Genomic DNA, 57,671 nt, shown 5'->3' with positions numbered 1-57,671 from the left:
CAGGAAGCCAGCTGCCCTGCCGCCGCTGCCGCCACCAAGGGCAGCAATACCAGGGCCAGCAGCTGACCATTGGTTAAACGGAACGCCTCGTACCAGGGGGTAGAGGGGTTCAGCTCCAGACCATCGAACCGGGTGATAACACCGCCCCGGCTGTCTGGGTCAATGCGGATGGAGTCCACCAGCTGCCCGCCTAAATCAAACCGATACACCCCCGGCTCCACCTGCTGGCCGTACACCATCTGCCGGGCGGAGTAGTCACTCTGGCCGGGCTGGGTCCAATACAGCACCACTGCATCGCTGGGGGAACGGTGCTCCACCCGCAGCACCACCTGATTGAGGTAAAGGGACTTGCGGTAAATCAGCTGAGGGTCGCTGTCGGTGGATACATACCAGATGCCCGGCTGGGGCTGCTGCAATTCCACCAGACTTTTTTGTTGCAGCTGCTGCCATTCCACCTGGCTGGATACCGCCAGCCCCTTATGGCTGTACCAGGCCTGCCGGGCCAGCTGCCAGCCGCCCAGCACAAGCCAGATCAAAGCAGCCGCCAGATAGGCCACTACCAGCCAGTTGTGTTTGCGTTGTTTCATGGGGTCACCCCTTCCTGACGCACCAAGCGCACTGTGTCGCCTGTATACTCTACCCGCAGCAAAATCACCTGGTCGGTGCGCTGGTCGGGTAGGTCATTCACTCCAAAAGCGGGGCCAATCACCTGGGCAATATACTCGTCACTTTCATCCACCAGGATATAGTCATACCGCATATCCTGCAAAAAGCGTTTCAAATCTTCTGGGGTGCAAAGGGTGGAATAAGCGTACATCGACTGCTGGCTGTTGGGGTCCACCAGGTTCATGTGGGTGGTCATCCACCAGTCGGTTCCCTCCTCCAATTGAGGGCCATACCCATTGCCTGCAAAGCCCTTGGCCAGCGTAGCATTCAAATCAAAGCCATAGTAGTTCCAGCGGGTTACATCGTCCCCCTGGCTGATGAGCAGCACGGTGTCCTCCCAGTTCAGCAGGTCGTTCACCTGCTCCGCCCGGCTTTTTACATCATCCCGCACGGAATAAATGGTGTGGGGGTAGTTCCAAAAGCCGGCCAGGGGCATTCCCCGCCATACAAACAGGATACACAGCACCGCTGCCAGGCCCACCTGTACCAACCGGGCCTGGGGCTTTGCGGCCAGGGCCAGCTGCCCCAGCAGCATAAAGGCAACTCCCACATAGTAAGGCCCAATGTACCGGGCATAGTCCTTTAGCTGCAAAGCCTCCTCCGGCTGGAAGTTAAACACATACAAAAACAGGTGGAACACCAAAAACACCACCAGCCCCAGCAATGCACCCAGGCTCAAAACCACCGCCTGGCGATGCTGGGCGTGGCTGCTGCACAGCCAGATGCCCGCCAGCACCAGCGCCAGAAAGCCCAGTGCCAGAACACCGCCGCCCAGCAGGCAGATGGGGATATTAACGGGACTGCGAAGCATGGAGTTGCGAATCTGCACAAAATTTTCGGTGGCAGGCTCCAGCCCCACCAGCTGCATCACGCCGGACAGCATGGCACCGGCCAGACTGGTCTGCCCTTCGCCGCTGCCCACACTGGACTTATCCAGCCCGGCAGCCAGAGACACATAGCGGCTCCACCCCAGATAAAAAGCCCCCACCGGCAGCAGCATAACCACTGCATGGCCGCTGCACACCGCCACACGACGGCCCAAGGGCTGGCTGCCGCAGAACACACCGTCCAGCCAGCAAAGCATGGCCACAATGCAGCTGTAAGCCAGGCCCATGTCCTTAATAAGGGTCAAAAAAGCCAGCGTTACCGCCAAAACCGGCAGGCGGCAGGCCTTGCCTTCCAGGGCAAAGTACAGGCATACCGCCGCCCCAAACACCATACCCAGGGGCAAATCCCCCAGTACGGTAAGGTACACGGTGGAAAGCCCGCCGGCGTTGGGCACGCTGAAAAAGTAAGGCAGTAAAAAGGCGCTGGCGCACAAAAGCACCGTGCTTTGCCAGCGTTTGCTGCGCACACCGCCCACCACGGCAGCCACTGCCGCTGCCAGCATGGCATTGTAGGCAAAATAGGCGCCCCATTCAGAAAAACCGGGCACAAAAAACTCAAACAGATACACCACCAGCATCATGCCGGGCATGGCACTGCGTGCCAGCAGGTTGCCCTTTGCTGCCGGGTGCAGCACATCCTGTATACAGGTAAGCTTTGCAGCGGAACCCCAAAGGGTAAATTCATCGTTGTGGGCAAATTCCGGCTGGGTGGCAAAAAACAGCAGCAAAAAGCCGATGCTTACCCCCCAGAAGACCCACAAACCAGGCTGTGCCAGCTGGGGCAGCAGCTGCTTTTTGCGGCAAAGCACCAGCCATACGCCAGCGGCAGCAGCCCCCAGATAAAACAGCCAGCCGCCCACCGGCAGCAAGCCCACAAACCCCCACAGGCACAGCCAGACCACGCTGCCGCCAATCACCGGCATCAGCAAAAGCGGAACGGCACATTCCAGCAACAGCGCCAGCGCCGTGCTGAATACCGTTATACCGGCCAGACCAAGCAAGCCACTGAGTAATACCATCATGAAGGGTTCTCCTTTTTAAACCATACACAAAAATCAAAATCCGGATGCAGCTTTACCGAATCAGGTACACCGGACCAATGAAATAATGCTGGAACAACAGTACCGCACCCACAAAAGCAAAGGCGCCGCTTGCTGCCAGGGCCACCGCCTGGGGCTTTTTGTGCCCTGCTTGCAGCCGTGGCTCCAGCACATGGCTGAGCAGCGCTGCCAAAAGCACCGCCAGCATCAAAAAGGCAGGCAGAAAATACCGTGCCTGTAAGCCAATCACACGCACCATTCCCACCGGTGTCCAGGTCAGGTACAGCCCGCCCATGGCAGCGCCGATGTAGGCAATGCTCAGGGCACCAAGCCCCAGGGCCGGGGCTTTTTTCAGGCTGCTGCGCTCGTGCACCGAAAGGGCGGCGGCGAACAGCAGCATCCAGGGGCTGACCATGTTGATAAACCCAATGGGCAGATCCATGGCACCAAACACGCCCATCTGCCCAATGAAAAAGTCGTTTTCGTACAAGGTACCCACCAGAATGGCCACAAAGCGCAGGGGGTTGCTGAGCACAAACAATGCCTGGGCCATGGGGCCTGCATCCTCCTGCCGCATATCCCCTGCGGGCGGGTAGTTATGCTGGAATGCCTGGGCATACCAGCTGATAAACTGACCAGCCAGCAGGGCCAGCACCACAGCCGCCAGAGCAACCTGCCATTTTTTCCAGCGGGTTTTCCAGGCTTTGCGGGGCAGCACCAGCGGCAGCATCACCCAAAGCAGGTTGATGTAGGGCTTGGCCACATTCATCATAACGAACGCAAACAAAAACAGGCCAATGTCCCTGTCGTTGATTTCATCCTTGCAGTAATAGCTGGCCACCAGGTAGTAAAAGCCCAGCAGGGTGCCGTCGTAGCTGACCGAAGCAGCCATATACAGACTAAGGGGCAGCAGCATCACCGCCAAAAACACCGGCTTGTAGCGGGCACAGTTTTTTAAGGCAAGCCAGCACAGCAGAGTGTATGCTGCCAGGTTTGCCAGCCGTGCTGCGTAAAGGCAGCCCAAAGCCCCCAGACCCACAAGCCGGGCCAGTGCCATGCCCACCGCCTGGGGCAGCATGGAAATGGTCATAAAAAAGTAGGGTTCCTGCACGGTACCGCCGGGCTGCTGGCCGTCAAAATAGGCTGCAAAGCCCTGTGCAATACCGGTTACAGGGCCGCTCTCTCCCTGCTGCTTTAAGGCGTAACCCTGGCTGGTATAGGCCTTGGGGTTGCCCTCATCGTCGGTGGTCATGCCCTGGCTGGTGTGGCTGTTGACCCATGCACCGGGAAAGCTTTCCACCAGCTTGGCCACATCCTGGGGATAGGTGCGGTCGTGGTCGAAATCCAGCCAGCCCATGCTCAGAGAATAGCTGCGCAGGTAGTGGTTTTGCTCATCCGGCGTTTGCAGCGGCGGGTTTGCAAAGCAGAACAGCACACCGCACAAAAACATACACACTGCCGCCCGGCCTTCCAGGCTTTTGCACCAGTGCACCATGCCGTACACCGCCAGCCAGGCTAGACTCACCAGCCCAAGGGCTGCGGCGTTGAGGGTGAGTGCATCGATTCTGCCTTCCAGGTAGTAAAACACCCGCCAATAGTACACAAACCCCACTGTACCGGCGCAGAGCGCCAGCCAGCCCAATAGCCAGGCCCCCGGCCCGGACAGGACTTTTTGAAGTTGTTTCATAGTTGTTGAAGTTCCTTTTTTGTTGGTATGAGGCGATACAAAACACCTCTTTATAAACACGGAAGGCCGGGCAGACCCTTTGCAGACGGTCCGCCCGGCAACAGCAAGGCAAGCCCCTGAAAACAGACAGCTGCCTGTTTCCGAGCTTACAGGTTGTACACCTCGGGCTTGTAGCGGTCGAGGTTTTGACGCAAAAACTCGATGGTTTCTGCCAGGCCCTCCTGGAAGGTATAGCGGGGCTTCCAGTCGGTGAGGGAACGAATCTTGGTGGCATCGCCCAGCAGACGCTCCACCTCGCTCTTTTCGGGACGCAGGCGCTGGTCGTCACACACAATTTTGGCCTGGGGGTTAATCTGCCGAATCAGCTCCTGTGCCAGGTCGCCAATGGAATGCTCCTCGCCGGTGGCGATGTTCACCTCCTGGCCAATGGCCTGGTGGCAATCGGCCAGTGCCATAAAGCCGGCAGCGGTGTCCTTAACATAGTTGAAGTCCCGGGTGGGGGTCAGGCTGCCCAGCTTAATTTCGGTTGCACCGGAAAGCAGCTGGGTGATGATGGTGGGAATCACCGCACGGGCACTCTGGCGAGGGCCGTAGGTGTTGAAGGGGCGCACAATGGTAACAGGCAAATCAAAGCTGCGGTAAAAGCTTTCGGCCAGGCGGTCTGCGCCAATCTTGGTGGCAGAATAGGGGCTTTGGCCCTGGTAGGGATGCTTTTCGTCGATGGGTACATACTGTGCAGTGCCGTACACCTCGCTGGTGCTGGTTACCAGCAGCCGCTTGGTGCCCACCTGGCGGGCAGCGTTCAGCACATTCAGGGTACCTTTGATGTTGGTGTCCACATAGCTGTCCGGGCTGTGGTAGCTGAAGGGAATGGCAATCAGCGCAGCCAGATGGTACACGATGTCCTGCCCTTCCATGGCATGCCGCACGCCGTTGGGGTCACGGATATCACCCATAAACACCTCAATCTCACTTTTGATTTCCTTGGGCAGGGTGTCCAGCCAGCCCCAGGTACCAAAGGAATTGTAGTAGCAGAATGCCTTTACCCGCTCGCCCTTGCGAACCAGCTCTTCGGTAAGATGGCTGCCGATAAAACCATCGGCACCGGTAACCATTACAGTGTTTGCCATGCGTGTTCTCCTTACTTTGCAACAGGGCGCAGCCGCTGCCCTGCGGATTTTTTCATGCGCACTGGCTTGGTCTGCCGCCCTTTTTCTGGCAGACCAAGCCAGCTTATACAGCTTTCATTATAGTATAACCCGGCTGCAATTTCAATAAAAACCCATGGCATTTGCCCCAGGGCCGGTTCTTTACAGTGCCGCTTTTAGCCATTATAATAGATGATTAGAGCTTTTGCCGCAGCCCTGGGCTGCACCCATTATTCAGATAAAGGAATGGTATTTACCTTGAGTTTTCAAAGTTTATCCTATCTTGCCTGTCTGCCCGTTGTGGCCTTTTTGTACCTGAAAGCGGTACCCAAAAAGGCACAGTCCGGCTTTTTGCTGGCCTTCAGCCTGCTCTTTTACTGGCTGAACCGCCCCTCGGCCCAATCCTTTGGTCTTGGCTGGCAGCTGCTGCCTCTGGTGGTGCTGCTGGCGGTGTGCGTGTTTGTGTGGCGCATGGGGCTTGCCATTGCCGCCTGCACCAGCCAGCGGGGCAAAAGCCGGCTGCTTGCAGGTGCAGCAGTGGCGCTTTTGGCGGTACTGGCACTGTTCAAATACTACAACCTCACCGTGGCTGCCCTTCCCTTTGCGCCGGGCTTTGTGCAAATCCTGCCCTTTCCGCTGGGCATTAGTTTTTATACCTTTGCGGCCCTCTCTTACCTGATTGATGTGCGCCGGGGCGATATGGAGCCGGAACCCGGTTTTGTGCATCTGGCTGCATTCCTTACTTTTTTTGGAACCATCACCGCCGGGCCCATCTGCCGGGCCCGCAAACTGCTGCCCCAGCTGCACACCCCCCAGCAGTTTGATGCCGGGCGCACCATTCGTGCCTTGCAGCTGTTTGCCCTGGGCCTGTTTAAAAAGGTGGCCGTGGCAGATGTACTCATGATGTACACCAGCCAGGTGTTTGGGGATATTTCCGGCCATGGGGGCCCTGCCCTGCTGGCGGCCGTGCTGGGTTACACCTTGTACCTGTACTTCGACTTTGTGGGCTACTCCCAGATGGCACGGGCCAGCGCCCTGCTGCTGGGGCTGGAGATTCCGAAAAACTTTAAAACGCCCTTTTTTGCCACCAACTTTTCCGGCTTCTGGAGCCGGTGGCACATCAGCCTTTCCAGCTGGCTCCAGGATTATCTCTTTACCCCGCTGGTATGGGCAGATGCAAGCAAGCTGCCGGTCCTGGGCCGCAAAATCAGCCGGTTCTCCCCGGTGTTCTGTGTGTTTGTGGTGTTCTTTGTGTCCGGCTTTTGGCACGGCAACACCCTGCCCTTTGTGATTTGGGGCCTGCTCCAGGCTGGCTACCGGGTAGGGGAAGAACTGATTCATCAAAAACTGGGCAAGCCCAGCAAAAAAGCCCCTGCCAGCCAGCTTTGGGCCAAACGGGCAGGCGTATTCCTTTTGTGGAACTTCAGCATGGTGTTTTTTGCCATGGGCAGCGGCATTGGCCAGCCTTCCGGCGCACGGTACGGCGCTGGGGAGGCCCTGGCCATTCTGGCCGGCATCCTTCACAACTGGAGCCCCAGCCGCTTTGCAGCGGAAAGCCTGCAAGCCATCTACGGCGGTTTTTATGCCAATCCGCTGATGGCCGCCGCCTGGGTTGCTATGGTCTGCCTGAGCCTGGGCCTTGCCTTCTGGCTGGACTGGCAGCGAAACTTCCACTTTAAAAACAAAAGCGAAGAACTGGTGCTGCAAGCCCAGCGCCCTGCCCTGCGGTGGGTGCTTTACTACGCCCTGGTCCTGCTTAGCTTTGCGGGCCTTATCATGCAAAGCGGCGGCTTTGGGGGCGGCAGCTTTGCTTACGGCGGCTTTTAACTCCCGTGCAGAAAGGATTTTTTCATGAAACACATCCTCAAATGCCTTGCCCTTTTGCTGGCTCCCATTCTGGCTTACTTTTGCCTGTTTGCAGCCTTTGACCCCAACAACTATTTTGGCCTGCACGCCACCACCAACAGCCAGGCCCCCATCAGCCGCTTGCAGGAATTTCAGCGTCAGCCGGGAGAGCGGCTGATACTGGGGGACTCCCGCTATGCCCATTTTGATATGGCCCAGGTGCAGCAGGTCAGCGGCGAGGACTGGCAAAACCTGGCCTTTGGCGGCGCTTCGCTGCGGGAGTGCATCGACCTGCTGAACTGGGTGCTGGACAGCGGCCACATCCCCCAGCAGGTGGTGTTTGGGCTTTCCTTTTATACCATCAACGACTCCTACGATACCGACCGGATGAGCAACCTGGAGCAAACCCTTTCCAACCCTTTTGCCTACCTGTTTAACCTGGAATACAATGTGAATATGCTCACCAACATCCAGCAAATTGTCACCGGCCAAACCGACGCCGAGGAAACCGGCGACTGGGTCTATCCCCAGGATTACACCGCCCAGGATGGCACCGTTTACCCGGTGCACACCCTGCTGGCAGAGTACCCTCAGGCCCTGGCCACCAAATGCCGCAGCTGGCAGGTAAACCAGGAGCAGCTGGACCGTCTGTATGAAGCAGCGGCCCGCTGCCAGCAGCTGGGGGTAGAACTTACCATTGTGCTTGCCCCCATGGCGGACAATGTAAAAACCGAAATCTGCGATGTATACGGTCAGCCCCAGTCCATTACCCAGCAGATGGAGCAAACCGTGCTGCCCCAGCTGCACCAGCAGGCCGCACAGCTGGGCTTTGCGGTTTTGGACTACGAGTGGGACAACCGCCCCGCCATGGAGGACGACACCCAGTTTTTTGACGGCTTCCATCTGGACGAACGGTATGGTTTGCCGGTTTGGGTCAATCAGCTGTTCATCGACCTGGGCTAAGTGCCCCCAACCAAAAGGAGGTTTGATTGTGAGCCTGGATTTTTTGATTTTATACGAACACACTGTACGGGAATACGAAAGCGACCTGCTGCTCAAGCTGGAGCTGGAACGGCGGGGCTACACGGTGGAGATCCGGCAGCTGCTGGACCGGAAGAAGCTCCGGTATTTTACCTATAAAAAGCCCAAGGTACTGGTGGCCAGCTGTATGTACGACAACGAGGCCATCAACAGCCATGTATACAACAATGTGGGCCGGCTGGATAAAATTGTGAACCTGCACTGGGAGCAGATGCTCAGCGACACTCAGGAGGAGGGCGAGTGGTTCAACATGAGCGGCAACGCCAAGCGCTGCGTGCAGACCTGCTGGGGCCAGCGGACTGCCCAGCGGCTGGTGAACCACGGCATGGACCCTAAAAACTGCCCTGTGACCGGTGCTGTGATGATGGATTTTCTGCGGCCAGAATTTGCAGGCTATTTTAAGGACAAGCAGGATTTGTGCGCCGAGTTTGGCCTGGATGCCAGCAAGGAGCTGCACCTGTATATTTCCAGCTTTGGCTATGCCAGCATGACCGAGCAGGAAGTCAAGGAGCTGAGCCAGATGGCCGGTACCGACTTCAGCGGTTTTGCCGCCACCAATCGGGTGAGCATGGAGCAGACTCTGGCCTGGTTTGACGCCTACCTGAGCCAGCACCCGGAGGTGGAGCTGGTGTACCGCCGCCACCCCAGCGAGTGGAACAGCCCGCAGCTTACCCAGCTGGCCCAAAAGCACCCCAATTTCCATGTGATTTTTGCTTATGGGGTAAAGGACTGGATTCACGCAGCGGATTCCATCTCCATCTGGATGAGCACCGCCATTGCGGAGGTGTATATGGCCGGCAAGAGCTGTCATATTCTGCGGCCGGTTCCCATTGAACATGAGTACGACCCGGTGATTTATGCCGGTGCCCGGTATGTAACCAACTACCAGGAGTTTGTGGAGGCCATGGCCAACAAGCAGCCCCCCTTCCCCATTGCCAAAGAGGTGATTGAGGGTTACTTTGACCCCAGCCCCCGGCCCGCCTACCTGCGAATGGCCGACCTGCTGGAGCAGGTGCTTTTGGAGCCTGCCCGGGATAACCCCATGGGCCCCGGCTTCAAGCCCCATTTCAACTGGCTGAAATTTTTTGCACTGCTGGGAGTTCACGGCCTGTTTGCCCTGCGGCTGCCCCCCAAAAAGGTATTCTTCTTTCATAAGGGCCTGGCAGACTTTGCCCAGCGCATCTACGGCTACATCGAAAAAGCCTATGTATCCCCCCAGCAAATCAAGGCCATGGAGGATAAAATCCGCCCCTTTGTGCAGAAAGGCGGGCAGTAATTGATGGAGCAGCAACTGCGCCGCAACCTGATTTTCAACACCCTGGGCAGCCTGCTGTTTTATGTATGCCAGGCTGCCATCACCCTGCTGGTTACGGCGCTGGCAGGGGCACAGGCCAACGGGATGCTGGCCACCGCCATGACCATTTCCAATGTCTGCCTTTCGGTGGCCAGCTATGGCATGCGCACCTTTCAGGTGTCTGACCTGGAGGGCAAATACACCGACCGCACCTATCTGCGCAGCCGGTGGGTTACCTTGGCCGTGGCCGGGTTTGGCTGCCTTGCCTTTGCGCTGGCAAACAGCTACTCCGCCCAGCAGCGGTGGGTGATTTTGCTGTACACCGCCTACCGTCTGGTGGAAAGCTGGTCCGATGTATGGCACGCCTTTTTGCAGCGGGCCGAACGGATGGATCTGGTGGGCATCAGCTTCGGCGTGCGCGGCTTGGTAACCGCCGGGGTGGTAAGCGGCGGACTGTTTTTTACCAAAAACTTAGTGCTCACTCTGGCCCTGCTGGCAGCTCTCAACGGGGCGTATGTGCTGCTGGTGGACCTGCCTCTGGCTAAAAAAAGGGCCGATTTGCAGCGCACCGGCGGTGCCACCACCCTGGCATTGCTCACAGAGTGCCTTCCTTTGGCGGTGTACGCAGCCCTCAACACCACCATTGCATCGGTGCCCCGGTATTTTTGCGAACGGCAGCTGGGCACGGTAAAAATGGGCTATTTCAACAATGTGTTTTTGCCGGTGATGATTTTACAGGTGGCGGTTATCTACCTGTTTGTTCCCTTTATCACCACCTTTGCCCGGCTGTGGACCAGCCGGGACAAAGCTGGTTTTTACCGGGGCCTGCGGATGCTGGGGCTTGCCCTGGCTGCTCTTTGGGCAGCGGGAGCTGTGGGTGTGGCACTGCTGGGCCGGTGGGGCCTTTGCATCCTGTACCCTGCCACCCCGGAGGTGCTCCAGTACACCCCCCTGCTTCAGCCGCTGGTACTGGCCACCGTGTGCACCGTACTAGCCACCGTGCTCTGCCACCTTTTAACCATTGCACGGGCCATGAAGGGGCTGATTTTGGGCAATCTGGCCGGGCTTTTTGCCGCTTTGGCTGTAAGTGTACCGCTGATTGCCCGCTTTGATGTGTACGGCGCTGCCTATGCCACCATTGTGGGCATTGGGGTGCAGTCTGCCGCCCTTCTGCTATTTTTGCTGGGCCGCTGCCGCCAGCAGTTTGCAGCCGATTAACCAACCGACCGGGGAGCTTTGGTTCCCCGGTTTTTATGTTTTTTGGGGTGATTTATGGGCAAAATGTAAAATCTCCAGCCGGGCGGCAATTTTATTTGCAATCGGTTTTTAGCCATGCTATAATTGACCAATATTGAAGTTGAACTTCAAAAGGGAGGGAAAGACATCATGAAATATTGCAAAAAATGTACCATGCCCAGCACTCGGCCCGGCATTATCTTTGACGAAGAAGGCGTTTGCAGCGCCTGCCGCCATTACGAGCAGCGCAGCCAGGTGGATTGGGATGCCCGCTGGAAGGAATTTGAAGCCCTGTGCGATAAGTACCGGGGCTGCAACGGCCCCGGCGGCTATGACTGTGCCGTTGCTGTTTCCGGCGGTAAGGACAGCCACTTTCAGGTGTACATTCTGAAAGAAGTCATGAAGATGAACCCCATCCTGTTCAGCGTGGAGGACAACTTCCCCATGACCGAAGCAGGCAAGCACAACCTGAAAAACATCAGCGAGGAGTTTGGCTGCACCATCATCAGCTGCAAGCCCAACATCAAGGCTCAAAAAACCCTGATGCGTGCCTTTTTTGAAAAGCACGGCAAGCCCACCTGGTATGTGGACCGCCTAATTTACACCTTCCCTCTGCACATGGCCCTGAAATTTAACACTCCGCTGCTGTGCTACGGCGAAAATGTAAGCTTTGAGTACGGCGGCAACGCCGACGAGGAAACCTACTCTGCCCGGGATCAGATTGAAAACGGCGTGGCAGTGGGCTTCCCGGAAGAAGAACTGCTCAGCTACGGCGTAAGCGCCAACGACCTGGCCCTCACCAAGGCCCCCACCAGCGAGGAGCTGGCTAAGCTGGACCCCTTCTATATGAGCTACTTCCTGCCCTGGAACAGCTTTAAAAACTACCAGCTGGCCAAGAGCCGGGGCTTCCACGACTTGACCCACGAGTGGGACCGCCGCCATCATGTGGAAAATTTCGACCAGATTGATAGCCGGGCTTACCTGGTTCATTCCTGGCTGAAATACCCCAAGTTCGGCCACGCCGCTGCCACCGACTACACCGCCCGTTATATCCGGTATGGTATGCTCACCCGTGAGGAGGCCATCCCCATGATTCGAGAGCGGGACGGCGCACTGGACCCCCTGTGTGTACGGGATTTCTGCGAATTCTGCGGCTATACCGAGAGCGAGTTCTGGGCCATTCTGGACAAGTTCTACAACACCGAGCTGTTCCGTAAGGACGAGTACGGCCGCTGGGTGCTCAAGCATCCCATCTGGGAAGAAAACAACTAATCGCTGCACCCTTGCATTTTTTGCAAAGTGCCTGCTGTACCAGCCCCCTGCCTTGTGTGCAGGGGGCTTTTTATCTGGGGTAACAGCACACTTTATGCCAAAAGGCTCCGGGGAAGCTCATATAGCTCCACCATCTAAAATTATGCGGTGCTGCCCCAGGCCTTTGGCTAAACTTTTGGCATTCTTCTTTAGCAATGTTCCAATTTTTCAAAAAAATCACTTGACAACCCCTTTCCCTTCCTGTATGATAATTTCATTATCAAAAAGCGATGAAGAGAAGAGTAGGCTTTCGGCATCGACCCTTACAAGAGAGCCCCGATGGTGGAAACGGGCAGGGAACAGGAAGCTGAACATGGTCTCGGAGCTGCGTGTGCGAGGGGCAGGAGCCCTAAGTCCACGACGGGAACGCCCGTTACTGCGTCAGGCTGTAAGCAGGTTCATTGTGCTGCCGCAGCCGGTAAGGCCGGTTTTTTGACCCGCAAGGGGCCGGTGAATCAAGGTGGTACCACGAAGTCTTTCAAAGGCTGTCGTCCTTGTTTTGTTGCAAGGATGGCAGCCTTTTTTTCGTTTCTGCCTGCCCTTGCAGTCCATTTGATTTTGATTGAAGGAGCGCAAGACGCATATGTTTGAAATCAAGCATCTGAGCAAAACATTCCAGACCGCCAGCGGCCCGGTGGTTGCGCTGGATGATGTTTCCACCACCATTGAAACCGGCGATATTTTTGGCATTATGGGCATGAGCGGTGCCGGCAAAAGCACCCTGCTGCGCTGCCTGTGCCTGCTGGAGCAGCCCACCAGCGGCCAGATTCTGCTGGATGGCAGAGACCTGGCCCACCTGAAAGGCAAAGAGCTGCTCCAGGCCCGCCGCCAGATGGGCGTTGTGTTCCAGGGCTACAACCTGCTGATGCAAAAAACCGTGGCCGAGAATGTGGCCTTCCCCTTAAAGCTGGAACGCTGCAACCCCGACCAGGTAAAGGAGCGGGTGGCCCAGCTGCTGCAGCTTGTAGGCCTGGCCGACCGGGCCAACCACTACCCCAGCCAGCTTTCCGGCGGCCAAAAACAGCGGGTGGCTTTGGCCCGTGCCCTGGCAGCCGACCCCAAGATTTTGCTGTGCGACGAGCCCACCAGTGCCCTGGACCCTCTCACCACCAAAAGCGTGCTGGAACTGCTGAAAGACATTAACCAAAAGCTGGGTGTTACCATCATCATCATCACCCACGAGATTGGTGTGGTAAAAGCCATCTGCAACCGGATGGTGGTAATTGACAGCGGCCGCTTTGCGGAACAGGGTGACACCGCTTCCATCTTTGCAGCCCCCGCAAGCACCACCGCCCGTCTGCTGCTGGGCCGAGAGGAGTAATTGACTATGCAGGAATTTTTTGCGCAATACGGTTCCCTTCTTTGGGAGGGCACCCTGGAAACCCTTTACATGACCTTCGTCCCCACCCTGGCGGCCTATCTCATTGGCCTGCCCATGGGCGTGCTGCTTACCACCACCAAGGCTGGCGGCATTATGGAGGCGCCCCGCTTTAACGCTGTGTTCGGCTGGTTTGTAAACCTGTTCCGCAGCATTCCTTTTATGATTTTGATTTTCTTTGTTCTGCCCATTACCCGGCTGATTGTGGGCACCTCCATTGGTGCCGCCGCTGCCAATGTGCCCCTTTCCATTGCGGCCGCTCCCTTTGTGGCTCGCATGGTGGAGCAAAGCCTGGAGGAGATTGACTCCGGCGTGGTGGAGGCTGCCCGCTGCATGGGCGCCACCAACTGGCAGATTATCACCCGTGTGCTGCTTACCGAAAGTGTGCCCAGCCTGCTGCGTGGTCTTTCCATTACCATCATCACCATTTTTGGCTACACCGCCGTAACGGGTGCTGTGGGTGCCGGTGGCCTTGGCAACATCGCCTTCCGGTTTGGTTACCAGCGTTATCAAACCGATGTTATGTATGCCACCGTTGCGCTGGTGGTGGTTCTGGTCTGCCTGATTCAAAGCCTGTGCAACCTGCTGGCCCGCAAGGCGGATAAACGCAACCGCTGATTTTTTCTTTTGTTTCAAAACAGTCTGCCTGCCTGAAAGATGCGTACGGCTTTCTCGGCTTTGTGCAGCTTGTTTTGCACCGGACTCTCTTTGCAAGAGCCCGACTTTGCTACATTTTACAACAACCAAAGTCCGCCCATTGCCGGACTTTCTCTAAAAGGAGTTATCGCTATGAAAAAATTACTTGCTTTGCTGGCTGCCGGCTGCCTGGCTCTGAGCCTTGCTGCCTGCGGCGGTTCCGATGGGTACAAAATTGGTATTCCTGCGGATGCCACCAACGGTGCCCGTGCTCTGCTGCTGCTTCAGGACCAGGGCATCATCACCCTGAAAGAGGGCGTTGGCCTGAACGCCACCGAACGGGATATTGCCGAAAATCCCTACCATGTAACCATTGTTCCCATGGAAGCTGCCGCCCTGCCCAGCAGCCTGCCCGACCTGGACTTTGCCGTCATCAACGGCAACTACGCCGCCGGTGCCGGCATTGATGACACCGTTCTGGTAAGCGAGGATTCCCAGAGCGTTGCCGCCCAGACCTACGGCAATGTGCTGTGTGTGAAGGAAGGCCACGAAAACGACCCCGCCGTACAGGCTCTGGCCGCTGTACTCATGAGCCAGGATGTGCAGGATTGGATTGCCGCCAACTACGACGGCGTGGTAATGCCCATGGGCGCAGAGGAGCTGGAAATCCCCACCATTGCCGAGCCGGTTACCCTCAAGGTAGGTGCTTCCCCCAGCCCCCATGCAGAAATCCTGAACTACGCCGCCACCATTCTGGCACAGTACAATGTAACCCTGGAAGTGAAGGAATTTGACGATTATGTCATGCCCAACACCGCTGTGGAAGATGGCAGCCTGGATGCAAACTACTTCCAGCATCAGCCCTATCTGGACGACTTCAACGCACAGCAGGGCACCCACATTGTAACCGTTGCTATTCCCCACTACGAGCCCATGGGCATCTACCCGGGCAAGACCGCTGATTTGAGCGTGTTCTCCAAATAAGCAAGCAAACCAAAAGCCGCCTGGCTCCCGAATTACCGGAAGCCAGGCGGCTTTCTTTGTTTGGCTTGATTTACTGCTCAGTCCTGGGGCTTTCGGCACAGCTTCAGCCGTCCTTGCCGGGGCATCCAGTGCCCCAGCAGGTAATAGGCCACAAAACACAGACTGGTAACGGTCCAGCTTAAAGGATAGCTTGCCAGCAGGGTGGAGAGGCTGCGGTGGAAGGGAATCACCAGGAATACCCACAAGATGCGCAGACCGCACACCCCGCAGCCGGTAAGCACCATGGGAATCACCGCCTGACCGCAGCCGCGAATGGCGCCGGACATGACCTCCACACACACATAGGTCACATAAAAAGGAATCATGTGCCGGGCCATCATGGTTGCGATGGAAAGCACCTGCTCATCCCTTGTGAACATTCCCAGCAGCGGGCCGGAACAAGCCAGCATCAGGGCACTCATGCCCACCGCCGTGGCTGCACTCATGCCCAGGCAAACCTGCACGCTCTTGTGTACCCGCTGGTACAGCCCCGCACCAAAATTCTGCCCTGCAAAGGTAGTAACCGAAATACCGTAGGCGCTCATAATCATCCAAAAAAAGCTGTCCACCTTGGTAAAACTGGTCCAGGCGGCCACGGTGTCGGTGCCAAAGGAGTTGATGGAGCTTTGCAGAATCACATTGGAGATAGAGTACATATTGGATTGCAGGCCCGCAGGCAGACCCACAATCAGAACCGGCACCAGAACCCGCCATTCCAGCCGCAGCTCCCGCAGCTCCAGGCGGGCGGGGCCTTCGCTGCGGCTCAGGGATAAAAACACCAAAAACGCACTCACCCATTCCGACAGCATGGTAGCAAGGCCCGCTCCCATGGTTCCCAGCTGGAGCACCGCTACAAACAGCAGGTCCAGCACAATGTTCACCCCACAGGCAGCAATCAAAAAGTACAGCGGCCGCCTGGTATCCCCCATGGCTCGCAGAATACCTGCGCCCACATTATAAAAGAAAGCGGGAATCATGCCCAGGCAGTAGGCCACCAGAAATTCCACTGCATAGTCCAGCACATCCGGCGGCGTATCCATGGCCACAAGGGCTGGCCGGGCCAATGCAATGCCCAGCACCGTAAACACTGCGCCGCCCACCAGCGCCATGGCGGCAGAGGTGTGCACCGTGCGCCGCAGCTTTTGCAGGTCACCGGAGCCCATGCTCTGGGCCACCACCACGGTGGTGCCTGCTGCAATGCCCACAAACAGGTTGACCACAATGCTCACCAGGTTGCTGGTACCGCCGCCCACCGCTGCCAGAGCCTGCTTGCCCACAAACTGGCCCACCACAATGGCGTCCACCGTGTTGTATAATTGCTGAAAAAATGTCCCAAATAAAATAGGAAAGAAAAAGCGCAGCAGCTGCTTCCAAATCACCCCATGGATGATGGGGTTTGCCACCGGTTCCTTTACGGTCATACTACATTCCTCGTTTCTTGCTTGCCCTTAAAAAAAATCGAAAATTCAATCTAGTATAGCACGAGGCTTTGCTCTTGTCGACTGGCTTTCGCCCTTTCTTTTAAAATCCGTCACAACGCACCGATTCCTATGTTTCTTGCCCCTCTTTTTGGGGCTTTTAGCCCTTTAGAATGGGGATATTTGACACTGCCTTTTGCGCCCTCTATAATAAACCTTAGCAGCCGGGCGCAGGCTGTCCAACCCTGGCGGTTCACCGCCGCCCGCCCCACCCTTGCGCCCCTGCGTTCCACGATGTTTATTTGCAGCCGGCAGCCCCCCCTTGCGCCACTCTGCAAGGATGCTGCCCTGCCTGTTTTGGAGGATAAAACCATGAGTGAACTTTTGCTGCAAGACCAGCAGCCCGTCCCCGTTGTACTGCTGGGGCTGGACCTGGGTCAATACGATATGGACCGAAGCATGGAGGAACTGAGTGCTCTGTGCGAAGCCAACGGTATGCAGGCCGTTGCGCAGGTGGTGCAAAAACGCTCTGCGCCGGAGGCTGGCACCATGCTGGGCGAAGGCAAGCTGGAGGAAGCCCGGGAGCTTTGCATCAACCTGCAAGCCCAAACTGCCGTGTACGACGGCGAGCTTACCGGCAGCCAGATTCGCAATCTTTCTGACTGTTTGGGCATTGAGGTAATGGACCGCACCATGCTGATTCTGGAAATTTTCCGCAGCCGTGCCGTAACCGGCGAAGGCAAGGTGCAAACCGAGCTGGCCATGCTGCGCTACCGGCTGCCCCGTTTGCAGGGTCTGGGTGAAAGCCTGTCCCGCCAGGGCGGCGGCGGTGGCGGCGGCGGCGGTGCCCGCCGAGGTGCCGGTGAAAGCAAGCTGGAATACGACCGCCGTCACATTCACCGGCGCATTGAAGCACTGGAACAAAAGCTGGTGGAGCTGGAAAAACGCCGCAGCGAAAACCGCCGTGCCCGCCAGAAGGCCGGCACCCCGGTTATCAGCCTGGTGGGCTACACCAATGTGGGCAAATCCAGCCTGCTGAATGCCCTCTGCGGTGCCGAGGTGCTGGAGGCGAATATGCTGTTTGCTACCCTGGACCCCACCGCCCGCAAACTCACCCTGCCCAGCGGCTTGCAGGTAATTATGGTGGACACCGTAGGTTTTGTGAGCCGCCTGCCCCACAAGCTGGTGGAAGCCTTTAAGAGTACCCTGGAAGAAGCCGCTTATTCTGATGTAATTGTAAAGGTGGCCGACGCAGCAGATGAGCTGCGGGAGGAACAGCTGACCGTAACCGACCAGGTACTCAGCGAGCTGGGCTGTGATGAAATCCCCCAGCTGACCGTGTACAACAAGTGCGACCAGGCCGCCGGAGCCGTGTTTGAGCCGGACATCCTGCTCACCAGCGCCAAAACCCGCCAGGGACTGGACCAGCTGCTGGCCGCACTGGATGCCGCCCTTTCGGACCGGGTGCGGGCTGTAAAAATTCTGCTCCCCTACGATAAACTGGCTCTGGCCGAGCCCATGCGCAGCCGGGGCAGCGTAACGGTGGAGGACTACCGGGAAAACGGCGTGTACCTGGAGGGCTTTGTTAAAACCAGCGATCTGTACCGCTATCTGGACTATCTGCTGGAAACCTGATGGAACCAAACAAAGGAGGATTGCTGCATGGATGCTTTAGACCGCCAGATTCTTGCCCTGCTGGAGCAGAACGCACGAATGCCCGTTAAAGAAATTGCCCAGCTGGTGCGGCTTACCAGCCCTGCTGTATCCAGCCGCATCCGCCGTATGGAGCAGCAGGGCATCATTGCAGGGTACACGGTGGTTTGCCGCCAGCCGGAGCGGGCCATCGGCGCCCTCATCAGCGTTTCCATCGCTCCCTGCGACCGGGAATCCTTTTTGGAAATGACCCGTCAATGCCCTCAGGTGTGCCAGTGCTTTCATGTTACCGGCAGCCACAGCTTTATTGCCAAGGTGAGCTGCCACAATATGCAGGACCTGGAACAGCTTATCACCCAATTTCAGCAGATGGGGCCCACCAGCACCCAGATTATCCTTTCCACCCCGGTGGAGCGCAGTCCCCTTTTTGAGGAATTGCCGCAGGAATGCAATGAATCCCCCTGCTGATGCGTATACCATGCAAAGCCCCTTTGGCGGAATACGCCGCAGATACCGGGGCACACTAGCCAAACACCCCCGCCTGTTTGTGTATTTGGAGGAGAGTTTACCATGAAACGAATTGCCGCACTGTTTGCCGTCTGCCTGCTGGCCTTCGGCCTGACCGCCTGCTCTGGTTCCAGCACTTCTGCTGCCAACTATACCACTCAGCAGCTGGTAGATGCCGTTACCGACAGCCGCACCGAGGACATGAACGATGCCTACCCGGTATTCACCCTGGAAAACGGCACCATCAACGCCACCGGCAGCACCGCCGGGGAACTGACTGGGGACCAGATTAAAACCCAGGGCCAGTTGAGCCTGGATATGCTGGGCCTGAGCCAGGAGGATGTGACCCAGGCCGCTTTCAGTATTTCGCTCATGAATGTGCAGTCCTATGGCGTTGGCGTGTTCCTGCCCAGCGAGGGCCGCACCGAAGCGGTAAAAACAGCCCTGGAGGGCTTTGTGCAGGCCCAGCAGGCTGCCCAGCAAAACTACCTGGCAGACCAGTACGCCATTGCCAAAGCCGCCCAGATTAAAACCCTGAAAAACGGCGCCGTGGTTCTGGTTATGTGCCAGGACCAGAACACTGTACTGGAAAGCATGGAACAGGCTCTGGAGCAGTAAAGCCAGCAAACACCAAACCAGCCCGAAGCAGTCATCCACCTTGTGTGGGCTGCCTTGCTCCGGGCTGTTTTTTTTGCTATAATGGCAAAAGATTTTACTTCCGGCAACACCGCATCATTTAGGGCAACCAGCCCCATGGTCTGCCCCTTATTTTTTGTGCTATGGTTTTACCACACTTAAAAACCAGCCAATTTACCAAAAACTGATTGCACTTTTTGGTTTATCTCACAAAAATTTGCGGCGCAGGTCAGGAACCTCCACTGTGCGGCGTTGCTTTTACTCTCACAAAGAAAGGCGGTTTTGCCCTCCATGAAAGCAACCGTTGTAATCCCCAACCTGAACGGTGCCGGTTGGCTCAAGGACTCCATCGAATCCATCTGGGCCCAGACCATGCAGGACTTTGAGCTGATTGTGGTGGACAATGCCTCCACCGACGAAAGCCTGGAAATTGCCCGCAGCTATGTGGGCCGCCCTAACTACACCCTCATTGAAAACGACCGGAACACCGGTTTTTCCTATGCCGTAAACCAGGGCATTCGGGCTGCAAAGGGCGAATTTGTTGCCCTGTTCAACAACGATGCCTTTGCTGAGCCGGACTGGCTGGAGCAGCTGATTGCCGCCGCCCAGCAGGACGAGCGGATTTTTGCGGTAAGCAGCCTGATGATTCGGCACTACGAGCGGGAACTGGCGGACGATGCCGGCGACTATGTAACCCTGCTTGGTTTTGCCTGCAAGCGGGGCGATGGCATGAAAGCCAGCCGCTACACCAAGCCCTGCCGGGTGTTTTCTGCCTGCGGCGGTGCAGCCCTCTACCGCAAGAGCATTCTGGATAAAATCGGCCTGTTTGACGAGCATTTCTTTGCCTACTACGAGGATGTGGATATCAGCTGGCGGGGCAACAGCCTGGGCTACAAAAATGTATACTGCCCCACCGCCCGCTGCTATCACATCTGCGGGGCTACCACCGGTGCGGTGCGCTACAACCCCTTCAAAAGCATCCAGAGCGGGCGCAACAGCATTTTGCTGCCCTACAAAAATATGCCCCTGCTGATGTTTGTGCTCAACCTGCCCTTTTTGACCGCCGGTTATCTGCTGAAAGCCCTGATGTTCCGGCTGCGGGGCTTTGGCCCGGCCTACGGTCAGGGTTTCCGGGAAGCACTCAAGGTTATGGGCAAGCTGGAAAAACCCCGGTTCCGTTTTAAAAACCTGCCCAACTACCTGCTCATCCAGCTATGGCTGGTGGTGGATACCTTCCGTTATGCCATCTACCGGGTACAGCGGGCTTTCAACATTCAGTAACCGCTGGGTGCAGTTTGCCCATGGCCCCATCTCTGGCACCGATTGCACCCCCTCAAAACAAAAAAACAAGGCACCCTGGCCATGAGGGTGCCTTGTTTTTTTGTGCCGCTGCGGGCTTTTTGTTCCCTGCTTTTTTCTCTGAGCTGTGCCGGTATTGCACCCCACAGAAAAAATGACAAGTAAATTTGTCATTTTTTATTGACAACTATTGTTGTCAACGCTATACTGAGGATGACAACAATAGTTATCATTAAGGGAAGCGAAAGGAGATGCATCCAATATGCCGCTAACAAACCGTGTTCGGGAGCTGCGCTGTGCAAAAAACCTGAACCAGCAGGAGCTGGGCAGCCTGGTGGGGGCCTCCCGCCAGACCATCAGCCTGATTGAACGGGGAGACTATAACCCCTCCATCACGCTGGCCCTGCGCATTGCTCAGGTATTTGAATCCCCTGTGGAATCCATCTTTTTTTTAACCGAGGAGGAACCGTCATGAAACAATCCGCAAATTCTGCTTTCAGCAAAACCAAGCAATCCAATCCAAGGCGTCAGTTCTTTATTACCCTGCTGCTGTGTGCTCTGCTGGGCGCAGTGGGTGGTTTTGTAACCGCCGGCAGCACGCCCCAGCTTAGCAGCATAAGCCAGTGGCTCAACGCATTTTTGCAAAAAACCTCCTTCTGGTTTTTGCTGGCAGGCTTTGTGCCCCTTGCTATTACCAACCTGCTGTACCTGCACTGCCGCTCCCTGAAAGATGCAGCCTTACAGGATGAAGCCTGCTACGACCTGTTAAGCCACCGGCTGAATGTGGCCATCTCCATGACCACTCTTTGCATGATTTGGATCTTGAGTTTTTCTGCCATGGCCTTTCCTGCCCTGCTGAGCAGCCACCAGCTTTTAGCGGCTATCATTGGAGTGATTGCTCTGACTGTTCAGCTGGCCTGGGATACAGCCCTCCAGCAAAGCTGCATTCGCCTGAACAGCCTGCTTGCACCGGAAAAACCCAACAACTGCCTGGACAACAACTTTCAGAAAAAATTCTACCAAAGCTGTGACGAACAGGAGCGGCAGCAGATTGGTGAATGTGCCTATACCACCTTCCGCTTTATGTCCATGATTTACCCGGTTGTTCTGGTGCTTCTTATGATGCTCAGCATGATGAGCGGCGCAAACAACCTGCTGATTTTGCTGGTAGGCGGCCTGTGGCTGCTGCATAGCGGCAGCTACCTGCTGCGTGCTTTAAAGGTCTCTCGCCAGCAGATGGAGCGCAGCTGTCACTAAAAACTGTAAAGTTTATTGGTATAAACACAAGAGGGCAGCCAAATGGCTGCCCTCTTGTGTTTTAAGGTTGTGCATAAAACCAACTGTGCTCAATTAGTTATAATATTGGGTAAGTAGAGCAGCAGCTTTTGCCCAAATGAATTTTGCCCCACGGAGAATTATTTGATATTGTTCGCAAAATCTGGTATCCAGATAATGCATCCATAATTTATCCACCGTTCGTTGGCGCAGGAGTTCTATAAGCGTGCAGCAAACATACAGCGCCACCACTCCAAGAACAGAATAGAGAAATAACAAGAGGGAGTTGTCCTCTTTGTAAATCGGAAGCAATGCTGGCAAAAAAATTTGTGCAGCGATACAGTTCGAGTGAATCAAGTAAACACCAAATGTACTTCCGGCGACCAAATTGATAAAAGGATTGTACGAAATATCCAGCTTTGTAAACCCAATAAACAATTCCACAGAGATAACCATAATCAGTGGGCTATTTAGCACCCTATAATAATAATAAAGCGCTGTAATCGAGCGATTGTCTGTACGATTTCCCAGATATGTGATTATATAAGCCGAAAAGAACAGCAGGATATAAAATAAAATTGCGATAAAAATATGTTTTGGAGCATTCTTTTTTGTAGGATTTCCGAATTTTCGAATGTATCCAGCAACAAAATACACAATAAAAACAGGAATCAATCTTCCGTCAAGCATACCTGAAAGGAAGGACGGCATTCCCTCACCCAACAAAGCAAGCGGAAATCCGCAGCCAATAACAACGAAAATTGCAATCAGCGCAATGAGCAATGCAGAGTACTCTTTTTTGTTCATCGACGCAATAAATTTATTTAGAAATGGCGAAAAAATCATTAAAATAATATACGCTGTGACAAACCAATAGTGGCTAAAAACAATAGGGAACAAGCTATACATGGAATTTTTTAAAATATCAGTTAGCCCAACATCGCTAACACTGTTTGAGCAAATTATAAAAACAATCCATATAAACCATATCCCTATGGAGTAAAACCATGTTACACCGGCTGTTTTAATAATCTTTTTTGCGGTTATTTTCTGGTCCACCATAAAGTATCCGGAAATGAGCAGAAAACATCCCACACCAATTTGCCCGCCAATATGCAGCCAATCCGTAATTAATTTGTTAATCCCAAGTGTGTAGCGATATAAACTATATAGACCGAATATATCGTCGCAATGGCTCATAACAATTAAAATCATACTAATAATTCTGAGTAATTCCAAATTGGATTTCCTTAAAGACTTAACCATTGGCAGAGTACATCCATTTCTTTATAAGATTGTAAAATGCAATTTTACGGTGCGAGTATATCCTGGGCTATCAGCAAAATCAGGAACGCCGGATTTGATACAAAATCATTCTTAGCCAAAACCATCCAAACAAAGAGCTATCGTCCATTATTAAGACCACTCCTGCAAGGGAACCAATGCACTACCAAAATTATCAGCTGACCGTTCAGTTACTCAAAAACAGCATCCATTCTCAAACGACAAGTCAACTGATGCAACCATCAAAATCATACACCTTCATTGCATCAGACCTCATTCCCCTGCCCACTTCCATTGGCTTTACTCTCTCATTTCATTCGGGGCAGTGGCTTGCAGTGCAATGCTTTGCAGCCATTTCAATCCAACGGGTTATTCTCTTCTTTTCCTCAGTGGGGATACTGCAAATTCTTAATTCATCTGACAACCGGCTATTCCCTTTCCAGGCGACTCTATCAAAAAAGGACGGTTTATGCCACCGGTAGTTTGTACCCTGGCGCAACCCGTCCTTTTTGTGTATAACTTTATGATTTTGCCGCCGGGCTTGCCTGGTTTTTGGGTTCCTTCTGCCGGGTGGGCAGCTGGGCCAGAATGGTGGCCAAAAACATCAGGCCGCAGCCAAGCAATTCCCGCAGGGTAAGGGCCTGGTGCAGCACCAGCCAGCCCATCAGCACGCTGAACACGCTTTCCAGGCTGAAAGCAAGGCTTGCCAGTGTGGGCTCCACATGCTTTTGCACCACAATCTGAATGGTGTAGGCCACGCCACTGCTTAAAATACCTGCATAGCCAATGGGCACCCAGGCCGAGGCCACCGCCTGCCAGGTGGGGTGCTCCAGCACCAGGGCCGGAACCAAGCACACCAGACCTGCCACCAAAAATTGCAGGCAGGAAAGCTTGATGCCATCCACCAGAGGGGCCACCCGGTCAATGTACAGGATGTGCAGGCTGAACAGCACACTGCAAGCCAGCAGCAGCAAATCCCCCAGGCCAAACCCGCCGCCGGAACTCCAGCACAGCAGATACAGGCCCACCAGGGCAACGGCTACCGCCACCCAAACCTGCTTGCCGGGGTTGCGTTTGAACAAAAGCCCCAGCAGCGGCACAATAACAATGTACAGGGCGGTTAAAAAGCCTGCCTTGCCCACACTGGCATATTGCAGGCCCACCTGCTGGAGCGCAGAAGCCAGACCCAGCAGAACACCGCACCCCAGGCCCGCTTTCAAAAGGGTTCGGCTGCCGCCCGGGGTGCGGCCCCGGCTGCCAAACACAAAAATCAGCGGTACCAGCACCAGTGCGCCCAGCAAGCTGCGCACACAGTTAAAGGTAAAGGGGCCAATCAAGTCGTTGCCCACACTCTGGGCCACAAAAGCGCCGCCCCAAATCCATGCGGCAAGCACCAGCAGCAATGTATAACGAAGACTGTGCTTCACAGCACTAACAACTCCTTTTTTCTCCATGCTTCAACGGCAGAAGGCATGGTTCACTCCCCATCAAAGCCCAGGGCAGAAAAATCCACCCGTTTGGGGGAATGATTCTGGGGGTAGTGTACCTTGCCCATGGGCAGACTTTCCGGCCGCTGTACCGGTTCCAGCTTTACCTGATAAAAATCCTGCGGCTGCTGAGGCTCCTGGGGGTCCTGGGGCTCATCGGGCTGCTCCTGCTGCTCCGTCTGCTCCTGCTGGTCAGGCTGCGGCTGCTGTTCCAGCTGCTGGGTTTGTTCCTGTTGCCAAGGCTGCTGAGGCGCCGGGGCCTCCTGCTGGGGTGCAGCCTCCGGGGTCTGTTCCAAAACCGGTTCCACCTGTTCTGGTTGTTCCTGCGGTGCTGCCTGCTCCTCACCATGGGGCTGTTCCCATGCTTGCGGGGCCGGGGTCTGCTGCTCCAAACACGCTTGCAGCTGCTCCTGGGTCAGTTCCTCCAGCGGCTCATTTTCAAAGCCGGACTGCCAGTTCTGGTGGGCCATATAATCCTGGTTTACTGCTTGTTCCTGGCCCAGTCCCAATTCGCAGGCCAGGCCCTCCATGGCCTCACAGTTGGGGGGCAAATCGGTAACGGTGGTGCCGTAATACCGGAACAGCACCTTACCCTGCGGCCCAACAATCAGGGTAAGGGGCAGCTGGTGCACCTCGTTTTTGTTGGGACGGTAGCCTTCTTTTTGAGCGCTGCGCACAATTTTGAGGGCTTCCAGCGAGTAGCTGCGCAGAATGCTGCTGCTTTTTTGCACATCAAAGTAATCGTACAAAGCCTGTTCTGCGTCGCACATCAGCTCAAAGGGCAGCATACCCGGCTGGATGGACTGGGCCAGTGCTTCGGGCCGGCTTTGCACCACGCACACCAGGCGCAGGCTGCGCAAAGCGGGCATACTCTCCAGATATTGGGTGATAAAATGCCGGGTAATGGGGTGCCCAAAATTGCGCAGAAAGACTATAATAAGGGGTTTTTCTCCCTGGGCCAGCTCATAAAAAGATTTTTGCGGCTCGTGGGGGGTATCATAACAAAAAGCGGGGATGGTATCCCCTGCTTGCAGTCGTTTGCCCATGGGTTCTCTCTCCTTTTTTGCTCAAGGCACAAAGCCAGCAGCCGTGCCTGCCAAATACTGCATTTATTGTAGCACACCAGCAGGGTATCTTTCAACGGCACAAATCTCCAAAACATTGGAAAATCCCTCTTGTTTTGTGCTATACTGAACAAAAGGATCATGGGCCGGGCCAAAGCCGCCCCGACCCTCAACCAAGGAGGACGCAAACCATGAACGAAGCCTTGAAACACAACCTGGAAAAACGCATTGAGCGCACCATGAAGGCCCTGCAAGCCAACCGGATGGAAGCCTATTATGTGTCAACCGCCCAAGAGGTTTTGCCCTTTGTGCAAAATATGCTGCCCAAGGGGGCCGTGGTGGCCTGCGGCGGCAGTGCCAGCCTGGACGAAACCGGCGTAATGCAGCTGCTGGAAAGCGGCAGCTACGAATTTTTGGACCGGCGCAAGGTCAGCGGCCCCGAGCTGGATGCTTTGTATGGGCGTATTTTTACTGCGGACTGGTACCTTGCCAGCTCCAACGCTGTAACTGAGCAGGGTGAACTGTACAATGTGGACGGCAACTCCAACCGGGTGGCGGCCATGACCTTTGGCCCAAAAAATGTTTTGCTGGTGGTGGGCTGCAACAAAATTGTAACCGACCTGGAAGCCGCCCGCCAGCGGGTGGAGCAGATTGCCGCCCCGGCCAACGCCCACCGGCTGCACTGCCAGACCCCCTGCGCCACCACCGGGGTTTGCGGCCACTGCCACAGCCCCCAGCGCATCTGCTGCAACACCGTGATTCAGGGCTTTCAGCGGCATGAGGGCCGCATTAAAGTTCTGCTGGTGGGCGAGCCCTTGGGCTTTTGATTGCCCTGCACCCAAAACGCCCTTTCCTGTTCCACCCACAAGTACATTAACAAAAAACGGATGCAGAAAAATGCTGCATCCGTTTTTTGTTATGCTGTACCAAATTGGTTTTTGCAAAATTCTATTACATTAAAGGAGCCACTACTTTCAGCAAACGGCCCAGCCATTTGAGATGCTGGCAGCCAGCCCAGATGGTGCTTTCCGTTACAGGGCGGCACTGGGGCAGGGTGTTCTCAAAATCCTGCTCAATCTGGGCAATGCAGGGCACCTGGCACATCCAGGTTGCGCACTCAAAGTGGTGGTATAGGCTGCGGTAATCCAGATTGATGGTGCCCACCACTGCCTCCACGCCATCCATTACAAATACCTTGGAGTGCACAAATCCCGGGGTGTACTCATACAGCTCCACCCCCGCTTTAAGCAGCGAGCGGTAATGGGTTTTGGCCAGTGCATACGGGGCGGACTTGTCCGGCACACCGGGCAGAATCAATCGCACTCGCACACCACGCTGGGCTGCAAAGCGGAGTGCGGTTTCCATTTCGCCGTCTAAAATCAGGTAGGGCGACATAATAGAAACCGACTTGGTGGCCCGGTTCAGCAAATCGATGTACACCATCTCGCCCACCTTATCCTCATCCAGTGGGCAATCACCATAAGGCATAACAAATCCTTGGGCCTGGGGCACCTGCGGGACTGGTATATCCAAAAATTCGTCAAATTTCGCATCCTTTTCAAAGATGTTCCACATCTGAAAAAACATCAGGGTAAAGCTGCGCACCGCCGGGCCTTTGAGCATGATGGCTGCATCCTTCCAGTGGCCATATTTTTCGATGTGATTGATGTATTCATCCGCCAGGTTTACGCCACCATTGAAGGCTGTATGACCATCAATTACCAAAATCTTGCGGTGGTCCCGGTAGTTGTAATAGGTAGAAACCAGCGGTACCACCGGCGCAAACACCTTGCACTGGATGCCAAGCTCCTTTAACCGCCTGGGGTAGTCTTGGGGCAGCGTGGAAAATTCACAGGTGCCATCGTACATCACCCGCACCTCTACCCCTTCTCTGGCCTTGCGGGCCAGAATTTCCAGAATGCGGCCCCACATCAATCCTTCATCCACAATAAAGTATTCCAAAAAGATAAAGTGCTTGGCCTGCTCCAACTGGCGGAGCATCTCCTGCCATTTGGCCTCGCCGCTGGCAAAGTATGTAACAGCAGTGTTCTGGTACACCGGATGGCAGCCGTTGCGGTTTACATAGCTTGCCAGTGCACTGCATCCGGGTTGCTGGTTCAACTCCTGTTTGGTTTGGGGCGACTGAGCCAGCAGCTGGCCAGTTTGTTGGACCAGCTGCTCAATGCGCCGTTTTACAGCCCGGTGGCCAAATTCGCTTTGCGTATACCAAAACAGCAGCGCTCCAAACACCGGCAGCAGCATAATAACCACCAGCCAGGTGTTTTTGGCTGTGGAGTTTATGGGCGAATTTAGCAGGTACAGCACCATACCTGCCGTAAACAGCACCGTACCGCCAAACAGATGGGGCAGAACCCCCTCAAACCAGCGGAATGCGCTGAACAATGCAAAAAACTGCATGGCCAGCAGTACCACAAACAAACCCAACCGGCTGAACAGGGCGTGTACCAGGCCTTTTTGACCTTTTTTTAGCAGCCGTAACCCGTTGTTCTGAATGGGCGACTCCTTCATGTTGATTCCTCCTGCTTTTTGAATGTTACAAGCATCTGCTGCTTTTGCCGCCCCGGTGCAGATGCCTTGCGGGGTTTGCTCCGGTAGCCTGCCTGAATGGTAAGAGTGGGGCGTTTCACAGCCCGAAGCAGCTCGTCCTTTTTTGCCTCCTGCATGGCCGAATAATCAAATTCATCGTAAGCTTGTTTGGTTTTGGTGCCGGCCCTGCTGGCATATACATGGCTGAACCCATGGTAATCCCCTCTGCTCATGGCCGATTCTCTCCTTTCGTCTGCAACCAAAAACAGCGAAGGCCTTGCTTCCTATGCAGGAAACGCCACCTTCGCTGTGTGTATTCCAATAGCCCCGCCTTGCCGTCTGCGACCAATCAAAACCTACCGAATGGCAGGTGGGTGCCCTGTGTCCACAATTCCACTCCCTGCTTCCGTGCTCCCCTCGAAGGGGCGGGAGGTCTGCGGTCCGGTGGCCAACTCCGGGCTCCCTAGATTTGATTAGTAGGATTATTTAAAGCCGCAACAAATCGAACAAGGCAGGATGCATTTGGTTTACTGCTCGATTTCAAAAAACTCCCGCAGGCGTTTTTCAAACATATTGCTTACTTCGTACAGCTCCTCGTCATCTTCCACGATGTCCAGGTATTCGCCCTCGGCATCCTGACCAACCTTCATGAGAATGAGGTCCAGGTCAGCATCCACCAGCTCCTGCTCATCCTCCACATAAGGTACCAGGGCCATGTAATGGGTGCCCTTGTGGTCGGCAGCGTCAATCACCTCAAAGGTGTGCTCCTTGCCTTCCTCGTCCTCCAGGGTGACCAGGTCGGGGGTGTATTCTTCTTCCTGCATTGCAGGCTCTTTGATATCAGCCATTGCTTACTCCTTAAACTGCACCCGGCAGCAGTCCGGTGCGGTGTAGTTGTTTTTTGTTAGTTACAGTGTACCTGTTTTTACCGCCGCCGTCAATAGGGAAAAGCACCGAAAATCGTTCCAAAAATCTTTGACCAAAACTTTTGCGAGGATTGCTTTATTCTGCCCGGTTTTATGCTATAATATGTATGTTTTTTATTTTTTGACTTCTCATCTTGAGTTTTAGGAAGGAGCCCTTTCTTTTGCAAAAATTGATTGCGCTGGCCAGCGCTTGTTTTCTGGCCCTGGGGCTTATGGCCGGCTGCGGCCCGGTGGGCAGCCTGGCCCGCCGCCCTGCTTACCAAAGCAGCGAACTGCAATTTCAAACCCCGCAGGCCGATGCGCCGGTTGCGGTATTCCATACCACAAAGGGGGACATTAAGGCGGTTTTGTATCCGGAACAGGCTCCCATGGCGGTGGAAAATTTCACCCAGCTGGCCCAGCAGGGGTACTACAACAACACCAGTTTTCACCGCATTATGCAGGATTTTGTGGTACAGGGAGGCGATGCCACCGGTACCGGCACCGGCGGCTCCACCATCTGGAATAACAACCCCTACCCCAAGGAAATCAGCGATGCGCTTCACCACTATTCCGGCGCATTGTGTGCCGCTTTCAGCCCGGATGACTCTGTTTCCGGCATGAGCCAGTTTTACTTTGTGCAATCTCCTGCCGAAAAACTTGGCAGTGACCTGCGCACCCAGCTGGAGGAGGCGGGAACCCGCACCGAAGTGCTGGAAGCCTACGATGCAGTGGGCGGCCTTGCCTACCTGGATTACACCGACACGGTGTTTGGTCAGGTGTATGAGGGCATGGAAGTGGTGGACAGCATTGCGCAAACTCCGGTGGACGAGAACGGCAAGCCCACCCAGGAGGTGTTGGTGGAAAGCATTACCATCACCACCTACGGCCAGGCAGACCAGGCCGCCGGCAGCGAGGGCGATGCCGCCTCTGCCGACAGCGCCCCGGCAAGCTCCGGTTTCCAGGCGGCAAGCAGCTCCCAGTAACGCCTCTGTTTTTGTTCGTTTTGCGGAGGAGCACGGCCTTGGCTGTGCTCCCCCCCTTTTTTATAGCTTAGGCAGGGAATGCTGCCTGTTGCCCCGCAAGGAGGTTTTTTTATGTCTTCGCAGCCCGTGAATAAAGCAAAAAAGAAGCTGGGCCGGGGGCTTTTGTCCCGCACCTTTTTCTTTATGGTCACCCTGTTTTTGCAGGTGGGCCTGGTGGTGGGTGTTGCCATGGTGCTGGACCAGAACTTTCCCCTGTTTTATATGTTCATTACCCTCATCAGCGTGTTTGCTGTGCTTACCCTGCTGGATAAGGACCGGGTAAACCCGGTTTACAAGATCATGTGGCTGATTATCATCTTGCTGCTGCCCCCCACCGGCACCCTGTTTTACCTGTTTTGGGGCCATCGGAATGTGGCCAACCGCCACGCCCGCAAGATGCAGCTTATCAGCAGCCGCTGTACCAAGGCCATTCCCCAGGAGGAGCAACCCTTGCAGCAGCTTTGGGTGCACCACAAAAACCTGGCCCGCAGCGCCCGTTACCTGGCCCAGCACGCCGGTGCTCCCCTGTACGCAGATACTCAAAGTGAGTACTACCCCTGGGGGCAGGATTTTTTTGCCCGGTTTTTGGAGGAACTAAAAAAGGCCAAAAAGTTCATCTTTATGGAGTATTTCATCATCAAGCCCGGCTATATGTGGGACACCACCCTGGAAATACTCAAGCAAAAAGCCGCAGAAGGGGTGGATGTGCGCCTTTTGTTCGACTCCTTCGGCTGTATGATGACCCTGCCGGAGGACTACGCCGAAACACTGCGGCAGGCTGGCATTCAGTGCTACGCCTTTGGGCCGTTCCGGCTTTCCTACCATATTTCCGACTACACCATGCTCAACCACCGGGATCACCGGAAAATCACCGTGATTGACGGCAATGTGGGCTTTACCGGCGGACTGAATTTTTCTGACGAATACATCAACCGAAAAAAGCGGTTTGGCGTGTGGAAGGATACCGGCCTGATGCTGAAGGGCAGCGGTGTGCAATCCCTGACCGCCTTGTTTTTGGAGATGTGGGACTTTACCACCGGCACTGTAAGCAACCCGCTGGACTATGCCCCTACCCTGCGTTACACCGCCGACGGATTTGTTCAGTCCTACGGAGACAGCCCCCTGGACGATGAAAACATTGCGGAAAACGCCTACTTCAATGTGCTTCAGCAGGCCTGCCGCTATGTGTACATTGCCACCCCTTACCTGGTGGTGGACAACGAAATGATTACCACCCTCAGCTTAATTGCCAAAAGCGGCGTGGATGTGCGCATCATTACCCCTGGCATTCCCGATAAGTGGTATGTGTACTGGGTTACCCAAAGCTACTACCGTGTGCTGCTGCAAGCTGGGGTTCGCATTTTTGAGTACACCCCCGGTTTTATTCACGCCAAAATGTATGTATCAGATGACCAAACCGCCATTGTGGGCAGTGCCAACATGGACTACCGCAGCCTGTACCTGCATTTTGAAAACTGTTGCGCCTTTTACGGCGGCCAGATGGTGCAGAATGTACGGGCGGACCTGGAGCAGTGCATGGCAGTCAGCCATGAGGTCACCCTGGAAGAAACCCTCAAAACTCCCATTCCCAAGCGGATTGCCCAGGTATTGCTGCGGCTGTTTGCCCCCTTGCTGTAAGCCGGTGTGGTCTTTTAAATAAAATTCTTGCATTGCCTGTATTTTACTCTTTACTTTTATCCACAATTCTGGTATACTATATTCATGGAAGCATTTCCAATCTATACGAATGCTTGCATTTTGCTGCGTTTGTTGGAATGGATTTAATTTTACACTAACAAAGGAGTAACAACTATGGAACGCTATGTTTGCGATGTTTGCGGCTGGGTTTACGACGAGAGCGAAGGCTACGCTGAGGGCGGCATTGCTGCCGGCACCCTGTGGGCCGATGTACCTGAAGACTTCCTGTGCCCCCTGTGCGGCGTAGGCAAGGACCAGTTCTCCAAGGAGTAATTTCCTAGTCTGTTCAGCACCATGCAGCCGTGTGCTCCCCGGTGACAGCAAGCATCTGAACGCATTGGCTGTGCTCAAAACATAAGGAAAGCGGGCAAGAAGGATGGAACTTCTTGCCCGCTTTTTGTGGTTCATTACAGCAGCCTGTTCTCCCTAACGGGAGAGCAGGCTGTTTTTTTGTGCTGCGGCAATCACCCGATTGACTAGATGCCTGGGTGCAGCCTTTTAGTCTGATTCCTGCTCATTGGTTTGTGGGGCTGCCAGCCAAATGGTGTTGGGATGCTGGGGCTTGCACTTTTTGCACAAAATCTGTTCTATGCCCCACTGGCGAATCCGTCCCAGGTGCCGGGCATGGGCCGGGCAAACATACACGCACTGCATACAGGCAATGCAGGTTTTATGGTTGGTTTTGCAGGGTTTCTCTGCCGGAATAGAACCGGTGGGGCAGGCATCGGCACAGCGGCCGCATTCCACGCAAGCCTTGCTGGTTTTAATCCAGGCCCCTGCTCGTTCCGTTTTAGGATAGGGGGATTTGCCCGGCAGGGTCAGGGTATACTCCTGTTCTGGCTGCATCTGGTCGATCAGTTCCACCAGCTGTGCCCCAAACCCTTGGGCCTGGGTCAAATCTTCTGCATTGGGCCGACCCGAGGCTATGCCGGGAGCCAACGAGTGCCGGGCCACAAAAGCCCCTGCACCAACCACCCTGTACCCCTGTTCCTGGGCTTTGTGCTGCAATTGCAGCAGCACGCTGTCCAGCCCTTGGGCTCCATAGGTGGTTACCACTGCCGCCATGCCCGCCCCCTGCATTTGGCTGAGCTTTTGCAAAAAAGGCTCCGGAGCTACCCCCTCAAAGTTGGGGGCGGCCACAATGGTAAGGGTGTTGGCCGTGGGCTGAAAGGGAGCCTGGGCACGCTGGGCGGTTGCATCCCATTCCTGCACAGGCAGCCCAGTACCTGCTGCCACTGCCTGGGCAATGCGCCGGGTGCTGCCTGCTGCACTGAAATAAACCACCTGCACTTGTTCTAACTTCATTGCTGCACCTCCTGCATCTGCTCTGCCTGCTGGTTATACGCCAGCTGCTTTTGGGCATACACCTTTTTTGCACAGGCCTGTACTGCACAGCGCAACAGGTCCAGCTCGCTGCCCGGGTGATGATGCTGGGGCTGTACCTCCTGCTCAAACATCCGTGCAAAGGCCTGCTCCAATTCTTCACAGAACCGGTCGTAGGCCTGCTCCACGGGGCAGTGATTAATCTGCACCTGTATCATCTGCCCAATTTCCGGCAGGCTGAACACCTGTTTCAGCACACAAATTGTTACTAGATAGGCCATGTGTGCCCGGTGGTATTTCTTTTTTTCCGGGGCCTGCATCACCCGCAGTTTTACATAGTTGTTGACCATGGCCTTTGTAAGCATCTTTTCCTGGTCCTGGGGGGCGATGGGTGCAAACACCTCATTGATATAGCCGGTTACCTGGTCCATATAAAGGGCAATGGCGGGCAGTTCTGCCCATCGGGGGCAGTGGAATGCTCGTATATCCTGTGCCAGCTGGCTTTGTTCAAATCCATGTTCCATGGTTCCGAGTTCCTTTAATTTTGTTAATTTTCACAGGCAAAGCCGCCTGTCGTTAGCATTATAATAACATATTTCCCCTATCGGCGCAATAAATCTCCACCGGGGGTGCCTTTTGTTAAAAAAGAGCCAGGCACACGCCTGGCTCTTTTGCCTTACTTATAACTGGTTTGGCTCCTGGTTTGGGTGGTGTTTACGCCATTCCATAAAGCTGTCCAGAATGACGGCTGCACTGACAGAGTCCAGCTTTGCCTTGCGCTTTTGGCCAAAGGTGCCCGCTTCGCTCAGCTGGGCTGCTGCGGTTACTGTGGTGCGCCGTTCATCCCAAAAATACACCGGCAGCGTTCCATCCCGTTCCAGGATAGCGGCCATCTTGCGGGTTTTCTGCGCACGAGAGCCCTCGGTGCCATCCATGTTGCGGGGCAGACCCACCACAATCATCTGTGCATTCTGGGTTTTGCAGGCTTCCAGAATGGCAGCCGCTGCCTTGTTCATGCTTTTTTCTTCGATTTGAGGCAGCGGCGTGGCCAGCAGCTCGCTTGCATCCGAAATTGCAAGCCCAGTGCGGGCATCGCCGTAATCCACAGCCAAAATTTTCATATTAGATACTCCTTTTGCAGGCCCCCTGCAGGGGGCTTTGTGGTACTTGTTTTGCGCTGTACGCAGCAGGGGGGCATGGCACCGCCGGGCACAGCAGGTTAATTGCGAATACGAAAGGTTTTGGGGGCCAGCCGGTATACCAGCACACTGGCCACCAGCCCATAGATAAGGCAGAACAAAATGGTGCTTACCCCAAACACCAGAATCGACATCTTGATTTGCAACATCATGTAACACACACAATAGGTGGCCGCCATGGCAACCTTATAGGTGCCGCTTTTCAGCTGGGTTCCTGCATTGTAGGGTTGCAGCAGATAATAGAGCGTCAGGTAATGGATGGAGAAAAACCCGCTCATGCAAAGCACCGCCACCGGCAAAATAAGGTAGTACACCGGCTGGCTGGTTCCTCCGCTGGCCCACAGCAGCAGGGCCAGTCCCCCGCCAATCACCAGGGCAGGCACCCCATTGATTTTTGCAATCTCCCACAGCCGAATCTGAAACAGCCGCAGCACAAAGTCCCGGCGCTTGTAAAAGGAATAGGTCAGCAGGCTATGGTCGCAGTTCATAAACAGGGCCTGGGTAAAGCTGGTACCCCGGTTAATGGAATACATCACAAAGGCAAACATGGGCAGCTGGGTGGTGATAAACTGGTTTACCACAGGCTTTGCCGCTGGTATAAACTGCATCAACAAAAGGGTTGCTGCCGCCAACACCCCGCACACCAGGGTAATTTTTTCGGTGGCTTTCCACAAAATTCGCCGGTGGCGTTTAATAAACAGCTCATTCAGGTATTCAAAGCCTTTTTTCCTGCTGGTGATGGAGCCATCTGCCGAGATGTTTTTTTCACTTGCCTGTTTCAATGCGTTGGCTGCACCTGCATCCATCTTGCCAGACAGATTCAGCAGCAATTCCCGGCAGATGGGGCGGTAGCCATCAAACCGAAGAATTCCAGCAGCAGCCGCAGCACCCACGGGCAGGCAAAGCGCAAAAAAGGCAACCACCGCCGCCGGGGGCAGCGCAACCCCCAAAGCGGGCAGGCCATAGGCTGCGGCCAGCAGCAAGGCAATCACCGCCAAACGCAAGGGCCACATTTTTTCGGCCCCATTCCAATGCCGGTGTTTCCATAGCATCCACCATGCAAAGATGAATTTAATGGCCACCACGCAGAGGGGCAGCAGTACACACAGCCATAAAGGCACACCGACCAAGCCGCCGGCCACCAGGGTACAGGGCAAAAAGCCCACCGCCACCTTTGCCATGGTGTAAAAGAAAGCCGTCAGTGTATAGGCTTTGGCATCCATGCCCAAAATCATCACCGCATAGTACTGGGCCTTGGTGGGCTCAAACAGGCTGGTGTTTATAAGGCCCCCCACCAGGCTGAGAAACAAGAGCAGGTGCAAAAACACCTGGCTGCCGGGCAGCTGGCTGTGCAGCAGCCTCATGCTGTAAAACAGCAGGGCAAAGTACACTGCCTTGCCGCCAAATACCGCAATCAGCTCCCAGATTGCCGCCAGAATGTTGGCCAGTATTTTAAACCCTTTCACCCGGTACAAGCTGACTGGCAGAATCCGCCGAAGGAGCGGCACCTGCTTGAGGGAATACAAAATGGCGTTTACCCGGTAGGTATTTTGCAGGGCAAAGGAGATGTGCAGCGTTTTAAACATAAGCTACTCCTCCTTCAGCGCCTGGATGATGCGCTCCTTAAAGGCAGCACTGTCCAGATGGGTTTTGTCCACCCGTTCCAGCTCTCCGTGGTGCAGCAGTAAGATTTCGTCGCACAAATCCAGTGCCAGGTCCAGAATATGGGTGGAAAAGATAATGATTCGATTTTGTTTCAGCGAGCGCAGCAGCTGTTTCATCTCCTCGGCCACTACCACATCCAGGGCAGTGAGAGGTTCGTCCAGCAGCAGAATGTTAGGCTGGGCAATGATGTTAATCAGCATCTGCATCTTGTTTTTCATGCCGTGGGAATAATCTTTCAGCAGCTTGTCCCGGTCTTGGGGGGCAATGCCCACAAACTGAAAGTATTCATCCAGCGGCTTTGGGTTTGGAATACTTTCCTGGTGAATGTCCAGAAAAAACTTGAGAAATTCCCGCCCGGTGAGAAACTCCGGCACGGTGGGGGTAGAAAGTACATACCCAATATCCTGGGGCACAAGGCTGCGGTGCTGGCCGTTCTGCCGCAGATAAAAAGTTCCGCCGTCCGACTTCAAATCCTGATTCAAGCAGTTGAACAGGGTGGTTTTTCCTGCGCCGTTGCGGCCCAGAAGGCCGTAGATTTTTCCCTCTTCAAAGGTAAACTGGATGTCTCTCAAAACTTCCTTGTTTTCAAAGCCTTTTGTCAGGTGTTCAATGATAAACTCCATCGCCTTCGCCTCCTTTAGTGGGTTGAGCTGCACTGTGCCTTTTTCTGCCCGTTTGTATGCAAACGAACCCCTTGCCAGATTCCTTGTATAAAGTTAAAAGGCAGCCCGGAAGGGGCCACCCTTTTGCATAACCAGTAATTGACCAAACAAGCTTCCCTCTTTTGCCGGCCAAAATTATCATTTTTAGGATATGGACCAGCCGACAGGCGGCTTTGTTAAGGGGTTTACCCTATTGTATGGTATTTAAAAAATTCCGTCAAGCGTTTGGGGGGTGTTGGGGGCAGACCCTTGGCAGAACACAAAAATCCCCCGCCCTAAAAAACAGCATTTTTGACTTCCAGCCAGCTGTACGCCGCTGTCGGTCAAACAATCAGCCAGCTTTGTAGGAATGGAGGTTCGGCATGGGTTTGGTTCGGGGGTGGATTATCTTCCCTCCTGTTTTGCCAAAAGCGACATGGCCAAACAGCCAAGGCCTATTCCCAACATGGATATTGCCGATTGCACTTCCACCTGATGCATTGCAGACAACGCTGTTACCGCAACACCCATAGCCAGTGCAATCCCCTTTAACGCAAGCTGCACAGTGGCCTGTATGGGCTTGTGTTCAGCTGTGTTTTTTTGGTTGCATTGAACCTGCATCAGCTCTTCAACAGACACATTCAATTGTTCTGCCAATTTGGGAATGGAACCAATATCAGGGTAGGATAAATCTCGCTCCCATTTTGAAACAGCCTTATCGGTTACACCCATCGCCTGGGCCAGTTCAAGCTGTGTCATTCCCTTTTCTTTCCGCAATGCCGCTACCATTGTTCCAAAAGTCTGTTTTTCCATAGCATTTCCACTCCTTATGTTTTGTGATGACTGGATTGTAGCATTTTAGGCCCTCATCCACAACCGACAGGCAGTTTCCTTGTGTCGACTGACAGTTTAGTGTAAAACAACAGAGAAAGGCAGCCATTTTACTGGCTGCCTTTCCCTTTTTTATGATGCAGGATTCTGATTTTATTGGATTGCCCCATGCACCTTTATAAGCTTGATTGAAAGCACTTATGGGTGTTTGCTCAGTCAATGGGCTTCATGGTGGGGAACAGCAGTACATCACGGATGCTGGCAGAATCGGTGAGCAGCATGACCAGACGATCCAGGCCAAAGCCCAGGCCGCCGGTGGGAGCCAGGCCGTACTCCAGAGCGGTGATGTAATCGTAATCCACCTGGCTGGTGTCGGCGGGGTTTTGTGCCTTGCGGGCAGCAACCTGACGCTCAAAACGGGCCTTCTGGTCGATGGGGTCGTTCAGCTCGCTGAATGCGTTGCCAAACTCCATGGCGTTGATGAAGTACTCAAACCGCTCGGTGAAGGCGGGCTCGTCGGCCTTGCGCTTTGCCAGGGGGCTGTTTTCCACAGGGTAGTCGTAGATGAAGGTGGGCTGAATCAGCTTGTCCTCTACATAAGCGTCGAACAGTTCCACCAGAACGGTGCCCTTGGTGGCATCGGCAGGAACTTCCACATGCTTTTCCTTGGCAGCTGCACGGGCGTCCTCGTCGGTGGCCCAGGCATAGTAATCGCAGCCGGCGTACTTTTTAACGGCCTCGGCCATGGTCAGGCGCTCCCAGTGGCCTATGTCAATCATGTGGCCCTGGTAAGGAATCACCAGGCTGCCGCAAATCTTTTGAGCCAGGCGCTTGTACAGCTCCTCCACCAGGTCCATCATGCCCTTGTAGTCGGTAAAGGCCTGGTACAGCTCGATGCTGGTGAACTCGGGGTTGTGCTTGGTGTCCATGCCTTCGTTGCGGAAGATACGGCCTACCTCATACACCCGGTCAAAGCCGCCCACGATGAGCCGCTTCAAGTTCAGCTCGGTCTCGATGCGCAGGTACATATCAATATCCAGGGTGTTGTGGTGGGTTACAAAGGGACGGGCAGACGCACCGATTTCCAGGGGCAGCAGGATGGGGGTATCCACCTCCAAAAAGCCCTTGCTGTCCAGATAATCCCGGATTTCGCGCAGAATCATGCTGCGCTTTACAAAGGTTTCCTTTACATCGGGGTTTACAATCAGGTCCACATAACGCTGACGGTAGCGGATTTCCTGGTCCTTCAGGCCGTGGAACTTTTCGGGCAGGGGCAGCAGGCTCTTGGACAGCAGCTCGATTTCGGTGCAGCGCACGCTGATTTCGCCCATCTTGGTGCGGAAAATCTCGCCCCGCACGCCGATTACATCGCCGATGTCAAACTTTTTGAAAGCGGCGTACTCGTCCTCGCCCACAGCGTCCCGGCGCACATACAGCTGGATATCGCCGCTGTTGTCCCGCAGGTCGGCAAAGCTGGCCTTGCCCATTACCCGCTTGCTCATCATACGGCCAGCCAGATATACCATTTTGCCGGTTTCTTCCTCGGCGGCCAGGTATTCGTACTCACGCTTAATGTCCGCTGCGTAAGCATCCTGGGGGTATTTGGTTTTTTGGAAGGGGTCGTTGCCCGCTTCCTGCAGGCCCTTCAGTTTTTCGCGGCGCACAGCGACCAGCTCGTTATACGCCTTTTCGCTGAGCTCCTCCGCCTGTTGGGCATTGGTATTCTTTGCTTCGTTCAGCTCCATTGTTTTCCCTCCAAAAATTTCGGATTCATGGTTTGCGGTGCAGTGGATTACCCCTGCATTTTGCCGCACTGCGGCTATTATAACACAAAAAGAGGTGCCGTGGCACCTCTTTTTTGCAGAAAACCAGAATAAACCGGAGAAAATCCCCGGTTTATTTTGATTTTTATGGTAGGTTTGTTACAGGGCAGCCCGGCCGATTTCCAAAATTTTAAAGTCGATGGTGCCGCCGTTGGGCAGGTTTACGGTTACGGTAGCGCCTACCTTTTTGCCCATGAGGGCTGCGCCTACGGGGCTTTCGTCGCTGATTTTGCCGTTCAAGGGATCGGCCTCGGTGGAGCCGGTGATGTCGTACTCTTCTACCTCGCCATCCTCGTCCTGAATTTTAACATGGGTACCCAGGGAAACAGTGTCCAGGTTTACCTCATCGTTATCAATCACACGGGCATTTTTCAGCATGGCTTCCAGCTGAGCGATGCGGCTTTCGATAAAAGCCTGCTCGTTCTTGGCTTCGTCATACTCGCTGTTTTCGGACAGGTCGCCAAAGCCACGGGCTACCTTGATTTTTTCTGCCACATCCTTGCGGCGGACAGTTTTCAATTCGTCCAGCTCATCCTCCAAAGCCTTCAGGCCGGCAACAGTCACAACAATTTCTTTTGCATTGCTCATGGTATCTTCTTAATCTCCTTTTTCAAAGAATGGGAGGTCACCAGAACTTTTGCAGCCAAGAGCCGGCGGCCTGTCGATAGACCCGCAAACAAAGGGGGGTTGCTTTTTGCGGCGACCGTTTGCCGGGTTTGTGCGCTCCCATTTAATTTTGTTAGTATAGCTGTTTTGGGCGATTTTGTCAACCGCTATCAACTTTTTATGCCAAAATCACCAATTTATAACAAACAATTCGGTGGTTCCCACAGAATTTTCTGTTTCCACACAGAAAGCCGCTCCCAGCAGCCAAACTGCTGGGAGCGGCTCCATTCCGGCAAAGCCTTGAGAGGGGGTCAGGCACAGTGCACGCCACTGCCCGCCGGGAAATCATTCCAGCTTATTCGTCCTCCGGATGGAGGCCCATTGTTTTTGCCTGGGCAATTACCTGTTCGGTCAGGTTGCCCGGCAGCGGCTCGTACTGGGCAAAGGCAAAGGTAAACCATCCCCTGCCTTGGGTCAGCTGCCGCATAAAGGCGGTAAAATCCTGCATTTCCGCCATGGGCACCTGGGCCTGCACCGTTTGCAAGCCGTCCTGGTCTGGATTCATGCCCAGCACCCGGCCCCGGCGTTTGGTTATCTCACCCATTAAATCGCCGGTATCATCGGCTGGCAGGTGGGCTTCCAGCCGGCCTACCGGCTCCAGCAGAATCGGCTGCGCCTGGGGCAGCGCCGCTTTATAGGCCAGCTTTGCCGCCTGCATAAAGGCCATTTCGCTGGAGTCCACCGGGTGGTAGCTGCCATCCAGCAGTGTGGCCTGAATGCCTACCACCGGGTAACCGGCCAGCACGCCATGCTGCACCGCCTGGCGCAGGCCCTTTTCCACTGCGGGGAAATAGTTCTTTGGCACACTGCCGCCCACCACTTTTTCCTGAAATACCAGTTCCTCACTGTCGCATGGGGCAAACTCAATCCACACATCCCCAAACTGGCCATGGCCGCCGGTTTGCTTTTTGTGCCGGCCCTGGGCCTTGCAGGGTTTGCGCAGGGACTCCCGGTAAGGAATGCGGGGTGTTTCCAGCTGCACCTCCACCCCAAACTTTGCTTTCAGCCGGGCCAGCGCCACATCCAGATGCTGCTCACCCTGGCCGCTTAAAATCTGCTGACCGGTTTCCTGGTCAATATAGTAGTGCAGGGTGGCGTCTTCCTCCGCCAATCGGGTAAGGGCCGGGCCAATTTTGGCTTCATCCCCCACCTTGTTCAGCTTTAAGGCCATGGCATAGGTGGGCTGGGCAAACCGGGGCTGGGGCAGCTGCACCACCACCCCAGGCTGGCAGAGGGTATCGCCTGTAAGAGCATGGGAAAGTTTGGTAACAGCCCCCAGATCACCTGCCCCAATGGCGGGGGTTTCGGTTTGCTTTTTGCCCTTCACAAACAGCAGCTTGCCCATCCGCTCCTGCTCGCCGGTGCGGGCATTGACCAAGGCTGCATCCGGTGTGAGGGTGCCCCGAAGTACTTTTATATAAGAAAGCTTGCCCACAAAGGGATCTGCTACGGTTTTGAACACCTGTACCGCCAGGGCTGCCTGTCCATCGCAGGGCAGCTCCACCAGCTCCCCTTCTGCCGTTTGGGCCAAAGGTGCCTTTGCCTCCGCCGGGGAGGGCAGCAGGGCTTTCAGATTATACAGCAGCATATCCATGGCCTGCAAATTGGCTGCACTGCCGCAGAACACCGGGGTGATGGCGCCGGTACGGCAGCCCTGGGCCAGGCCTTCCACAATTTCCTGGGTGGTGAAGGGCTCGCCGGAAAAGAATTTTTCCATTAGGGCTTCATCGGTTTCGGCCACGGCCTCGCTCATGGCGGTAATCAGGCCGTCCAGCCGGTGGCCCATATCCGGCATGGGCACCTGCACCGGCTTGCCGGATTCGTAGCAAAATGCCTTTTGGCTGAACAGGTTGATGTACAGCAGGGTTCCGTCCTCCTGCCGTACCGGCACCACGCAGGGGCAGATGCTGGGGCCAAACCGGGTTTTCAGTTCTTCCAAAATTTTGTAGTAGTTGGCGTGCTCCAGGTCGGTTTTATTTACAAACACCATGCAGCTTTTGCCTGCTTTCTCCGCCAGATGAAAGGCTTTTTCCGCCCCCACGGTTACGCCGGAACGGGCGGAAACAACCACCAGCACACTGTCTGCTGCCAGAATGCCCTCCTGCACCCCCAGGCCAAAATCAAACAGTCCGGGGGCATCCAGCAGGTTCAGCTTGGTGGAGTCGTACTCCACCGGGGCCAGGCTCAGTGCCAGGCTGGCCTGGCGTTTTTGCTCCTCCGGGTCAAAGTCGCAAACGGTGGTGCCATCCTGTACGGTACCGGGCCGCTGCATCTGAGGGTCAGCGCTGTACAGCAGTGCTTCCACCAGCGTGGTTTTGCCACAGCCTGCGTGGCCTGCTACCAAAATATTGCGAATGTGATTGCTTGGATTGCACATAAAAAACAGTCCCCCTCTTTCGTTTGCATTACTTAAATTCATCCGCTTAAAAAGGCATCTTGTACAAAAATATTATCACATTAATTTAATTTTTTAAATAGACGGCAACAAAAAAGACTGGATTAGGCAACCAAAATTTTGGCACCCGGTTTGTTTAGTTTTCTCCTTGACAAATAATAAACACCATGTTCTCCTGCCGCTGCAAGGGAACATGGTGTTTAAACTCAGTATTTTTTTATCAGCGGAATGGCCAGGGTGAGTACGGCCCAGGCTGCCTGGTACACCAACAGTACCGGCAAAGCCAACACACCCACGCCGCCGGTAAAGGCCAGCATGAGGGCCAGCACGGCACTCAGCACAACCCCTGCGGCCAGCACACGGCTGGAAATCCGCTGGGCACTGGCTGCGCCGCCTGCGGCCAGCATACCGCCCACAAAGGATGCAAAACTGCCCAGATGGCAGATGCAGCCCTCGGTGGACTGCTGGTAGGTGACCAGAGGGCTGAGAGCGTGCCGTTCGGCAGCGTTCAGCACCTTGATGAAATCCTCTGGCATCTGGTAGATTTGCGCCACCAGCGGGCCGGTGAGGGAGAAATCATCGCTCTTGAGCAGCACCGAAATGCCCTGATGATGCAGGTTTTCCAGCACAGCAGCAGCCTGTTCATCTGCCCGGTAGCTTACCAGGAACATACCAAACAGCCGGCCGCTTACCGCCAGATAGATGGGCTGTTTTTCCCCTTTGGTGTAGCGGTTTTCGTAATCCAGCGAGGGCAGCTCCACCCCCTGCTTGGCCATCATGGCACGGTTGCCCACAATCATCCGCTTGCCATCCACCCAGGCAGTAAAGCCCAGGCCGGGTTCATTTTCCAGATTTTCGGCCGGGTACAAAATTTCCGTCCGGCCCTGAATGATGTTCAAAAACACATTCCGCAGCGTATCGCAGCCGGGAACCAAAATAGAGGCCGCATACAGGATGGCCAGGTCGATGCGTTCCTTCTCGAAGGTTTTAATGCCGTGCAGGCGCACGCTTTTGGCGGGGAACAAATCCCTGGCACTTACCACCACCATGTTGGTCTGGCTTACCTGCTCCACCGACTGCCAGCCGGGCACCACTGCCCCAAAGCGGCTGGCACTTTTGTGCATCTGCTGCAGGGGTACCGCACTCATCAGGGTGGAGGCCAGGGGCGCACCCAGGCAGAGGGTACCTGCCAGCACGGTAAACATACCAAAAAAGCCGTTGCCGCTCACCAGGGTAATGAATGCTGCCAGCACCGCTGCCCCAGCCAGCACCCAGCTGATTTTTTGCTGCATTCCATCGCTGGAGCGCACCGAAAAGCTGCGAGCCAAAAAGTTGCGGAACAGCGCCGTGGGGCGGTTTACCAGCAGATGGGGCTGGGGTTCGCCCAGTCCTTCGCCCAGCTCCTGGCACAGCTCCTCATCCTCCACAGCCACAGCGGCCACCTGCTCGGTGGCGGTGGTCATGAGCAGGAAATCCTTTAAAATCACCGTGCTCTGCACCCATTTGCCCAGGGCACTCATGCACAGAATCAGGGCAGCGGGGGCCGCAAACAGGGTTACCTTTTGGGCGTCGAACTGCTGGGCACCGGGCAGGGCAGCCAACAGCTGCACCACCGCACCCAAAGCAGCCAGGGCGGGCAGGGTATCGGGAGATGGCTCCCCACGCAAGCCCAGAACACCGTTGTAAAAGACCCGCCAGTTAACACCACAGGCAGCCAGCAGCAAAATCAGATTGGCCAGCAAAAATGCCCCCGGTGCAATGGCCGGGTCCAGCGCTGTAATGGGCGGCAGAGGACTTTGGCCCACCGCCAGGCCCAGATAGAACAAAATTACAGTGACCACCGCCGCCACGCTGGTGCGCACGGTCATGGCAAAGCGCATCCGCTTTAAATCCTGTTCCACCAGGGGTGCGTCCCCCAGGTTTTCGTATTCTTCCAGCGGTTTGAAGGCAGAGGCCGGCTGGGCAGCAAAGGGGCTTTGGCCCTGTTCTTCTTCGCCTTCTTCTGGCTCGGCTCCAAACAGGCGGGGCAGCCGCTGCACCAGCTGATGCAGCCGCTGGCGCAAAGCCGAACCGGCCAGTTCCGGCTCTTCCTGCTGGTCCTGGGTCAATTGGCCAACAGACTCCACGCTTTGGGTAGCCTGCTGCTGCAGGGGCGGCTCTTGAGCGGCAGGCTCCTGCTGGGCCAAAGGCTGGTTGCTGGCCTGCTGGGCCTGCTGGGCCTGCTGGGCTTGCTGGGCTTGCTGGGCTTGATAGGCCCGCACCTGCTCCAGCATAATGGTGCGTGTGCCCGGCTGTACCGGGGAATCCTTCCAGCTTTGCAGAAGTACCGGCTGTACCTGCTGCTGGGCCGCCTGGGGCTGGGCATCCTGCTGTGCCCCGGTGGGCTGAACCGGCTGCGGCTGGGCAGCGGGGGCTGCACATTCCACCACCGGCTCCGGCCGGGCAGTTTGTACAGGCTGTTTGTTTTGCGACTGTTCCACAACCGCTGTTTGCTCCACAGGCTCCGGCTGGGCAGCGGGGACTGCACACTCCGCCACCGGCTCCGGCCGGGCGGTCTGTACAGGCTGTTTGTTTTGCAGCGGTTCGTCAACCGCCGTTTGCTCCACAGGCTCCGGCTGGGCAGCAGGCGCCACACACTCCGCCACCGGCTCCGGCCGGGCAGTTTGCAAAGGCTCCTTGTTTTGCGACTGTTCACTAACCGCCGGTTGCTCCACAGGCTGCGGCTGGTGTTTGGGCAGCTGCGTCAGTATCTCGTACTGGCGGGTTTGGGCCAGCTCCTGCGCATCCGGCTGCTTGGGCGAGCTGACTGGCTGCTCTGGCCGCTTACTGCGGGGCTGCTCCGGCTGCTGGGGCATCTCCAGACGAATGGTTCCGGTGGGCTCATCCACCCAGGCACTGGGCTGACGGCCGGCTGACGGCTGCTGCTTGCCGGGGGCGGGCATTTCCAGCAAAATGGTACCGGTGGCCTGCTGCTCCACTGCCGCTTTGGGTTCTGCCTTGGGTGCGGCAGGCTCAGCCAAAGCTTGCGGCTGTTGCTGCGGGGCAGCGGCTGCCGGGGGCGTTTTTGCCTGCTTTTTGCGGCCAAACCAGCCTTTTTTAGGCTGGGGCGTAGGCTCCTGCTTGGGGCTGGGCTGTTTTGCCTTGGGCCGCTCCGGCTCCTGGTATACCAGGGGAATTTCCTGGGTTTCGTACTGCTCCACGGAATATTCTTCCTGGCTGTACAGGCCTTCGTCCTGGTCATTCTCCGGGCTGCGCACCGTTTCTTCCACTGCTTTTTTGCCCCGCACAAACCGGGCAAAAAAGCCAGGGTGTTCCTCCTGATCCGGGCCATTTTTCAAATCCGGAATAACGGCCACGCTCTCACTGAAAAACTTTTGGAACTCGCTGTCCATCTGAATGGTTTCCGAAAGGCGGGGCGCCTTAATCTCCTGGGTTTGCTCCACTGGGCCAGGCTTCTGGCCTGCTCTGCCGCCCTTTCGGGGTCTGGGCGTCTCTGCCTGGGCGGTGCGGTCGGCTCGCTTTTTGGGCTGGTCCGGCTGGGGTTTTGCTCCGTCCTCAGATTCCTTTGCTAAGGTTTCATTCCAAAAAGACATTACCGCCACAGCTGGCTGCTGGAACTCCCCTGCACTGCCGGGGTGCTCTGCCTCCGGCTGGGGTGCTTCCGGCGCCGGTTTATGGGTCTGCATCCCCAAATCCGCCAGAATATCCTCCACTGCCTGGTTGCTTTCTTTGGACTGCCGGGCATTCAGCCCTTCCAGAATTTCATCCACAGAGCCGGAAAACTTGTTGTAGGGCATCTTGCTCTCCTTCTCCTTGTTTACAGGGTAATGCCCGGGCCATCAGCCCTGGCTGCGCTGGCGTGCAATTTCGTACAGAACAATGCCTGCGGCCACGCTCACATTAAAGCTGTCCACCCCGGTGCCACGGGCTGCCATGGTCAGGCTCACCACGCCATCGCACAGTTTTTTTACCAGCGGGCTTACACCCCGTCCCTCGCTGCCCATGACCAGCGCAATGGGCCCGGTGAGGTTGTTCTGGTGCAGGGGCAGGCCGTCCATATCGGCACAGTACACAAATACGCCCTGCTCTTTCAGCCGGCGGATGCTCTCACCAATGTTGGCCACACGGGCCACCGGCAGCCGGGCTGCTGCACCGGCACTGCTTTTGAGCACGGTGGGGGTAATGGCAGCACCGCCCCGCTTGGGAATCACCACGCCATCCGCACCGCACAGCAGCGCAGAACGGATGATGGCCCCCAGGTTGTGGGGGTCTTCCACTCCGTCACACAGCACCAGGAAGGGGGCACGGCCCTGGTCCTTGGCCTGCTGCACCAGTTCCTCCACGCTCACATACTCCACCGCACTGGCAAAGGCGGCCACGCCCTGGTGGCTGTCGGTGCCGCAGGTGAGCCGCAGCTTGTTGGCGTGCACCCGCTTTGCCACAGCCCCTGCATCCTTGGCCAGGGCCATATAGTAAGAGGCCACTGCGTCGGGCAGGCTGTCGCTGATGAGCACGGTATCCACCCCTGCGCCGCTTTTAAGCAGCTCTGCCACCGGATTTTTACCGTAGACCAGGCTCTGGTCCGGCTCCTGCTGCGGCTGCTGGGCAGCAGGGTGCTGGGGACGGTCGGCAGAGGGCCGATTGCTGTAACCGGGACGGTTGCCGGTGCGGGGTTTGTGCTCGCCGGATTCCTTGCGGCGGGCGGGGCGGTCGTTGTAATTACGGGCCATGTGTGGGTTCTCCTTCTTTTGTTCAAACAGTGCATCGGCCAGGCAGCAAGCCCGGCCCATCAGCACGAAATATTGCGTTATTTCTGCATTTTGCATATAATTAGAAGTATAACATTACCCGTTGCTTTTTGCCACTGTTTGCAGACAAGTTTTTGCTTTTTTTGCTGGCCCGCGCCCTGCCGTGTGCCCAAAGCATGGGCGAATTTTGCCCTGGCTATTCTGCCGGGCAGGCCATCCGGCCTTTGCTGGGAAATGTTATACAAGCCGTAATGGATGCGCTATTTTCCACACTTTTATCAACTGTTGAAAACTATGTTGAAACTGTTGATAACCGGCTTTTTTGAGCCATTTTTTCTGAACCAAGGCTTTTTGCTGTTATAGTTTTCAACATACAAAAGGAAAACTTTTCCATTAACAATTCGTTTAAATTCCAGATATAACCAGCCGTTTTGACCAATTTCATCAATTTTATTTCCCAGCAATCGTCATTTTGACCAATTCGCATTGCGTTTGCGGAACCCAAAGGAGAGGAGATACCCCATGATTCGTTTTGAACACTGCGGCGGCCTGAATCTTGCTGCCACGCTGGACTGCGGCCAGGCTTTTCGGTGGTACCAGACAGCCCAAGGCTGGCAGGGCATTGTGGAGGGCCGCCAGGTTGTGGTTCACATGGAAGACGACACCCTTGTGCTGGAAGGGGCTGACCCCCAGGACCAGGATTTTTGGCAAAACTACTTTGCCTTAGACCTAGACTACCCTGCCCTGCGGCAAAAATTTTGCTCCGGCAACCAGCGCTTGGCTGCCTGTGTGCAGGCCAACCCCGGCATTCGTGTGCTGCGCCAGCCCTTTTTTGAAACACTGTGCACCTTCATTATTAGCCAAAACAACAACATTCCCCGCATTCGGGCCATTGTGGAGCGGCTCTGTGAGGGCTTGGGCCAGCCTTTGGAAGGGGGCGGCTATGCCTTTCCCACAGCACAGCGGATGGCCGGGCTTTCCGTAGAAGATTTGGCTTTTCTGCGGGCGGGCTGGCGGGCAGCCTACCTGCTGGATGCCGCCCAAAAGGTGGCCAGCGGTGAAATTGACCCGGTTCAGCTGGCCCGCCTGCCCATGGACCAGGCCAAAGCCCAGCTGATGACCATTCAGGGGGTGGGCCCCAAGGTGGCCGACTGCGTGCTGCTGTTCAGCCTTTCCTTCTGGCAGGCCTTCCCCATGGATGTGTGGATGAAAAAGGCCATGGCGCAGCTGTTTCCCCGTGGGATTCCGGTGTGCTGCCGCCGCCACGCAGGCATTGCCCAGCAGTATATTTTTGACTACGCCCGCACCCATCTGCCCCGCACAAGCACCAAAGCCGCAGCAAAAACTACCGCCAAAGCAAGCAAAAAGCACGGAAATAGGAATTGATTTTGAGCCGCCTTTACGCTATACTGTAAAAGGACAAAAAATTATCAGGTTTTCAGCCCCAGGCAAAAACCGGTTTTTTGTAACCCCTGTTTCTTATTTACATAAACTGGAGGTATCGCTATTATGCTGGTAAGTGCAACCGAAATGCTCAACAAGGCTCGTGATGGCCACTACGCTGTGGGTCATTTCAACATCAACAACCTGGAGTGGACCAAGGCTATTCTGGAGACCGCTCAGGAAATGAACAGCCCTGTGATTCTGGGTGTATCCGAGGGTGCAGGCAAGTACATGACCGGTTACAAGACCGTAGCCGCCATGGTTCGCTCCATGATTGAAACCCTGAACATTACCGTTCCCGTTGCCCTGCATCTGGACCACGGCAGCTACGAAGGCGCCAAGGCCTGCATCGAGGCCGGCTTCTCCAGCATCATGTTTGACGGCAGCCACTACGCCATTGAGGAGAACATTGCCAAGACCACCGAGCTGGTAGAGCTGGCTCACTCCAAGGGTATCTCCATCGAGGCTGAGGTTGGCTCCATCGGCGGCGAGGAAGACGGCGTGGTTGGCGCTGGCGAAATTGCCGACCCCGAGGAGTGCAAGAAGATTGCCGAGCTGGGTGTTGACTTCCTGGCTGCCGGCATCGGCAACATCCACGGCAAGTACCCCGCCAACTGGAAGGGCCTGGACTTTGAGGCTCTGGAGCGCATCCACAATGCCACCAACGGCATTCCCCTGGTTCTGCACGGCGGCACCGGCATTCCCGAGGAGATGATTAAGAAGGCCATCAGCCTGGGTGTTTCCAAAATCAATGTAAACACCGAATGCCAGCTGGCCTTTGCCGCGGCTACCCGCAAGTATGTGGAAGCCGGCAAGGACCTGGAAGGCAAGGGCTTTGACCCCCGCAAGCTGCTGGCTCCCGGCGTGGAAGCCATCAAGGCTACCGTTCGGGAAAAAATCGAGCTGTTTGGCAGCGCCAACAAGGCTTGATTGCACCTGTTGCCTTAAAGGGCTAATTTGACTTAATGACTAAAAAAGCAGCCTGTATTTGCGCAAAACGCAAGTGCAGGCTGCTTTTTTTACAATTTTTTCAATATTTTTTGTGCAATTTATTTTTTATAAATAAACATAAAACAGCATTTTTGTATTGACTTCATCCATCTAAATTAATATAATAATAAATAGCAAAAAAACAAACAATGTTTTCGTATGCGGAGGTTTTTCTCATGAAGCAGCGTGTTCGCAAAGGTTTTACATTGATTGAATTGATTGTGGTTCTGGTAATTATGGCTATCCTTGCGGCGGCGGCCATTCCCACCATCATGGGCTACATCGAAGATGCTCGAAAAGCCACCTTTCTGGATACCTCCGCCAGCATTTACAACGGTGTAACCGCCTACTATGCCGACGAATACGGCAGATACGGCGACGCAGTCTTTACCAGCGAGTACTACGCCGGAACCAACGGCAATGGTTTTGCTACAAAGCTGTGTTTTTTCAGCTCTCTGCCCAGCGATGTTCAGCAAAAAATAACCGGCAGCTATAAACTGCCCAAGGGTTACACACTCAATAACATTTACCTGCATTTTGACGGAAATAACACGGAGTGGCACAACAACGAAAGTGCAACTTCCGCCGGTATTCCCAATATTACCAAATACCAGATGGTGTATACCGCCGAATCCGGCAACAAGCAATGTTGGGTAATCTGTATCCCCGGCAAAGGCGCCAAGGTTGTTTTTATCGACTATACCGATAGAAACAGCGGAATGACTGAGTATCTGAACTATGTAAACGAAAACAAAGGGACCGAGTGGAGTATTATAGAGTTTATTTAACCCCGCTCACCTTATCCTAATCTGTTTGCTCGTAACAATTTCATAGTTCGCCCCAGTGCATTTTTCCTATCTACGGAACTATGCACTGGGGCGTTTTCTGTTTTGCAAGGCTAACCGCTTTTTATCCTTCATGCTTTCTATCCTTTTGTGCGTTGCAAAAGGGCTGTTTTCGCCGGCTGCCCCACCATAGCCTTTTGGGCTATTTCTTCCGTTATCCCACAGCCCGTTCCAGGGCCATAACCGCTACGGTTACATCGTCCGGCCTTTGGCTTGGCTGGCGCTGACGGGCCATATCCGCCACCAGCTCTGCCGCCTGCTGGGGTGTATGGCCGCAGGCTTTGCAAAGTTCCAGCTGCTGGCACAGCCACTGGGTACCGTCCTGAAGCACGCCGTCACTCACCAGCACCACCCAGTCCCCTGGGCCAAGCTGGGTTTGCTCCTGCCGTCCTACCACCTGTTCCAGAATGCCCACCGGCAGGCTGCTGCCCTCCACCAGCTGGGCTTTCCCCCCTCGCACCAGCACGGTGGGGCAGGCCCCTGCCTTAAAGGAATTGGCCCGCCCGGTGTATAAATCCACCGTTACCAAATCCATGGTGGCACTGGTTTCCTCATCGCTTTTCAGCGCCAGGGCCACATTCACCAGCCGAGCTGCACTCTGCGCCCCAAAGCCAGCCCGCAGCAGCCGGGCCGCCAGGGTTGCTGCAAGGGTTCCATCAATGGCTGCGGCACGGCCCACCCCCATGCCGTCGCAAAGCAGCAGGTGGGCATTGCCAAAGCAATCGCAGAATTGCTCCACCGCATCGCCGCAGGCTTGCTGCTGGGCAGCGTGACAGGCCTGTCCAAATTCCGGTATGTACAAAGGCTGCTCCTGAAAACTCAGCACGGTTACGGTCTGGCAGTTGTCCAGCACCGGGCAGCTGAGCTGGCGGTGCAGAATGCGCTGCGCCTCCTGGTTAAGCTCCTCCAGTTCCTGGGGGGTAAACCGGGTGCGGGGAATGGTGACTGTGGCCCGCAGACGGCCGGTGCCATCGTACCCGGCTTCACATTCCAGCGGTTCCAGACCAATGGAGGCAAACAACGCCGCCAGCCGGTCGGTTTTTGCTGCATCCAATGCCATGCTTTGCCCCAGCTGTTCCGCCATCTGGCTTAGGGCCTGGGCCATGGCACTGTACTGCTCGGTAAGGGCTGCCCGCATAGCCCCTGCTTTCACCCGGCTTTCCCTGCGGCTGCGGTACAATCCGTACCCCCTGCTGGCACAGGCGCAAAGCTCCACCGGGCGGATGCACCGGCCCAGCTGGCCGGGCAGCTGTTCCAGGGCAGGGCGCCCCTCCTGCTCCAACACGCCTTTCAGCCGATAAAACCCATCCATGGTGCTGGAGTACCCTTCCACCCAGCATTCCTCCCGCCGGGCGCAGCTGCGGCAGAGTTCCTCCGCCACATAATCCACCACCCAGTTGTAATTTTCGCCCCGCTTGGGCAGGGTTTCGTACACCTGATTCACCGTTTGTGCAATGTTGGTTAGGGCCTGGGCCACACTTTCCAGCTGACGCACCGTTCCCGTAACCTGGGGCTGGGGGGCATGGGCTGTGTCCACCATGGGCAGCAAGCCATTAATCAGCCTGGTGGGCAGCGCAAAAAAGAGGGCTTGTCCCAACAAGGCAGACCCCAAAAAGCCCACCAGCGTTGGCACATCCGGTGCCGCCAAGGCACCCAAAAAGATGCCCAGCAGCATCAGGCAGCCGCTGGCCAGCCGCTCCCCCGGCGTAAAATAGGCAGCAGCCAGGGCACCCGCCCCAATGCCGATGCCCGCAAAGGCAAGGGTTGGTTCTGCTGCCGTAACAACCACCGCCCCACTAAGGCAGAACACAGCACACTGGCTAAGCCTGCCCCGCCAGGCGCACACAAGGCTGCCGCACACCAAACCCGCTACCGCCAGCGAGAGCGGCCCCATGGGGACGGCCTGCAAGCCGGGCAGTGCCAGCATACACATGAGCAGGGTACCCGGATTCACCGCTTTGCCCTTTTGCAGCCAGCCATTGGTGCGCCAAACCCCAAATCCAGCCCCGCAGGCCAGGGCCACATCACAGACTGCTCCCAGCACCTGGGGCAGGCTGGTGATTCCTGCCGCCGCCAGCAAAACCTGCACCGCCAGCAGCGTGGCTGCGCTGCTGATGGCCGCAGGTGTAAACTGCCGGGGAAACAGCGCCCGTGCCGCCACCGTCACCGCCGCTGCTGCCAGATACCCCAGCCCTTCGCTCAATGGCAGGCACAGCATATAGCCAGCCACTACGCCGGCCCCCACACTCCACAGGCTGCTGTCGTTTACCCCCAGCAGCCAGGCAATGCCAAAGGGGTGCATTCCTCCAAATACCCGGCCCGCTGTAAGCAGCAGGCCAAAGCCCCCCTGCCCCAGCTGCCAGGCCCAGGGTTCCCAGCGCTGGCGGGTTTGCTGCATGGTTCTGCTTTGTACTTTTTCGCCAATCACAGTAATTCCACCTCGTTTTTCATTCCAGTTTTGAGCCCCATCCTTGAGCGGATGCTTGGCCGTGTGTTTTAGTATAAAGAGGGGCTGGGGCAGTTTTTGGCGATAGACCTTGCTTTTGCAAAAGCAGCCAAAACAAGCAATAAGGCGGCATACAGCGGCAGGATGTTCCGTGTGCACTGCACAATGGGGCAGCAAACAGCAAAATCTTTCCAGATGGCACCGCATCCGAGGAGATTCACAGGGGGCTGTCTTTTGTTTTTGGGCTGGCTGCAAAACCAAAAGGCCCGATTTTGCGTAGTCTGCACGCAAAATCGGGCCTTTTTATCCTTTTTATGGGGGTTTGCGGGTTTTGTGGGCTGCAAGCTCGCCGCCTCTGTGTTAAGGGCAGGGCTGCCGGATTTTCCGCCTGCCGGGAACATCCCTGTCAGGTGCAGCCCCTTGAGCCACAAGCCGCTGGGTGGACTTTAGCCCTCCAGCGCAGCCAGAGCAGCCTTCAGGCGGGCAAGAGTTTCCTCCCGGCCCATCATAGCGGCCAGGTCGGTGCCGCCGCCGGGGGTGCGCTGCTTGCCGGACAGGGCAATGCCCAGGGGGAACAGCAGCCAGCCGTTCTTTACCTCCATCTCCTCGGCCTTTGCCTTGCAGGCTTCAAAAATGGCATCCCGGTTCCAATCCTCCAGCTGTTCCAGCACAGGCAGCAGGGCTTCCAGTGCCTGTTTTGCGCTTTCGGGGCTGGTCTTTTGTTTTTTGTTGGTGTACATATCGCTGGTGAAGGGCAGAACTGCGTCAAAGAAGTCCAGCTGTTCGGGGATGTCGCTCAGCACCTCGCAGCGGGGCTGGAGGTTTGCGCACAGCAAGGCCCGGTCAATGGGCTTGTGCACCATCTGGCTGATCCAGGGATCGGCCAGTGCCTGGAACTCCTCGGCAGGCAGACGGCGGATGTACTCCGCATTGATGGCCCGCAGCTTGAGGGGGTCAAAGATGGCAGGGCTTTTGCTGATGCCCTTTTCATCAAAAATCTGCACCATTTCTTCCAGAGTGAAGATTTCCTGCTCGCCCTTGGGGCTCCAGCCCAGCAGCAGAATGTAGTTGAGCACAGCCTCGCTCAGGTAGCCCTTGGCCAGCAAATCCTGATAGGAAGCATCGCCATTGCGCTTGGAGAGCTTGTTCTGTGCATCCTTCATAACAGGGGGGCAGTGGATGTAGGTGGGTACCTCCCAGCCAAAGGCCTTGTACAGCAGGTTGTACTTGGGGGTGCTGGACAGGTACTCGGAACCACGAATAACATGGGTAATGCCCATCAGATGGTCGTCCACCACATTGGCAAAGTTGTAGGTGGGCATACCGTCGGTTTTAATCAGAATCTGATCTTCCAGCTCGCTGTTGTTTACCTCGATGTGGCCGTACACCGCATCGTCAAAGCTGGTGACGCCCTCCTTGGGCATCTTTTGGCGGATGACATAAGGCTCGCCTGCTTCCAGCTTTTGCTGAATTTCTTCGGGGCTCAGGTTGCGGCAGTGGCCGTCGTAATGGCCCACCACTGCGCCCTGGGCTTTTTGCTCCTGGCGCACAGCCTCCAGCCGTTCCGGGGTGCAGAAGCAATAATAGGCTTCGCCTTTTTCCACCAGCTTGAGGGCATACTCCTTAAACATCCCCATCCGCTCGCTCTGCACATAGGGGCCTACGGGGCCGCCAATGTCCGGGCCTTCGTCCCAGGTAAGGCCGGTCTGACGCAGGGTGTTGTAAATAACATCCACGGCGCCTTCCACATAACGCTCCTGGTCGGTATCTTCAATGCGCAAAATAAAGGTGCCGTTGTCGTGCTTTGCCTTCAGGTAAGCATACAGGGCGGTGCGCAGGTTGCCCACATGCATATAGCCGGTGGGGCTGGGCGCAAAACGGGTGCGTACAGTATGATTTGCCATAGTTGCAATGATTCTCCTTTTTCCGTGGGGCCGCAGCCTGAGCCTTGACCTGGGATTTTGCGGTTTTCTCGTTTCATTGTAAATGCCCTGGCGGGGCTTTGTCAATGTTTTGCCCCGCCTTTTGTTTACTTTACAAGGCAATCGCCCTACTTTATAATAAAACCAGATGCACCGGCCCTGGGCCTGTTTGTGAAATCTGCCGGGCGGCAGCTGACTGCCGCCTGTTTTTGTGTACAAAGGAGTTATCTATGAACTTTTTATCCCTTTCCTTTGCCGGGTTTGGGGCACTGGTCTTTGGGGGCTGGTGGGGTATGCCCCAGCGGCTGCGCCCCTGGGTGCTGGCCGCCGCAAACCTGGCCTTTGCCCTCTGGTTTGGCCCAAAGGCCCTGTGCAGCCTTGGGCTTGTGTGGCTGCTGACCCTTGCCTTTGGCAGATTGCTGGCCCACCGCCCCCGGCGCTGGGTGCTGCTTACCGGCTGCTGTGCCGTTGCGGCGCCCCTGCTGCTGTACAAGCTGCTGCCCGCTGCTGCGGCCTGGCAGCCGGAACTTGCAGCCTTAGGCCAGCTTACCGCCCCGGTGGGCATTAGTTTTTATGTGTTTAAAGCCATCAGCTGCCTGGTTCAACTTTATCAGAGCCAGTTGAGCCCCCCGTCTCCCCTTGTGCTTTTTAACTACCTGGGCTTTTTTGCCCAGCTGTCCAGCGGGCCCATTCAGGACCCCCGCACCCTGCTGCCCCAGCTGCAAGCCCCTGCCGCCGGCTTTCAAACCTCGCTGGCCTGGCTGGGCTGTGTGCGGTTTTGCTGGGGTATGTTTTTAAAAAAATGCCTGGCGGATATCCTGGCGGGCTACCTGGGTGCGCTGACCCATCCCCAAAACTTTTACGGTCTTTCGGTGCTGTGGTCCCTTGTGGCCTACTCGCTGTATCTCTACTTTGACTTCGCCAGCTATTCCCAAATTTCCATTGGTGTGGCCAACCTGCTGGGCATTCAGGTGGAGGAAAACTTCCTTAGCCCCTATCTCTCCCGCAGCATTGGAGAGTTCTGGCGCCGCTGGCACATCAGCCTTTCCAGCTTTTTGCGGGACTTCATCTACATTCCCCTGGGAGGAAGCCGCCGGGGCCCGGTGGTGCTGGTGGCAGCCACCCTTACCACCTTTGTGATTTCCGGCCTGTGGCATGGCGTGACCGGCGGCTTTTTGGTGTGGGGTGCCCTCCACGGGCTGTATCTGCTGGCAGGCCGGGCCACCGGCGGGCTGCGGCAAAAGCTGTGGAGCCTGGTGGGGCAATCCGCCCCCAACGCGCCGGTGCGCAGCCTTTGCAGCTGGCTTTGCACCTGCCTGCTGGTGGCGGTGGGCTGGTTCTTTTTTGCCACCGCTACCCTGGACCAGGCTGCACAGGCTGCTGCCTGCCTGTTTGCTCCCGCCTCCTTCAGTGTGCAATATGTAAAGGAGAGCATCACCCTGCTGGGCTTTACGCCGGATGTGCTGGCACGGCTGGGCCTGTTTGCGGCGGCGGCCTTTGGGGTGGACTGGGCCAGCCGGGCCAGGGGCTTTGGAGCCTGGGCTGCCCAGCGCAAGCCCTGGCAGCTTGTGCTTCTTTGCTATGGCTGTGTGTTTGCCACCTTGTTTTATGGCTCCACCTCTACCCCGCCCAATGTGTACTTTGCTTTTTAATTGCGGGAGGATTTGCTTGTGAAAAAATTTTTACAGGGTGTTGCCCTCTTTCTGGTTCCTGTTCTGTTGGTGGTGGGCCTGTTTGGCACAGCCCTCTGGCGCAGCGGAGAATGGCGCACCGAGGAGGACGCCGCCGCCCAGCTGGCCCAGGGCAAGCCGGTGTTTTTTGGCCTGGCCTACCGGGACAACACCCGTTATTACAAACACCTTGCCACCCAGCTGCTGGCACCGGAACTTTTGGTGCTGGGCACCAGCCGCAGTATGCAGTTCCGGGGAGAGTTTTTTACCACCGATTCCTTTTATAATGCGGGGGGCGGTGCCAGCTACATCAATGAATTTGAGTTTTTTCTGCGCCAGCTGCCTGCCGACCAGCTGCCCCGCACCCTGATTTTGGTGATGGACCAGTACTTTTTCAACGAAGGCTGGGTGGGCACCTCCAGTATGCCCACCAGCTTTGATTACAGCCACTACGATTTTGCCTGGCAGGCTGCTTTGGGGGAGGTAATGCAGGGCTGGGCCAGAGGGAAATTTTCCCTCTGGCAGGTACTTGGCACCCCTGCTTACACCTACGGTATGTCCGCCGCTGGCCGGGGCCGGGGCTTTTACCCCGATGGCAGTTACAGCTACGGCTACCTGATGGACCACCCGGAGGAAGGCACCGATGTGGCTTTTCACGACAGCCTGGACCGAATTGCCCGTGGGGTGGACCGATTTGAATACGGCGACGCGCTTTACCAGCCCAGCCTGGAAGTGGTACAAAGCCTGCTGGACTTTTGCAGCCAGCAGGGCATGGAGGTGGTACTGGTGATTCCCCCCTATGCCCCCACGGTAGCCCGGGCCATGGCAGACAGCGGCCGCTACGGTTACATCCCGCAGATTGCCCCTGCCCTCACCGCCCTGTGCCAGCCCTATGGATACGAGGTGTTTGACTGCACCTATATGGAACAAACCACCGATGACCAGTATATCGACGGCTACCACGGAGGGGACCGGGTGTACGCTCAGATTGCACAGCTGCTTGGCCAGCAAAGCCGCATCTTGCAGGGGCAAATTGATTTGGATTACCTGGAACAAGCCCTTGCACCGGGAACA

Annotated in this window: 47 protein-coding genes and 1 other RNA gene (1 of these 48 running past the window's edge); 23 read left to right on the top strand and 25 right to left on the bottom strand. The window is 55.8% G+C overall.

Annotated elements, in window-relative coordinates; translation table 11 throughout:
• From ACH2EM_RS04830 to ACH2EM_RS04815, 4 genes are all read right to left on the bottom strand, one after another.
• On the bottom strand, window positions 1-587 hold the 5' portion of the coding sequence (locus ACH2EM_RS04830) for a hypothetical protein (RefSeq protein ID WP_395150992.1). It extends 28 nt beyond the left edge of the window; the window shows 587 of its 615 coding nt (coding positions 1-587); the start codon lies at window positions 585-587; the stop codon falls past the left edge of the window.
• Complete coding sequence (locus ACH2EM_RS04825; protein ID WP_395150991.1) at window positions 584-2,575, bottom strand: hypothetical protein; 1,992 nt, start codon at window positions 2,573-2,575, stop codon at window positions 584-586. The genes ACH2EM_RS04830 and ACH2EM_RS04825 overlap by 4 nt, the downstream gene beginning before the upstream one ends.
• A gap of 52 nt (window positions 2,576-2,627) precedes the next feature.
• Window positions 2,628-4,280, bottom strand: coding sequence for a DUF2142 domain-containing protein (locus ACH2EM_RS04820; RefSeq protein ID WP_395150990.1), 1,653 nt, complete (start codon window positions 4,278-4,280; stop codon window positions 2,628-2,630).
• Between the two features lie 146 nt (window positions 4,281-4,426).
• Complete coding sequence (locus ACH2EM_RS04815; RefSeq protein WP_395150989.1) at window positions 4,427-5,410, bottom strand: NAD-dependent 4,6-dehydratase LegB; 984 nt, start codon at window positions 5,408-5,410, stop codon at window positions 4,427-4,429.
• A gap of 276 nt (window positions 5,411-5,686) precedes the next feature.
• Between ACH2EM_RS04815 and ACH2EM_RS04810 the strand changes: the two genes are divergently transcribed.
• The 8 genes from ACH2EM_RS04810 to ACH2EM_RS04775 all read left to right on the top strand — a co-directional run bounded on the left by ACH2EM_RS04810 (window position 5,687) and on the right by ACH2EM_RS04775 (window position 15,153).
• Window positions 5,687-7,255 carry an MBOAT family O-acyltransferase gene (locus tag ACH2EM_RS04810; protein ID WP_395150988.1) on the top strand — a complete coding sequence of 523 codons (1,569 nt, stop codon included), beginning with the start codon at window positions 5,687-5,689 and terminating at the stop codon, window positions 7,253-7,255.
• 24 nt (window positions 7,256-7,279) lie between these two features.
• On the top strand, window positions 7,280-8,236 hold the full coding sequence (locus tag ACH2EM_RS04805; protein WP_395150986.1) for a hypothetical protein: 957 nt from the start codon (window positions 7,280-7,282) through the stop codon (window positions 8,234-8,236).
• Between the two features lie 28 nt (window positions 8,237-8,264).
• The gene (locus tag ACH2EM_RS04800; RefSeq protein WP_395150985.1) at window positions 8,265-9,590 is read left to right on the top strand and encodes a surface carbohydrate biosynthesis protein; all 1,326 of its coding nucleotides are present in this window, start codon (window positions 8,265-8,267) and stop codon (window positions 9,588-9,590) included.
• A 3-nt stretch (window positions 9,591-9,593) separates the two neighbouring features.
• Window positions 9,594-10,826: a lipopolysaccharide biosynthesis protein gene (locus ACH2EM_RS04795; RefSeq protein WP_395150984.1), complete on the top strand. Its 1,233-nt coding sequence runs from the start codon at window positions 9,594-9,596 to the stop codon at window positions 10,824-10,826.
• Window positions 10,827-10,994: 168 nt separating this feature from the next.
• A complete protein-coding gene (locus ACH2EM_RS04790) occupies window positions 10,995-12,116 on the top strand; it encodes an N-acetyl sugar amidotransferase (protein ID WP_395150983.1) in 1,122 nt (373 codons plus the stop codon).
• 622 nt (window positions 12,117-12,738) lie between these two features.
• Window positions 12,739-13,476, top strand: coding sequence for a methionine ABC transporter ATP-binding protein (locus ACH2EM_RS04785; protein ID WP_395150982.1), 738 nt, complete (start codon window positions 12,739-12,741; stop codon window positions 13,474-13,476).
• 6 nt (window positions 13,477-13,482) lie between these two features.
• Window positions 13,483-14,151, top strand: coding sequence for a methionine ABC transporter permease (locus ACH2EM_RS04780; RefSeq protein WP_395150981.1), 669 nt, complete (start codon window positions 13,483-13,485; stop codon window positions 14,149-14,151).
• Between the two features lie 171 nt (window positions 14,152-14,322).
• A complete protein-coding gene (locus ACH2EM_RS04775) occupies window positions 14,323-15,153 on the top strand; it encodes a MetQ/NlpA family ABC transporter substrate-binding protein (RefSeq protein ID WP_395150980.1) in 831 nt (276 codons plus the stop codon).
• Between the two features lie 77 nt (window positions 15,154-15,230).
• Here the strand turns inward: ACH2EM_RS04775 and ACH2EM_RS04770 are convergent, their stop codons facing one another.
• Complete coding sequence (locus ACH2EM_RS04770; protein ID WP_395150979.1) at window positions 15,231-16,613, bottom strand: MATE family efflux transporter; 1,383 nt, start codon at window positions 16,611-16,613, stop codon at window positions 15,231-15,233.
• A 369-nt stretch (window positions 16,614-16,982) separates the two neighbouring features.
• On the opposite strand from ACH2EM_RS04770, the gene hflX reads away from it, so the two are divergent.
• The 6 genes from hflX to ACH2EM_RS04740 all read left to right on the top strand — a co-directional run bounded on the left by hflX (window position 16,983) and on the right by ACH2EM_RS04740 (window position 21,962).
• Entirely contained in the window at window positions 16,983-18,245 is a 1,263-nt protein-coding gene (gene hflX / locus ACH2EM_RS04765; protein ID WP_395150977.1) for a GTPase HflX, read from the top strand.
• 27 nt (window positions 18,246-18,272) lie between these two features.
• Window positions 18,273-18,731, top strand: coding sequence for an Lrp/AsnC family transcriptional regulator (locus ACH2EM_RS04760; protein WP_395150976.1), 459 nt, complete (start codon window positions 18,273-18,275; stop codon window positions 18,729-18,731).
• Window positions 18,732-18,833: 102 nt separating this feature from the next.
• Window positions 18,834-19,388 (top strand): DUF4358 domain-containing protein, encoded by a 555-nt coding sequence (locus ACH2EM_RS04755; protein ID WP_395150974.1) that lies wholly within the window; start codon window positions 18,834-18,836, stop codon window positions 19,386-19,388.
• A 309-nt stretch (window positions 19,389-19,697) separates the two neighbouring features.
• Window positions 19,698-20,687: a glycosyltransferase family 2 protein gene (locus tag ACH2EM_RS04750; protein ID WP_395150973.1), complete on the top strand. Its 990-nt coding sequence runs from the start codon at window positions 19,698-19,700 to the stop codon at window positions 20,685-20,687.
• Window positions 20,688-20,967: 280 nt separating this feature from the next.
• Window positions 20,968-21,180, top strand: coding sequence for a helix-turn-helix transcriptional regulator (locus ACH2EM_RS04745; protein WP_395150972.1), 213 nt, complete (start codon window positions 20,968-20,970; stop codon window positions 21,178-21,180).
• Window positions 21,177-21,962 (top strand): DUF3169 family protein, encoded by a 786-nt coding sequence (locus ACH2EM_RS04740; RefSeq protein ID WP_395150971.1) that lies wholly within the window; start codon window positions 21,177-21,179, stop codon window positions 21,960-21,962. Before ACH2EM_RS04745 ends, ACH2EM_RS04740 begins: the two co-directional genes overlap by 4 nt.
• Before the next feature lie 93 nt (window positions 21,963-22,055).
• Here ACH2EM_RS04740 and ACH2EM_RS04735 read toward each other — a convergent pair whose 3' ends face one another.
• From ACH2EM_RS04735 to ACH2EM_RS04725, 3 genes are all read right to left on the bottom strand, one after another.
• Window positions 22,056-23,219: an acyltransferase gene (locus ACH2EM_RS04735; RefSeq protein ID WP_395150970.1), complete on the bottom strand. Its 1,164-nt coding sequence runs from the start codon at window positions 23,217-23,219 to the stop codon at window positions 22,056-22,058.
• A gap of 566 nt (window positions 23,220-23,785) precedes the next feature.
• Entirely contained in the window at window positions 23,786-24,691 is a 906-nt protein-coding gene (locus tag ACH2EM_RS04730) for a DMT family transporter (RefSeq protein ID WP_395150969.1), read from the bottom strand.
• Between the two features lie 50 nt (window positions 24,692-24,741).
• A complete protein-coding gene (locus ACH2EM_RS04725; RefSeq protein WP_395150967.1) occupies window positions 24,742-25,797 on the bottom strand; it encodes a hypothetical protein in 1,056 nt (351 codons plus the stop codon).
• A gap of 209 nt (window positions 25,798-26,006) precedes the next feature.
• Here ACH2EM_RS04725 and ACH2EM_RS04720 point away from each other — a divergent pair, with 209 nt between their 5' ends.
• The gene (locus ACH2EM_RS04720; RefSeq protein ID WP_395150966.1) at window positions 26,007-26,642 is read left to right on the top strand and encodes a lactate utilization protein; all 636 of its coding nucleotides are present in this window, start codon (window positions 26,007-26,009) and stop codon (window positions 26,640-26,642) included.
• A gap of 124 nt (window positions 26,643-26,766) precedes the next feature.
• On the opposite strand, the gene ACH2EM_RS04715 is transcribed toward ACH2EM_RS04720, so the two are convergent.
• From ACH2EM_RS04715 to ACH2EM_RS04700, 4 genes are all read right to left on the bottom strand, one after another.
• Entirely contained in the window at window positions 26,767-28,344 is a 1,578-nt protein-coding gene (locus ACH2EM_RS04715; protein ID WP_395150965.1) for a phospholipase D-like domain-containing protein, read from the bottom strand.
• The gene (locus tag ACH2EM_RS04710) at window positions 28,341-28,595 is read right to left on the bottom strand and encodes a hypothetical protein (protein ID WP_395150964.1); all 255 of its coding nucleotides are present in this window, start codon (window positions 28,593-28,595) and stop codon (window positions 28,341-28,343) included. The genes ACH2EM_RS04715 and ACH2EM_RS04710 overlap by 4 nt, the downstream gene beginning before the upstream one ends.
• Before the next feature lie 87 nt (window positions 28,596-28,682).
• Window positions 28,683-28,883: non-coding RNA, 6S RNA (ssrS, locus tag ACH2EM_RS04705), on the bottom strand.
• Between the two features lie 6 nt (window positions 28,884-28,889).
• Window positions 28,890-29,210: a DUF1292 domain-containing protein gene (locus ACH2EM_RS04700; protein WP_395150963.1), complete on the bottom strand. Its 321-nt coding sequence runs from the start codon at window positions 29,208-29,210 to the stop codon at window positions 28,890-28,892.
• A 239-nt stretch (window positions 29,211-29,449) separates the two neighbouring features.
• On the opposite strand from ACH2EM_RS04700, the gene ACH2EM_RS04695 reads away from it, so the two are divergent.
• The 3 genes from ACH2EM_RS04695 (at window position 29,450) to ACH2EM_RS04685 (ending at window position 32,263) form a co-directional block, all read left to right on the top strand.
• Window positions 29,450-30,253, top strand: a complete 804-nt coding sequence (locus ACH2EM_RS04695; protein ID WP_395150962.1) for a peptidylprolyl isomerase — start codon at window positions 29,450-29,452, stop codon at window positions 30,251-30,253.
• A 111-nt stretch (window positions 30,254-30,364) separates the two neighbouring features.
• Window positions 30,365-31,930 carry a cardiolipin synthase gene (cls, locus tag ACH2EM_RS04690; protein WP_395150961.1) on the top strand — a complete coding sequence of 522 codons (1,566 nt, stop codon included), beginning with the start codon at window positions 30,365-30,367 and terminating at the stop codon, window positions 31,928-31,930.
• Between the two features lie 174 nt (window positions 31,931-32,104).
• Window positions 32,105-32,263 (top strand): rubredoxin, encoded by a 159-nt coding sequence (locus ACH2EM_RS04685; protein WP_395150960.1) that lies wholly within the window; start codon window positions 32,105-32,107, stop codon window positions 32,261-32,263.
• Between the two features lie 225 nt (window positions 32,264-32,488).
• Here the strand turns inward: ACH2EM_RS04685 and ACH2EM_RS04680 are convergent, their stop codons facing one another.
• From ACH2EM_RS04680 to rlmB, 11 genes are all read right to left on the bottom strand, one after another.
• The gene (locus ACH2EM_RS04680) at window positions 32,489-33,295 is read right to left on the bottom strand and encodes a 4Fe-4S binding protein (protein ID WP_395150959.1); all 807 of its coding nucleotides are present in this window, start codon (window positions 33,293-33,295) and stop codon (window positions 32,489-32,491) included.
• Complete coding sequence (locus ACH2EM_RS04675; protein WP_395150958.1) at window positions 33,292-33,837, bottom strand: DUF1836 domain-containing protein; 546 nt, start codon at window positions 33,835-33,837, stop codon at window positions 33,292-33,294. Before ACH2EM_RS04675 ends, ACH2EM_RS04680 begins: the two co-directional genes overlap by 4 nt.
• Before the next feature lie 156 nt (window positions 33,838-33,993).
• Window positions 33,994-34,434, bottom strand: a complete 441-nt coding sequence (gene ruvX / locus ACH2EM_RS04670) for a Holliday junction resolvase RuvX (protein WP_395150957.1) — start codon at window positions 34,432-34,434, stop codon at window positions 33,994-33,996.
• 98 nt (window positions 34,435-34,532) lie between these two features.
• Entirely contained in the window at window positions 34,533-36,098 is a 1,566-nt protein-coding gene (locus tag ACH2EM_RS04665; RefSeq protein WP_395150956.1) for a hypothetical protein, read from the bottom strand.
• 3 nt (window positions 36,099-36,101) lie between these two features.
• Window positions 36,102-36,800, bottom strand: coding sequence for an ATP-binding cassette domain-containing protein (locus ACH2EM_RS04660; protein WP_395150955.1), 699 nt, complete (start codon window positions 36,798-36,800; stop codon window positions 36,102-36,104).
• Between the two features lie 423 nt (window positions 36,801-37,223).
• On the bottom strand, window positions 37,224-37,631 hold the full coding sequence (locus tag ACH2EM_RS04655; protein ID WP_395150954.1) for a helix-turn-helix domain-containing protein: 408 nt from the start codon (window positions 37,629-37,631) through the stop codon (window positions 37,224-37,226).
• A 230-nt stretch (window positions 37,632-37,861) separates the two neighbouring features.
• Window positions 37,862-39,388 carry a lysine--tRNA ligase gene (gene lysS / locus ACH2EM_RS04650; protein WP_395151007.1) on the bottom strand — a complete coding sequence of 509 codons (1,527 nt, stop codon included), beginning with the start codon at window positions 39,386-39,388 and terminating at the stop codon, window positions 37,862-37,864.
• A gap of 183 nt (window positions 39,389-39,571) precedes the next feature.
• Window positions 39,572-40,060, bottom strand: coding sequence for a transcription elongation factor GreA (greA, locus tag ACH2EM_RS04645; protein ID WP_395150953.1), 489 nt, complete (start codon window positions 40,058-40,060; stop codon window positions 39,572-39,574).
• A gap of 373 nt (window positions 40,061-40,433) precedes the next feature.
• Window positions 40,434-42,515, bottom strand: a complete 2,082-nt coding sequence (locus tag ACH2EM_RS04640) for an elongation factor G (RefSeq protein WP_395150952.1) — start codon at window positions 42,513-42,515, stop codon at window positions 40,434-40,436.
• Between the two features lie 224 nt (window positions 42,516-42,739).
• Window positions 42,740-46,330: a hypothetical protein gene (locus ACH2EM_RS04635; RefSeq protein ID WP_395150951.1), complete on the bottom strand. Its 3,591-nt coding sequence runs from the start codon at window positions 46,328-46,330 to the stop codon at window positions 42,740-42,742.
• Between the two features lie 42 nt (window positions 46,331-46,372).
• Window positions 46,373-47,263: a 23S rRNA (guanosine(2251)-2'-O)-methyltransferase RlmB gene (gene rlmB, locus ACH2EM_RS04630; RefSeq protein ID WP_395150950.1), complete on the bottom strand. Its 891-nt coding sequence runs from the start codon at window positions 47,261-47,263 to the stop codon at window positions 46,373-46,375.
• Between the two features lie 540 nt (window positions 47,264-47,803).
• On the opposite strand from rlmB, the gene ACH2EM_RS04625 reads away from it, so the two are divergent.
• The 3 genes from ACH2EM_RS04625 (at window position 47,804) to ACH2EM_RS04615 (ending at window position 50,502) form a co-directional block, all read left to right on the top strand.
• Complete coding sequence (locus ACH2EM_RS04625; protein WP_395150949.1) at window positions 47,804-48,667, top strand: DNA-3-methyladenine glycosylase family protein; 864 nt, start codon at window positions 47,804-47,806, stop codon at window positions 48,665-48,667.
• Window positions 48,668-48,790: 123 nt separating this feature from the next.
• The gene (fba, locus tag ACH2EM_RS04620) at window positions 48,791-49,654 is read left to right on the top strand and encodes a class II fructose-1,6-bisphosphate aldolase (RefSeq protein WP_395150948.1); all 864 of its coding nucleotides are present in this window, start codon (window positions 48,791-48,793) and stop codon (window positions 49,652-49,654) included.
• A 236-nt stretch (window positions 49,655-49,890) separates the two neighbouring features.
• Entirely contained in the window at window positions 49,891-50,502 is a 612-nt protein-coding gene (locus ACH2EM_RS04615; protein ID WP_395150947.1) for a type II secretion system protein, read from the top strand.
• A gap of 211 nt (window positions 50,503-50,713) precedes the next feature.
• Here ACH2EM_RS04615 and ACH2EM_RS04610 read toward each other — a convergent pair whose 3' ends face one another.
• Both ACH2EM_RS04610 and gltX read right to left on the bottom strand, forming a co-directional pair.
• Window positions 50,714-52,987, bottom strand: a complete 2,274-nt coding sequence (locus tag ACH2EM_RS04610; protein ID WP_395150946.1) for a SpoIIE family protein phosphatase — start codon at window positions 52,985-52,987, stop codon at window positions 50,714-50,716.
• A 464-nt stretch (window positions 52,988-53,451) separates the two neighbouring features.
• Window positions 53,452-54,909: a glutamate--tRNA ligase gene (gltX, locus tag ACH2EM_RS04605; RefSeq protein ID WP_395150945.1), complete on the bottom strand. Its 1,458-nt coding sequence runs from the start codon at window positions 54,907-54,909 to the stop codon at window positions 53,452-53,454.
• 248 nt (window positions 54,910-55,157) lie between these two features.
• Here gltX and ACH2EM_RS04600 point away from each other — a divergent pair, with 248 nt between their 5' ends.
• Window positions 55,158-56,579 (top strand): MBOAT family O-acyltransferase, encoded by a 1,422-nt coding sequence (locus tag ACH2EM_RS04600; protein ID WP_395150944.1) that lies wholly within the window; start codon window positions 55,158-55,160, stop codon window positions 56,577-56,579.
• 18 nt (window positions 56,580-56,597) lie between these two features.
• On the top strand, window positions 56,598-57,671 hold a 1,074-nt coding region (locus tag ACH2EM_RS04595; protein WP_395150943.1), incomplete at its 3' end, for a hypothetical protein.

This window comes from uncultured Allofournierella sp., assembly GCA_944382705.1.
Classification (GTDB): Bacteria; Bacillota; Clostridia; order Oscillospirales; family Ruminococcaceae; genus Allofournierella.
The sequence above is the reverse complement of the archived record's forward strand: the minus strand, read 5'-3'. Positions and strand labels throughout refer to the sequence as shown.

What these genes read in the sequence shown, in the direction of transcription:
- ACH2EM_RS04825 (WP_395150991.1), bottom strand. Translation starts at nt 2,575, where the DNA reads ATGATGGTATTACTCAGTGGCTTGCTTGGTCTGGCCGGTATAACGGTA.
- ACH2EM_RS04820 (WP_395150990.1), bottom strand. Translation starts at nt 4,280, where the DNA reads ATGAAACAACTTCAAAAAGTCCTGTCCGGGCCGGGGGCCTGGCTATTG.
- ACH2EM_RS04815 (WP_395150989.1), bottom strand. Translation starts at nt 5,410, where the DNA reads ATGGCAAACACTGTAATGGTTACCGGTGCCGATGGTTTTATCGGCAGC.
- ACH2EM_RS04805 (WP_395150986.1), top strand. Translation starts at nt 7,280, where the DNA reads ATGAAACACATCCTCAAATGCCTTGCCCTTTTGCTGGCTCCCATTCTG.
- ACH2EM_RS04795 (WP_395150984.1), top strand. Translation starts at nt 9,594, where the DNA reads ATGGAGCAGCAACTGCGCCGCAACCTGATTTTCAACACCCTGGGCAGC.
- ACH2EM_RS04790 (WP_395150983.1), top strand. Translation starts at nt 10,995, where the DNA reads ATGAAATATTGCAAAAAATGTACCATGCCCAGCACTCGGCCCGGCATT.
- ACH2EM_RS04785 (WP_395150982.1), top strand. Translation starts at nt 12,739, where the DNA reads ATGTTTGAAATCAAGCATCTGAGCAAAACATTCCAGACCGCCAGCGGC.
- ACH2EM_RS04780 (WP_395150981.1), top strand. Translation starts at nt 13,483, where the DNA reads ATGCAGGAATTTTTTGCGCAATACGGTTCCCTTCTTTGGGAGGGCACC.
- ACH2EM_RS04775 (WP_395150980.1), top strand. Translation starts at nt 14,323, where the DNA reads ATGAAAAAATTACTTGCTTTGCTGGCTGCCGGCTGCCTGGCTCTGAGC.
- ACH2EM_RS04770 (WP_395150979.1), bottom strand. Translation starts at nt 16,613, where the DNA reads ATGACCGTAAAGGAACCGGTGGCAAACCCCATCATCCATGGGGTGATT.
- hflX (WP_395150977.1), top strand. Translation starts at nt 16,983, where the DNA reads ATGAGTGAACTTTTGCTGCAAGACCAGCAGCCCGTCCCCGTTGTACTG.
- ACH2EM_RS04760 (WP_395150976.1), top strand. Translation starts at nt 18,273, where the DNA reads ATGGATGCTTTAGACCGCCAGATTCTTGCCCTGCTGGAGCAGAACGCA.
- ACH2EM_RS04755 (WP_395150974.1), top strand. Translation starts at nt 18,834, where the DNA reads ATGAAACGAATTGCCGCACTGTTTGCCGTCTGCCTGCTGGCCTTCGGC.
- ACH2EM_RS04750 (WP_395150973.1), top strand. Translation starts at nt 19,698, where the DNA reads ATGAAAGCAACCGTTGTAATCCCCAACCTGAACGGTGCCGGTTGGCTC.
- ACH2EM_RS04745 (WP_395150972.1), top strand. Translation starts at nt 20,968, where the DNA reads ATGCCGCTAACAAACCGTGTTCGGGAGCTGCGCTGTGCAAAAAACCTG.
- ACH2EM_RS04740 (WP_395150971.1), top strand. Translation starts at nt 21,177, where the DNA reads ATGAAACAATCCGCAAATTCTGCTTTCAGCAAAACCAAGCAATCCAAT.
- ACH2EM_RS04725 (WP_395150967.1), bottom strand. Translation starts at nt 25,797, where the DNA reads ATGGGCAAACGACTGCAAGCAGGGGATACCATCCCCGCTTTTTGTTAT.
- ACH2EM_RS04720 (WP_395150966.1), top strand. Translation starts at nt 26,007, where the DNA reads ATGAACGAAGCCTTGAAACACAACCTGGAAAAACGCATTGAGCGCACC.
- ACH2EM_RS04715 (WP_395150965.1), bottom strand. Translation starts at nt 28,344, where the DNA reads ATGAAGGAGTCGCCCATTCAGAACAACGGGTTACGGCTGCTAAAAAAA.
- ACH2EM_RS04710 (WP_395150964.1), bottom strand. Translation starts at nt 28,595, where the DNA reads ATGAGCAGAGGGGATTACCATGGGTTCAGCCATGTATATGCCAGCAGG.
- ACH2EM_RS04700 (WP_395150963.1), bottom strand. Translation starts at nt 29,210, where the DNA reads ATGGCTGATATCAAAGAGCCTGCAATGCAGGAAGAAGAATACACCCCC.
- cls (WP_395150961.1), top strand. Translation starts at nt 30,365, where the DNA reads ATGTCTTCGCAGCCCGTGAATAAAGCAAAAAAGAAGCTGGGCCGGGGG.
- ACH2EM_RS04685 (WP_395150960.1), top strand. Translation starts at nt 32,105, where the DNA reads ATGGAACGCTATGTTTGCGATGTTTGCGGCTGGGTTTACGACGAGAGC.
- ACH2EM_RS04680 (WP_395150959.1), bottom strand. Translation starts at nt 33,295, where the DNA reads ATGAAGTTAGAACAAGTGCAGGTGGTTTATTTCAGTGCAGCAGGCAGC.
- ACH2EM_RS04675 (WP_395150958.1), bottom strand. Translation starts at nt 33,837, where the DNA reads ATGGAACATGGATTTGAACAAAGCCAGCTGGCACAGGATATACGAGCA.
- ruvX (WP_395150957.1), bottom strand. Translation starts at nt 34,434, where the DNA reads ATGAAAATTTTGGCTGTGGATTACGGCGATGCCCGCACTGGGCTTGCA.
- ACH2EM_RS04665 (WP_395150956.1), bottom strand. Translation starts at nt 36,098, where the DNA reads ATGTTTAAAACGCTGCACATCTCCTTTGCCCTGCAAAATACCTACCGG.
- ACH2EM_RS04660 (WP_395150955.1), bottom strand. Translation starts at nt 36,800, where the DNA reads ATGGAGTTTATCATTGAACACCTGACAAAAGGCTTTGAAAACAAGGAA.
- ACH2EM_RS04655 (WP_395150954.1), bottom strand. Translation starts at nt 37,631, where the DNA reads ATGGAAAAACAGACTTTTGGAACAATGGTAGCGGCATTGCGGAAAGAA.
- greA (WP_395150953.1), bottom strand. Translation starts at nt 40,060, where the DNA reads ATGAGCAATGCAAAAGAAATTGTTGTGACTGTTGCCGGCCTGAAGGCT.
- ACH2EM_RS04640 (WP_395150952.1), bottom strand. Translation starts at nt 42,515, where the DNA reads ATGTGCAATCCAAGCAATCACATTCGCAATATTTTGGTAGCAGGCCAC.
- ACH2EM_RS04635 (WP_395150951.1), bottom strand. Translation starts at nt 46,330, where the DNA reads ATGCCCTACAACAAGTTTTCCGGCTCTGTGGATGAAATTCTGGAAGGG.
- rlmB (WP_395150950.1), bottom strand. Translation starts at nt 47,263, where the DNA reads ATGGCCCGTAATTACAACGACCGCCCCGCCCGCCGCAAGGAATCCGGC.
- ACH2EM_RS04625 (WP_395150949.1), top strand. Translation starts at nt 47,804, where the DNA reads ATGATTCGTTTTGAACACTGCGGCGGCCTGAATCTTGCTGCCACGCTG.
- fba (WP_395150948.1), top strand. Translation starts at nt 48,791, where the DNA reads ATGCTGGTAAGTGCAACCGAAATGCTCAACAAGGCTCGTGATGGCCAC.
- ACH2EM_RS04615 (WP_395150947.1), top strand. Translation starts at nt 49,891, where the DNA reads ATGAAGCAGCGTGTTCGCAAAGGTTTTACATTGATTGAATTGATTGTG.
- gltX (WP_395150945.1), bottom strand. Translation starts at nt 54,909, where the DNA reads ATGGCAAATCATACTGTACGCACCCGTTTTGCGCCCAGCCCCACCGGC.
- ACH2EM_RS04600 (WP_395150944.1), top strand. Translation starts at nt 55,158, where the DNA reads ATGAACTTTTTATCCCTTTCCTTTGCCGGGTTTGGGGCACTGGTCTTT.